This window comes from Nocardia sp. CNS-044 (assembly GCF_059570515.1).
The window spans coordinates 1-57671 of record NZ_JCANSX010000001.1 but is presented as its reverse complement, the minus strand read 5'-3'; the positions used below and the strand labels follow the sequence as shown (position 1 = coordinate 57671).

At 67.9% G+C, this 57671-nt stretch carries 56 protein-coding genes and 1 pseudogene (1 of these 57 running past the window's edge); 33 read left to right on the top strand and 24 right to left on the bottom strand.

Going from position 1 to position 57671, the window contains the following annotated elements:
- Together T333_RS00285 and T333_RS00280 are read right to left on the bottom strand one after the other, a co-directional pair.
- Positions 1–163: the start of a PPOX class F420-dependent oxidoreductase gene (locus T333_RS00285; protein ID WP_354998740.1), read on the bottom strand. Its footprint begins 254 nt before the window's first position; only the first 163 of its 417 coding nucleotides appear in the window; it begins with the start codon at positions 161–163; its stop codon lies beyond the left edge, outside the window.
- A gap of 38 nt (positions 164–201) precedes the next feature.
- Positions 202–597 (bottom strand): winged helix-turn-helix transcriptional regulator, encoded by a 396-nt coding sequence (locus T333_RS00280; RefSeq protein WP_354998741.1) that lies wholly within the window; start codon positions 595–597, stop codon positions 202–204.
- Positions 598–690: 93 nt separating this feature from the next.
- Here T333_RS00280 and T333_RS00275 point away from each other — a divergent pair, with 93 nt between their 5' ends.
- Positions 691–1545 (top strand): NmrA family NAD(P)-binding protein, encoded by an 855-nt coding sequence (locus T333_RS00275; protein WP_496423355.1) that lies wholly within the window; start codon positions 691–693, stop codon positions 1543–1545.
- Positions 1546–1720: 175 nt separating this feature from the next.
- Here T333_RS00275 and T333_RS00270 read toward each other — a convergent pair whose 3' ends face one another.
- Together T333_RS00270 and T333_RS00265 are read right to left on the bottom strand one after the other, a co-directional pair.
- Positions 1721–2098 (bottom strand): VOC family protein, encoded by a 378-nt coding sequence (locus T333_RS00270; RefSeq protein ID WP_354998743.1) that lies wholly within the window; start codon positions 2096–2098, stop codon positions 1721–1723.
- 268 nt (positions 2099–2366) lie between these two features.
- On the bottom strand, positions 2367–2912 hold the full coding sequence (locus T333_RS00265; RefSeq protein WP_354998744.1) for a carboxymuconolactone decarboxylase family protein: 546 nt from the start codon (positions 2910–2912) through the stop codon (positions 2367–2369).
- A gap of 152 nt (positions 2913–3064) precedes the next feature.
- On the opposite strand from T333_RS00265, the gene T333_RS00260 reads away from it, so the two are divergent.
- Positions 3065–4015, top strand: a complete 951-nt coding sequence (locus T333_RS00260; protein ID WP_496423354.1) for a nuclease-related domain-containing protein — start codon at positions 3065–3067, stop codon at positions 4013–4015.
- A 6-nt stretch (positions 4016–4021) separates the two neighbouring features.
- On the opposite strand, the gene urtE is transcribed toward T333_RS00260, so the two are convergent.
- From urtE to urtA, 5 genes are all read right to left on the bottom strand, one after another.
- The gene (gene urtE / locus T333_RS00255; RefSeq protein ID WP_496423353.1) at positions 4022–4714 is read right to left on the bottom strand and encodes an urea ABC transporter ATP-binding subunit UrtE; all 693 of its coding nucleotides are present in this window, start codon (positions 4712–4714) and stop codon (positions 4022–4024) included.
- Positions 4707–5558: an urea ABC transporter ATP-binding protein UrtD gene (gene urtD, locus T333_RS00250; protein WP_354998747.1), complete on the bottom strand. Its 852-nt coding sequence runs from the start codon at positions 5556–5558 to the stop codon at positions 4707–4709. Before urtD ends, urtE begins: the two co-directional genes overlap by 8 nt.
- Positions 5555–6724 (bottom strand): urea ABC transporter permease subunit UrtC, encoded by a 1170-nt coding sequence (urtC, locus tag T333_RS00245; RefSeq protein WP_496423352.1) that lies wholly within the window; start codon positions 6722–6724, stop codon positions 5555–5557. The genes urtD and urtC overlap by 4 nt, the downstream gene beginning before the upstream one ends.
- On the bottom strand, positions 6721–7605 hold the full coding sequence (urtB, locus tag T333_RS00240) for an urea ABC transporter permease subunit UrtB (RefSeq protein ID WP_354998749.1): 885 nt from the start codon (positions 7603–7605) through the stop codon (positions 6721–6723). The genes urtC and urtB overlap by 4 nt, the downstream gene beginning before the upstream one ends.
- A gap of 77 nt (positions 7606–7682) precedes the next feature.
- Positions 7683–8954: an urea ABC transporter substrate-binding protein gene (gene urtA / locus T333_RS00235; protein WP_357254382.1), complete on the bottom strand. Its 1272-nt coding sequence runs from the start codon at positions 8952–8954 to the stop codon at positions 7683–7685.
- Between the two features lie 432 nt (positions 8955–9386).
- Between urtA and T333_RS00230 the strand changes: the two genes are divergently transcribed.
- Positions 9387–11216 (top strand): acyl-CoA dehydrogenase, encoded by a 1830-nt coding sequence (locus tag T333_RS00230; RefSeq protein WP_496423351.1) that lies wholly within the window; start codon positions 9387–9389, stop codon positions 11214–11216.
- Between the two features lie 65 nt (positions 11217–11281).
- Here T333_RS00230 and ramB read toward each other — a convergent pair whose 3' ends face one another.
- A complete protein-coding gene (ramB, locus tag T333_RS00225; RefSeq protein WP_354998752.1) occupies positions 11282–12688 on the bottom strand; it encodes an acetate metabolism transcriptional regulator RamB in 1407 nt (468 codons plus the stop codon).
- 93 nt (positions 12689–12781) lie between these two features.
- On the opposite strand from ramB, the gene T333_RS00220 reads away from it, so the two are divergent.
- The 4 genes from T333_RS00220 (at position 12782) to T333_RS00205 (ending at position 16423) form a co-directional block, all read left to right on the top strand.
- The gene (locus T333_RS00220) at positions 12782–14356 is read left to right on the top strand and encodes an ATP-dependent DNA ligase (RefSeq protein WP_496423350.1); all 1575 of its coding nucleotides are present in this window, start codon (positions 12782–12784) and stop codon (positions 14354–14356) included.
- Between the two features lie 129 nt (positions 14357–14485).
- Positions 14486–15790 (top strand): inorganic phosphate transporter, encoded by a 1305-nt coding sequence (locus T333_RS00215; RefSeq protein WP_357254376.1) that lies wholly within the window; start codon positions 14486–14488, stop codon positions 15788–15790.
- Positions 15791–15800: 10 nt separating this feature from the next.
- The gene (locus T333_RS00210; protein WP_097245304.1) at positions 15801–16085 is read left to right on the top strand and encodes a hypothetical protein; all 285 of its coding nucleotides are present in this window, start codon (positions 15801–15803) and stop codon (positions 16083–16085) included.
- A gap of 11 nt (positions 16086–16096) precedes the next feature.
- On the top strand, positions 16097–16423 hold the full coding sequence (locus T333_RS00205; RefSeq protein ID WP_357254374.1) for a DUF3349 domain-containing protein: 327 nt from the start codon (positions 16097–16099) through the stop codon (positions 16421–16423).
- A gap of 434 nt (positions 16424–16857) precedes the next feature.
- Here the strand turns inward: T333_RS00205 and T333_RS00200 are convergent, their stop codons facing one another.
- On the bottom strand, positions 16858–17076 hold the full coding sequence (locus tag T333_RS00200) for a DUF397 domain-containing protein (RefSeq protein WP_354998757.1): 219 nt from the start codon (positions 17074–17076) through the stop codon (positions 16858–16860).
- Positions 17077–17085: 9 nt separating this feature from the next.
- Positions 17086–17955 carry a helix-turn-helix domain-containing protein gene (locus T333_RS00195; protein WP_354998758.1) on the bottom strand — a complete coding sequence of 290 codons (870 nt, stop codon included), beginning with the start codon at positions 17953–17955 and terminating at the stop codon, positions 17086–17088.
- 190 nt (positions 17956–18145) lie between these two features.
- Here T333_RS00195 and T333_RS00190 point away from each other — a divergent pair, with 190 nt between their 5' ends.
- The gene (locus tag T333_RS00190) at positions 18146–18424 is read left to right on the top strand and encodes a hypothetical protein (RefSeq protein WP_357254370.1); all 279 of its coding nucleotides are present in this window, start codon (positions 18146–18148) and stop codon (positions 18422–18424) included.
- Positions 18425–18465: 41 nt separating this feature from the next.
- A complete protein-coding gene (locus tag T333_RS00185) occupies positions 18466–18900 on the top strand; it encodes a DUF4254 domain-containing protein (RefSeq protein ID WP_141808485.1) in 435 nt (144 codons plus the stop codon).
- On the opposite strand, the gene T333_RS00180 is transcribed toward T333_RS00185, so the two are convergent.
- The 5 genes from T333_RS00180 to T333_RS00160 all read right to left on the bottom strand — a co-directional run bounded on the left by T333_RS00180 (position 18876) and on the right by T333_RS00160 (position 24160).
- Positions 18876–19739 (bottom strand): class II fructose-bisphosphate aldolase, encoded by an 864-nt coding sequence (locus tag T333_RS00180; protein ID WP_496423349.1) that lies wholly within the window; start codon positions 19737–19739, stop codon positions 18876–18878. The two genes, T333_RS00185 and T333_RS00180, sit on opposite strands and share 25 nt — an antisense overlap.
- 16 nt (positions 19740–19755) lie before the next feature.
- Positions 19756–20709, bottom strand: coding sequence for a 1-phosphofructokinase (locus tag T333_RS00175; protein WP_496423348.1), 954 nt, complete (start codon positions 20707–20709; stop codon positions 19756–19758).
- Positions 20706–21869 (bottom strand): N-acetylglucosamine-6-phosphate deacetylase, encoded by a 1164-nt coding sequence (locus T333_RS00170; RefSeq protein ID WP_496423347.1) that lies wholly within the window; start codon positions 21867–21869, stop codon positions 20706–20708. Before T333_RS00170 ends, T333_RS00175 begins: the two co-directional genes overlap by 4 nt.
- Positions 21870–22152: 283 nt before the next feature.
- Positions 22153–23163, bottom strand: a complete 1011-nt coding sequence (locus tag T333_RS00165) for an ROK family protein (RefSeq protein WP_496423346.1) — start codon at positions 23161–23163, stop codon at positions 22153–22155.
- 85 nt (positions 23164–23248) lie between these two features.
- Positions 23249–24160 (bottom strand): SIS domain-containing protein, encoded by a 912-nt coding sequence (locus T333_RS00160; protein ID WP_496423345.1) that lies wholly within the window; start codon positions 24158–24160, stop codon positions 23249–23251.
- Between the two features lie 156 nt (positions 24161–24316).
- On the opposite strand from T333_RS00160, the gene T333_RS00155 reads away from it, so the two are divergent.
- The 5 genes from T333_RS00155 (at position 24317) to T333_RS00135 (ending at position 29015) form a co-directional block, all read left to right on the top strand.
- Positions 24317–25567, top strand: coding sequence for an extracellular solute-binding protein (locus tag T333_RS00155; RefSeq protein ID WP_496423344.1), 1251 nt, complete (start codon positions 24317–24319; stop codon positions 25565–25567).
- Between the two features lie 16 nt (positions 25568–25583).
- Complete coding sequence (locus T333_RS00150; RefSeq protein WP_496423343.1) at positions 25584–26450, top strand: carbohydrate ABC transporter permease; 867 nt, start codon at positions 25584–25586, stop codon at positions 26448–26450.
- A complete protein-coding gene (locus tag T333_RS00145; protein WP_354998767.1) occupies positions 26447–27343 on the top strand; it encodes a carbohydrate ABC transporter permease in 897 nt (298 codons plus the stop codon). Before T333_RS00150 ends, T333_RS00145 begins: the two co-directional genes overlap by 4 nt.
- Positions 27344–27446: 103 nt before the next feature.
- Positions 27447–28100 (top strand): TetR/AcrR family transcriptional regulator, encoded by a 654-nt coding sequence (locus tag T333_RS00140; protein WP_496423342.1) that lies wholly within the window; start codon positions 27447–27449, stop codon positions 28098–28100.
- A gap of 123 nt (positions 28101–28223) precedes the next feature.
- The gene (locus T333_RS00135; protein ID WP_354998769.1) at positions 28224–29015 is read left to right on the top strand and encodes a DeoR/GlpR family DNA-binding transcription regulator; all 792 of its coding nucleotides are present in this window, start codon (positions 28224–28226) and stop codon (positions 29013–29015) included.
- Between the two features lie 102 nt (positions 29016–29117).
- Here T333_RS00135 and T333_RS00130 read toward each other — a convergent pair whose 3' ends face one another.
- Positions 29118–29819 carry a nicotinamide mononucleotide transporter family protein gene (locus tag T333_RS00130; RefSeq protein ID WP_496423420.1) on the bottom strand — a complete coding sequence of 234 codons (702 nt, stop codon included), beginning with the start codon at positions 29817–29819 and terminating at the stop codon, positions 29118–29120.
- A 205-nt stretch (positions 29820–30024) separates the two neighbouring features.
- Here T333_RS00130 and T333_RS00125 point away from each other — a divergent pair, with 205 nt between their 5' ends.
- The 4 genes from T333_RS00125 to T333_RS00110 all read left to right on the top strand — a co-directional run bounded on the left by T333_RS00125 (position 30025) and on the right by T333_RS00110 (position 33564).
- Entirely contained in the window at positions 30025–30864 is an 840-nt protein-coding gene (locus T333_RS00125) for an ABC transporter ATP-binding protein (RefSeq protein WP_496423341.1), read from the top strand.
- Positions 30861–31607 (top strand): ABC transporter permease, encoded by a 747-nt coding sequence (locus T333_RS00120; protein ID WP_357254355.1) that lies wholly within the window; start codon positions 30861–30863, stop codon positions 31605–31607. The genes T333_RS00125 and T333_RS00120 overlap by 4 nt, the downstream gene beginning before the upstream one ends.
- Entirely contained in the window at positions 31604–32401 is a 798-nt protein-coding gene (locus T333_RS00115) for an ABC transporter permease (protein ID WP_357254353.1), read from the top strand. The genes T333_RS00120 and T333_RS00115 overlap by 4 nt, the downstream gene beginning before the upstream one ends.
- A 68-nt stretch (positions 32402–32469) precedes the next feature.
- Positions 32470–33564 (top strand): ABC transporter substrate-binding protein, encoded by a 1095-nt coding sequence (locus T333_RS00110; RefSeq protein ID WP_354998773.1) that lies wholly within the window; start codon positions 32470–32472, stop codon positions 33562–33564.
- A gap of 7 nt (positions 33565–33571) precedes the next feature.
- On the opposite strand, the gene T333_RS00105 is transcribed toward T333_RS00110, so the two are convergent.
- Both T333_RS00105 and T333_RS00100 read right to left on the bottom strand, forming a co-directional pair.
- Positions 33572–34612 carry an XdhC family protein gene (locus T333_RS00105; RefSeq protein WP_354998774.1) on the bottom strand — a complete coding sequence of 347 codons (1041 nt, stop codon included), beginning with the start codon at positions 34610–34612 and terminating at the stop codon, positions 33572–33574.
- Positions 34612–35238: a nucleotidyltransferase family protein gene (locus tag T333_RS00100; RefSeq protein ID WP_354998775.1), complete on the bottom strand. Its 627-nt coding sequence runs from the start codon at positions 35236–35238 to the stop codon at positions 34612–34614. The genes T333_RS00105 and T333_RS00100 overlap by 1 nt, the downstream gene beginning before the upstream one ends.
- 194 nt (positions 35239–35432) lie before the next feature.
- Here T333_RS00100 and uraD point away from each other — a divergent pair, with 194 nt between their 5' ends.
- From uraD to T333_RS00080, 4 genes are read left to right on the top strand one after another with little or no spacing between them, the layout of a single operon-like run.
- Positions 35433–35939, top strand: a complete 507-nt coding sequence (gene uraD / locus T333_RS00095; protein ID WP_496423340.1) for a 2-oxo-4-hydroxy-4-carboxy-5-ureidoimidazoline decarboxylase — start codon at positions 35433–35435, stop codon at positions 35937–35939.
- A complete protein-coding gene (uraH, locus tag T333_RS00090; RefSeq protein WP_354998776.1) occupies positions 35936–36253 on the top strand; it encodes a hydroxyisourate hydrolase in 318 nt (105 codons plus the stop codon). The genes uraD and uraH overlap by 4 nt, the downstream gene beginning before the upstream one ends.
- A gap of 2 nt (positions 36254–36255) precedes the next feature.
- Positions 36256–37161 (top strand): factor-independent urate hydroxylase, encoded by a 906-nt coding sequence (gene pucL / locus T333_RS00085; protein WP_496423339.1) that lies wholly within the window; start codon positions 36256–36258, stop codon positions 37159–37161.
- Positions 37149–38519 (top strand): 8-oxoguanine deaminase, encoded by a 1371-nt coding sequence (locus T333_RS00080; protein ID WP_496423338.1) that lies wholly within the window; start codon positions 37149–37151, stop codon positions 38517–38519. The genes pucL and T333_RS00080 overlap by 13 nt, the downstream gene beginning before the upstream one ends.
- 45 nt (positions 38520–38564) lie before the next feature.
- On the opposite strand, the gene T333_RS00075 is transcribed toward T333_RS00080, so the two are convergent.
- The 3 genes and pseudogenes from T333_RS00075 to T333_RS00065 all read right to left on the bottom strand — a co-directional run.
- The gene (locus T333_RS00075) at positions 38565–38951 is read right to left on the bottom strand and encodes a hypothetical protein (RefSeq protein ID WP_496423337.1); all 387 of its coding nucleotides are present in this window, start codon (positions 38949–38951) and stop codon (positions 38565–38567) included.
- Positions 38952–39156: 205 nt separating this feature from the next.
- The gene (locus T333_RS00070; protein ID WP_496423419.1) at positions 39157–39666 is read right to left on the bottom strand and encodes a tetratricopeptide repeat protein; all 510 of its coding nucleotides are present in this window, start codon (positions 39664–39666) and stop codon (positions 39157–39159) included.
- A 1203-nt stretch (positions 39667–40869) separates the two neighbouring features.
- A pseudogene (locus T333_RS00065) lies at positions 40870–41391 on the bottom strand (NB-ARC domain-containing protein); the annotation flags it as partial.
- Positions 41392–42054: 663 nt separating this feature from the next.
- Between T333_RS00065 and T333_RS00060 the strand changes: the two are divergent.
- From T333_RS00060 to puuE, 5 genes are read left to right on the top strand one after another with little or no spacing between them, the layout of a single operon-like run.
- Positions 42055–42912, top strand: a complete 858-nt coding sequence (locus tag T333_RS00060; protein WP_496423336.1) for an FAD binding domain-containing protein — start codon at positions 42055–42057, stop codon at positions 42910–42912.
- A complete protein-coding gene (locus tag T333_RS00055) occupies positions 42909–45689 on the top strand; it encodes a molybdopterin-dependent oxidoreductase (protein WP_496423335.1) in 2781 nt (926 codons plus the stop codon). Before T333_RS00060 ends, T333_RS00055 begins: the two co-directional genes overlap by 4 nt.
- Entirely contained in the window at positions 45686–46939 is a 1254-nt protein-coding gene (locus T333_RS00050) for a DUF6986 family protein (RefSeq protein WP_496423334.1), read from the top strand. The genes T333_RS00055 and T333_RS00050 overlap by 4 nt, the downstream gene beginning before the upstream one ends.
- 60 nt (positions 46940–46999) lie before the next feature.
- Entirely contained in the window at positions 47000–47971 is a 972-nt protein-coding gene (gene alc / locus T333_RS00045; protein ID WP_354998783.1) for an allantoicase, read from the top strand.
- Positions 47968–48861, top strand: coding sequence for an allantoinase PuuE (puuE, locus tag T333_RS00040; RefSeq protein ID WP_496423333.1), 894 nt, complete (start codon positions 47968–47970; stop codon positions 48859–48861). The genes alc and puuE overlap by 4 nt, the downstream gene beginning before the upstream one ends.
- A 70-nt stretch (positions 48862–48931) precedes the next feature.
- Here the strand turns inward: puuE and T333_RS00035 are convergent, their stop codons facing one another.
- Positions 48932–50002, bottom strand: a complete 1071-nt coding sequence (locus T333_RS00035; RefSeq protein ID WP_496423332.1) for a hypothetical protein — start codon at positions 50000–50002, stop codon at positions 48932–48934.
- 503 nt (positions 50003–50505) lie between these two features.
- Here T333_RS00035 and T333_RS00030 point away from each other — a divergent pair.
- The 6 genes from T333_RS00030 to T333_RS00005 all read left to right on the top strand — a co-directional run.
- Complete coding sequence (locus tag T333_RS00030) at positions 50506–50910, top strand: type VII secretion target (RefSeq protein ID WP_496423331.1); 405 nt, start codon at positions 50506–50508, stop codon at positions 50908–50910.
- Positions 50907–55457 (top strand): DUF6531 domain-containing protein, encoded by a 4551-nt coding sequence (locus tag T333_RS00025; RefSeq protein ID WP_496423330.1) that lies wholly within the window; start codon positions 50907–50909, stop codon positions 55455–55457. Before T333_RS00030 ends, T333_RS00025 begins: the two co-directional genes overlap by 4 nt.
- Before the next feature lie 11 nt (positions 55458–55468).
- Positions 55469–55750, top strand: coding sequence for a DUF6959 family protein (locus T333_RS00020; protein ID WP_496423329.1), 282 nt, complete (start codon positions 55469–55471; stop codon positions 55748–55750).
- 502 nt (positions 55751–56252) lie between these two features.
- Entirely contained in the window at positions 56253–56684 is a 432-nt protein-coding gene (locus tag T333_RS00015) for a Txe/YoeB family addiction module toxin (protein WP_496423328.1), read from the top strand.
- 5 nt (positions 56685–56689) lie between these two features.
- The gene (locus T333_RS00010) at positions 56690–57178 is read left to right on the top strand and encodes a hypothetical protein (RefSeq protein WP_496423327.1); all 489 of its coding nucleotides are present in this window, start codon (positions 56690–56692) and stop codon (positions 57176–57178) included.
- Positions 57179–57405: 227 nt separating this feature from the next.
- Positions 57406–57671: transposase (locus tag T333_RS00005; RefSeq protein WP_496423326.1), on the top strand; the 266-nt coding region annotated here is incomplete at its 3' end.

The window sequence follows — 57671 nt, the reverse complement described above, 5'->3', positions numbered from 1 at the left end:
TGTGGTATTTCGCGCGGTCGGCGGTGATGGAGATGCGGATGATGTCGTCGTCGCCGACGACGTGCAGCACATTGGACAGCTGGGGCCTGCCGTTGCGGCGGATGGTGGTCAGCACGGAACGGCGAGCGGAGCGGGCGAAATCGACGGCTTCGGAGAGTTCCATGTCACCTGCAACCGATCGGCGGGCGCGGTCGTTCCCGATCACTCGCGGTGGTAGGCGGCCTGGGCCTCGCGGACCCGCGGCATGTTCTTCTCCACCACCTGAATGAGCCCCTCGAGCTGGTCGGCCACCTCGGCGCCGAGTTCGGTGAGGGTGTATTCGACGCGCGGCGGGATGGTCTCCTGCACCTCGCGGTGCACCATGCCGTCGCGTTCCAGCGCCTGCAGGGTCTGCGAGAGCATGCGTTCGCTCACACCGTCGACCCGTCTGCGCAGCGCGCTGAAGCGGTACGGCCCCTCCCGCAGCGCCACTAGGGCGAGGATGCCCCACCGGCTCGCCACTGTCTGCAAAACCGGCCGCGACGTGCAGTTTCGTGCGAAGACATCGGCTTCCAGCGTCGGGTCGTCGGCCTCGGCCGAGATGCGCTGGGTGTCCATGGCGTCGATAGTACGCGCCTTGACCGCAGTGGCTGTGGAATGCATAGTGCTTACTAATAGTTAGTACATGCAGAATCAGCACTTGGAGGAATCATGACCGTTGCCGTCGCCGGGGCAAGCGGACAGCTGGGCAGGCTCGTCGTCGAAGAACTGTTGCGCGCGGGCGTTTCGCCCGTCGCGATCGTGCGCGATCCGGGCAAGGTGGCCGACTTGGCCGACCGCGGCGTCGACGTGCGCGAGGCCGACTACGGCGACGCCGCCGCGCTGGACCGCGCGCTCGCGGGCGTCGACCGGCTGCTGCTGATCTCCGGCAACGAGTTCGGCAAGCGAATCGACCAGCACACCAACGTGATTCGCGCGGCAGAACGCGCGCGTCTCCGGCTGCTCGCGTACACCAGCATTCCCCGCGCCACCGAGAACCCGCTGATCCTTGCGCAGGAGCATCGCGGCACCGAGGCGGTGCTGAGCGAGTCGGCCGTGCCCTACGTCTTGCTGCGCAACAGCTGGTACTGGGAGAACTACTTGGGCGGACTCGCGCACGCGGTGGAGTCCGGCGTGCTGCACGGCTCGGCGGGTGCGGGGCGGGTGGCCGGTGCGGCCCGCGCCGACTACGCCGCGGCCGCCGCGCACGTGCTCACCACCGACGGCCACGAGGGTCGCGTCTACGAGCTCGGCGGTGACGAACGGCTCACATATGACGAACTGGCGCAGGCGATCTCGGAGGCCGCGGGTAAGCCGGTGCGCTACGAGAACCTTGCCGAGGCGGACTACGCGGCTGTGCTCGTGCAGGCCGGACTGCCCGCCCAGTACGCCGAGGCGCTGGCCGACGCGGACACCGGCATCGCCTCGGGCATTCTCGACGTCGACTCCGGCGACCTGCGAAAACTCCTGGACCGCCCAGCGACTCCGGCTGTCGAGGTCTTCCGCGCCGCGCTTCGCCCGAGCTGAGAATCGCTCGGCCCGCAGCTGAGCCGAGGACCGCGCAGTCCTCGCTCGACCGAGGCTGGTGGCCGAAAGCCTGTCTCGCGTGCGGGTCGTGTTCCCGCGTCGCGGCCGAGCCCGTCACACGCCGCACAGAGTTGTCGGCTCTGTGCGACGTGTGCGAGGAGTTACCCGAACGGGGTCAGACCCACTGCACGAGCTGAAGAATGATCCCGTTCGGGTCGGACATCTGGAAGTACCGCTCGCCCCACTCCTCGGTCTCGATGGGCGTCACGATCGGCACGCCCTCGCCTTGGAGGCGCGCGTACTCCGCGTCGATGTCGTCGACCACGAACACCACGAGCAACCCGTCGCCCGCGCTGCCCGCCGCGCTCGCCGGTTTGAAGGACTTCAGCCCGGTGCGCAGGTAGATGAGGTTCATTCCGGCGTCGGGCCGCTCCAGCGAGACGAACCCGTCGGCGGACATCTTCTCGGTGAACCCGAGGTGGTCGACGACGAACTTCGCCGAGGCCTGCGGGTCCGCGACGTTGAGCGAAATGGCGGAAGCGGTGATGTGCATACGTCCTCCTCGGTAAAACTCTCTACTTAGTACGCTGTACTTTGTAGGGAAATTTCCACGGGCCTGCACTATGAGCTGGATCACTCGTGTTCGGACGCGCATCACCGCGCCGTCGAGTTCACCGCCGCCCACGCACCCGACGACCCGGGCACGCTGGATCGTGTGAGCGCTCAGATCCCGTCACGCCGGGATGGCCGTGCGCTGCATGGTCGGGCGCGCGAGGAGCTGTCGCGTCGGGTCGGCCGTGCGCTGGATCGCCCCGAGGCGCTCAGATCCCGTCGCGTTGAATACGCAGCGCGGTGATGGTCGACGCCAATCCCTCGTACTGGTTGACCAGCAACACGATCTCGATGAGGCCGCGCTCGTCGTAGTGCTCGGCCAGCCGGGTCCACGTGGTGTCGTCGATGTCGCGGGTCGTGACGAGCTGGTCGACCGCTTCGAGCAGCGCGCGGTGCTTGTCGTTCCAGTAGGGATCGGCCGGTCCGTTGCGCAGCCGTTCCAGGATCTCCTGCGTGACGCCCGCGCGGCGGCCGAGCCGGATGTGATGGTCCATCTCGTACTCGCAGCTGCGCAGGTGGGCGACGCGAATGATGACCAGCTCGGATTCGTACCTCGGCAGCCGCCCGCCCGGCATCAGGCGACCGGAGTAGTGCAGCCAGCCGCGAAACAGTCCCTTGGTGCGGCCGAGCGTGCTGAACAGATGCGCGTCGGGAGTGCCCGCGGCCCGCGAGAGCACCTGCCAGACAGCCCAATTCACCGGACCGAGTTCCTTGAGCCGTCCCGGTGCGATCCGTGGTTGCGACATCGAAACCATGCTTCCCGCCTTCCGCGCGGTGAGCGCCTCCCCGTGCGCCGCGCCATCGTGGTTGGGGTCCGGGCGCCGGCGCCGGACCGAGAGCCGAGCCTACCCGCGCTTTCCGCCTTTCCAGTGGTTTTCCCGGGTGCGGACCGGCATCATCAGTACCGGTGCGGATCGCCGGGGCCGTGGGCGGGCCGCGCCGCGAGGGCGAACAGGTTGAGCAGGGGTCGAGGCACATGCTGGTGAAGATCAGGCCCGGAGCGCAGCTCTCCGGAGCCGAACAGGAATTCGTGGACTGCCTGCGGTCCTTTCCGACGACCGGTCTCGCCGCGATCGATGCGCACGTGGGGGACAACGGAACCCGTCAGATCGACGCGGTGCTGATCACTCCGCGCGGCATCACGGTGGCCGAGGTCAGGGGTTTCCGGCGGCGGCAGAGCGGCATTCTGCACGTGTCGACCGACGAGCCGTGGACCATCAGCGAAAATCTCGCCGAGCTGGACGACGAGAGCAACGCGAATCCGGCCGAACGCCTGGAACAGAGCGTGTACGCGGTCAAGAGCAAACTCGAACGGGCGCTGCTCGATCCGGGCCACGTGTGCGGCGTGGTCGCGCTTGTTCCGTTGCGCGGCGTTGTGGTGCGGCCCGCGCGGACGAACCTGCGCTCCGGTATCGACGTCGTCGTCGCCAACGTGCCCGACTCCACCGAATTGCAAATATATATCGAGGGTTTCGCGGCGGGACCGCGCAGTTGGAGCGCCGACAAGGTGATCTCGGCGGCCACGGCGCTCGGCGTGACCGCGCCGTCGCGAGCCGAACTGATCGCCGACGGCTTCGACGAACTCGCACCGCACTCGCACATGCCAGTCGCCGTTCCCGTCGCGCCACCGCCGCGCACCCCACCACCACCGCTTCCGCCGTCGCGCAGCCAGCACGCCGCGACCTGGGCCGTCGTCGCGGTGGCCCTGATCGGCATGCTGGTGGTGTTCGGCGTCGTCGCCACGGCGGTGGCGCGCGACGATCCGCATCCCAGCCGGGAGACCACTTCCACCACGGTGGACCCGACCCCGTCGCCGTCGAGGCCCCGCGACTGCTATCCGTTCCAGACCGACTGCTGAACCAGCTCAGATCGCCATCGCCGCACGGACTTCGGTCTCCGCACCCGCCCCGCCCGCGCCGGTCGAGGTGACGTGGCCGGATTGCAGCACGTGATACCGCTGTGCCGCCTGGAGCGCGAAACCGATGTGCTGCTCGACGAGCAGCACGCTCAACCCGCCGCGACCCGTCAATTCGACGATGGTGCGCTCGATCTCGGCTACCACCGACGGCTGGATGCCCTCGGTCGGCTCGTCCAGGATGAGCAGCTTGGGCTCGGTGATCAGCGCTCGCGCGATGGAGAGCTGCTGACGCTGGCCGCCGGAGAGCAGACCCGCCTTGCGGCTCAGCAACTCACGCAGCGCCGGGAACAGATCCAGCGACTCGTCGATCAGCGCCTTGCCCCGCTTGCGTCCGTCGGCCACCACTTGCAGGTTCTCCGCGGTGGTGAGCTGCGGAAAACTCTGCTGGCCCTGCGGCACATACGCGATGCCGCGCTTGACCCGGCGCGAGGGCGAGAGCTTGGTGATCACGTCGCCGTCGAAGGTGATCCGCCCGGACTTCGTGGCGACCAACCCGACCGCGGTGCGCAGCAATGTCGTCTTGCCCGCGCCGTTGTGCCCCATGATCGCGACCACGCTGTCGTCCGGAACTGTCAGCGACACACCGTGAATCACCTCGGTCCGGCCGTAGCCGGAGTGGACGTCGACCAGTTCAAGCATCGGCGGACTCCTTGTTCTGCGCTCGTGTTTCGGCGTTGTGCGCGGTGGTTTCGTCTTCGAGTTCGGTGCCGATGGCCGCCGCGGTGCCGAGGTAGACCTCCTGCACCTTCGGATCGGCCTGCACCTGCTCGACCGTTCCCTCGCTGAGCACCCGGCCGCCCGCGAGGACGGTCACCGAGGTGGCGAACGAGCGCATGAACTCCATGTCGTGCTCGACGACGACCACGACGCGCTCGGCGCCGATACGGCGCAACAGGTTTCCCGTCTCCTCGCGCTCCTCGGCGCTCATGCCCGCGACCGGTTCGTCGAGCAACAGCACCGCGGCGTTCTGCACAAGCAGCATGCCGATCTCCAGCCACTGCTTCTGGCCGTGCGCGAGCAGGCCCGCCGGTTTGTCGCGCAGCGCCGTGAGACCGGTGGTCTCCAGCGCCTCTTCGATACTCGGCAGCACCGACTTGCGCCTGCGCAGCAGCGACAGCGGCGAACGGCCCGCGCCCGCCGCGATATCCAGGTTCTGCAAGACGCTCAGCTGCTCGAACACGCTGGCCGTCTGGAAGGTGCGCCCGACGCCGAGGCGGGCGATCTGGTGCACCTTCTTGCCGAGCAGTTCGGTCCCGGACTTCTGCGCGGAACCCGTCGCCGGGACCAGGCCGGTGATGGCGTCGATGAGCGTGGTCTTGCCCGCGCCGTTGGGGCCGATCAGGAAGCGCAGGTCACCTTGCAGGACCGTCAGATCCACGTCGGTCACCGCTTTGAATCCGTCGAAACTCACGCAGAGGCCGCGGATTTCGAGGTACTCGCTGTCCATGCCCGCGTTGCCGCCGAGCTTGGGTTCGGTTGTCATCGGGATTCCACCTTCTCCTCGGCGACCTGCTGTCGGACGGGGGCGTCCTCGGGCGGCGCGGTCTCGCGCACCACGACCGGAACGCTCGAGCCGCCGCGTCGAAACCTGCTCTCCGCCAGCCCTTTCAGCATCGGCCATACGCCCGCGAGCCCCGCCGGGATGAACCCGACGACGACGATGAACAGCACACCCTGCAAGTAGGTCCAGCCGGAGGGGAACTGTTCGGAGAAGGCGGTCTGCGCCCACGCGACGCCGATCGCGCCGAGCACCGGACCGAGCAGGGTGGTGCGGCCGCCGATGGCGACGCCGATCAGGAACGCGATGGAGGGCACCACGCCGATGTCTGCGGGGGAGATGATGCCGACGATCGGCGTGAAAAGCGCGCCCGCGATGCCCGCGAAGAAGGCGGCGACGACGTACGCGACGATCTTGATGTTGGCCGGGTCGTATCCGAGGAAGCGCACCCGCTCCTCCTGGTCGCGCACCGCGACGAGCAGTTCGCCGTAGCGGCTGTGCATCAGCTGGCGCACCAGCGCGACCACGACGAGCAGCGTGCCCGCCGCGATGAAGAACAGCATCTGCCGGTTGACCGGGTCGGAGAGCTTGAAGCCGAAGAAGGCGCGGAAATCCGAGAGTCCGGTGAACCCGCCGAGCGCCTGCTGCCCGGTGAGCAGGATGGCGAGCGCCGCGGCCAGCGCCTGGCTCAGGATCGCGAAGTAGGCGCCCTTGACCCGGCGCTTGAACACGCCGTAGCCGAGCAGTGCCGCGACCAGCGCGGGCAGCACGAGTATCGCGAGGATCGCCACCGGCGCCGACCCGAAAGGCTGCCAGAATCCCGGCAATTCGCGAATGCCCGCGATCTCCATGAACTCCGGAACGTCGTTGCCGAGCCGGGCGGCGTCGGCCATCTGCAAGTGCATCGCCATCAGGTACGCGCCGATGCCGAAGAACACGCCTTGGCCGAGGGTCAGCATGCCGCCGCGCCCCCACGCCAGGCCGATGCCCGCCGCCACGATGGCGAAGCACAGGAACTTCGCGAGCAGGTTCAGCCGGAAGTCGCTGAGCACCGCGGGGGCCACCGCGAACAGCAGGATCGCGGCGACGGCGAAACCGCCGAGCGCGGTCAGCGAGGAGTGCTCACGCACGCGTCCGATCAGCGTGGTCATGCCAAACTCCTTGTCCGGACGGTGAACAGGCCCTGTGGACGGACCTGAAGGAAGATCACGATCAGCACGAAGACGACGACTTTCGCGATGGACGCGGTGGTCTCGTATTCGATGTAGGAATTGAGCAGCCCGAGCGCGAAGGCCGCGATCACGGTGCCCTTGATCTGGCCGAGGCCGCCGATCACCACGACGAGGAACGCGTCGATCAGATAGCTCTGGCCGATGGTCGGACTCGTCGAACCGATCAACGTCAGCGCGACGCCCGCCACGCCCGCGAGGCCGGAGCCGATGAAGAAGGTGCTGATATCGGTGAAACGGCTGGAGACGCCGCTTGTTTCGGCCAGCCCGCGGTTCTGCACGACCGCGCGGATGCGCCTGCCGAGCGGCGTCGCCTTCAGCACGATCGCCAACACGGTCACCGCGAGTACCGCGAGCACCAGGATGAAGATGCGCGTCTTGGGCACGACCGCGCCCAAGATGGTGACGCCGCCGCTGAGCCACTCCGGCGCGAGCACGTTCTTGGCGGGAGCGCCGAAGATGTCACGGGCGAACTGCTGCAACACCAGGCCGACGCCGAAGGTGACGAGCAGGGTGTCCAGCGGGCGGTCGTACATCCAGCGGATCAGGCCCATCTCCAGCGCCGCGCCGAGCGCGCCGCCGACCAGGAACCCGATCACCAGCGACACCAGCAGCGAGACGCCCGCCGAGGAGATCACCTTCTGCACGACGTAGGTGGTGTAGCAGCCGGCCATGATGAATTCGCCGTGCGCCATGTTGATCACGCCCATCTGGCCGAAGGTGAGCGAGAGGCCGAGGGCGGCGAGCAAAAGAATCGATCCCAGGCTCAACCCCGTGAAGAGCTGGCCGATCAACACGTCCATCAGTAGTCACCTCGATAGCAGGCCGATACGGGACGGCCGGCGAACCGGCCGTCCCGCGTCGAACGGACGAACAGTTGTCACAGGCCTTTGGCCCAGTCGTAGGACTTCAGGTACGGGTCCGGCTGGATGGGCTTGCCGGAGTCCCAGACCGTGTAGATCAGGCCGTCGGCGCGGATCTCGCCGATGCGCGCGGTCTTGGTGATGTGGTGGTTGGAGCCGTCGATGGTGACCAGACCTTCCGGCGCGTCGAAGCTGACGCCGTCGGCCGCGGCCTGGATGTCCTCGGTCTTGAACGAGTTGGCCTTCTCGACGGTGTTCTTCCACAGGTAGACCGAGGCGTAGGCGGCCTCCATCGGGTCCGAGGTGGGCTTGTCCGCGCCGAAGGCGGCCTTGTACGCGTCGACGAACGCCTTGTTCTGCGGAGAGTCGACGGTCTGGTAGTAGTTCCACGCGGTCAGCTGGCCCGCGATGTTCTGCGCGCCGATGCCCGCGACCTCTTCCTCGGCGATGGACACCGAAACCACCGGCATCTCGGCGGCTTTCAGGCCCGCGTTGGTGTACTCGCGGAAGAACGCGACGTTGGAATCACCGTTGAGGGTGTTGAACACCGCGCCCGCCTTGGCGTTTCGCACCTTGTTCACGATGGTCGAGAAGTCGGTGGAGCCCAGCGGGGTGTAGTCCTCGCCCTTGATCTCGATGCCGTTGGCCGCGGCGTAGGCCTTGATCTCGCGGTTGGCGGTCTGCGGGAAGACGTAGTCGGAGCCGACCAGGTAGAGGGACGTGATGCCCTTCTGCTTCAGGTAGTCCAGCGCGGGCACGATCTGCTGGTTGGTGGTCGCGCCGGTGTAGAAGATGTTCTTGCTGTCCTCCAGGCCCTCGTACTGGACCGGGTAGTAGAGCAGCGAGTTCAGGCTTTCGAACTTGGGCTTCATGGCTTTTCGGCTGGACGAGGTCCAGCCGCCGAACACCGCGGCGACGCAGTCGGAGCTGATGAGCTTCTCGGCCTTCTCCGCGAACGTCTTCGGGTCCGAGGCGCCGTCCTCGAGCACCAGCTGGATCTTCTTGCCGAGCACGCCGCCCGCGGCGTTGATCTGGTCGACGGCCAGCTTGGTGGAGTTGGCGACGGTGACCTCGGAGATGGCCATGGTGCCCGACAGCGAGTGCAGGGAACCGACCTTGATGGTGTCGGTGGAGGTGTCGACGCAGGAGGCGGCGCTGGAGCCGGTCGTCGCGTCGTCCTTGGCGCCGCAGGCGGTCAGCAACAGGCCGGCGAGCGCCAGCGCGGTCGGCGCGACGAGCGCTCTGGTCAGGCGGGAACGATGCCGATGAGCGGCACAGGAATCTGACATGGGGCGGGACCCTCTCACTTCATCAGGTGTTCGGCGGCGCTGGCCGCGCCGCACGCGAATACGCCGTATTTGCCCCGGTCAACGCTGTCGACCGGGGTGTATACAACCGCATATTCGTGGTGCGAAGAGTAGACAGAAGTTGTTGCGCCGGAATATCTCTCGGTGACGAGTCCGTTGCCGATGTTTCCGGCGTGTGAAACCTTTTCGGCTATCGATCGGTGAACCGGCGTGAGGTCCGTAGTTGGTCCGTAGCTACGTCTACGGTCGGGTACCCGGCCGCGCGACTTCGCCTGGTCGTCGGCGGCTGTTCCGGTCCGATCTTCCCTACGGTTGCGTAGCCGATTCCCGGTGCGGCAGGCTGCGATTTGTACATCGTCAGAAGCGCCGGAGCGTCGTGGCGGCGGGCCACGGCCGCGAGTCGAGGAGGACCAGGTGGGGCACTACAAGGCGAACGTGCGTGACATCGAATTCAACCTTTTCGAGGTGCTGGGCCTGGACAAACTCCTCGATACCGGCGCCTACGGCGACCTCGACTCCGATACCGTGCGGGAAATCCTCGCCGAGGTGAAGCGCCTCGCCGAGGGCCCGATCGCGGACTCCTTCGCGGCGGCCGACCGCGAGCCAGTCGTCTACGACCCGAGCACCTTCGAGATCTCCGTACCCGAGCCGTTGCGCAAGACGGTCGCGGCGGTGCGCGACGCCGACTGGGGCAGGCTGGGCATGCCGGAGGGCATGGGCGGCACGCCCGCGCCCAACGCGGTGGTCTGGGCGGTCAACGAGATGATCACCTGCGCCAACCCGTCGGCCAGCTTCTTCAGCATGGGCTCGGTGATGTCGGCGGTGCTGTTCAACGTCGGCAACGAGCAGCAAAAGCACTGGGCCACGGTCGGTTACGAGAAGGGCTGGCAGGGCACCATGGTGCTGACCGAGCCGGACGCGGGCTCGGATGTCGGCGCGGGCCGCACCAAGGCGATCGCGCAGGAGGACGGCTCCTGGCACATCGAGGGCGTCAAGCGGTTCATCTCGGGCGGCGACGTCGGCGACACCGCCGAGAACGTCTTCCACCTGGTGCTCGCCCGCCCGGAGGGCGCGGGCCCCGGCACCAAGGGGCTGTCGCTGTTCTACGTGCCGAAGTTCCTGTTCGACCACGAGACGCTGGAGCTGGGCGACCGCAACGGCGTCTACGTGACCGGCGTCGAGCACAAAATGGGCCTGAAGTCCTCCCCGACCTGTGAGCTGACCTTCGGCGGCGGCCCGGTTCCGGCCAAGGGCTGGCTGGTCGGCGACGTGCACAACGGCATCGCGCAGATGTTCCAGGTGATCGAGAACGCCCGGATGATGGTCGGCGTCAAGTCCTCCGGCACCCTCTCGACGGGTTACCTGAACGCCCTCGCCTACGCCAAGGAGCGCGTGCAGGGCGCGGACCTCACCCAGATGTCGGACAAGGCGGCCCCGCGCGTCACCATTACGCACCACCCGGACGTGCGCCGCTCGCTGGCGATGCAGAAGGCGTACGCCGAGGGGCTGCGCTCGGTGTATCTCTACACCGCCGCGCATCAGAACGCCGATGTGGCGCAGCATGTTTCAGGTGCCGATGCCGAACTGGCGCACCGCGTGGACGATCTGCTGCTGCCCATCGTGAAGGGCGTCGGCTCCGAGCGCGCCTACCAGTTGCTGACGGAATCCCTTCAGACACTGGGCGGTTCGGGCTACCTCCAGGACTACCCCGTCGAGCAGTACATTCGCGACGCCAAGATCGACTCGCTGTACGAGGGCACCACCGCCATCCAGGCGCAGGACTTCTTCTTCCGCAAGATCATTCGGGACAAGGGCGCTGCGCTGGCCCACGTCGACGGCCAGATCACCGCCTTCCTCGCCGCCCCGACCGGACGCTTCGATACCGAACGGGAACTGCTGCGCACCGCCCAGGCCGACGTGCAGGCGATGGCGGCGACACTCACCGGATTCGTGATGGCGGCCCAGCAGTCGCCCGCCGAGCTGTACAAGGTGGGGCTGGGTTCCGTGCGGTTCCTGCTCGCGGTCGGTGACCTGCTCATCGGGTGGCGGCTGTTGGCGCAGGCGGAGATCGCCGCCGCGGCGTTGGGCGAGGGTGCGGACGGTAAGGATCGGGCGTTCTATTCCGGGAAGGTCGCGGTCGCGAAGTTCTTCGCGCGGAACGTGTTGCCGCAGTTGACGGCTACGCGGAAGGTGTTGGCTGGGATCGACAACGACATCATGGAGTTGGACGAGGCGGCGTTCTGAGGGTGGTGGTCTGCGTGGTCACTGTCCTGCCACGATGACACCGACCGGCACCGCGAGCGCGGAATTCACTTCAGCACGTACGGCGACACCGAGCTGCGGTGCTCGCTGATGTCGAGAACCTTGCCGAGCGGAGGGAAGGCGCGCTGGGGACAGTTGGCGCGCTCGCAGACGCGGCAGCCGGCGCCGATGGGCGTCGGCTGCACCACGTCGAGGTCGATGCCGTCGGCGTAGACGACCCGGCCCGCATGGCGCAGCTCGCAACCGAGGCCGATGGCGAAGGTCTTGCTCGGCTGGCCGTAGTGCGTGGCGCGGCGCTCGACGGTCCGGGCGACCCAGAGGTACTTGCGCCCGTCGGGCATCTGCGCGATCTGGGTCATGATCTTGCCGGGATAGGCGAAGGTCTCGTACACGTTCCACAGCGGGCAGGTGCCGCCGCTGGAGGAGAAGTGAAAACCGGTGGCGGACTGACGCTTCGACATGTTGCCCGCGCGGTCGACCCGGACGAAGGAGAACGGGACGCCGCGCAGCTTGGGCCGTTGCAGGGTCGACAGCCGATGGCAGATCGTCTCGTAGCTCTGGCTGAAGGACGCCGAGAGCCGCTCGATGTCGTAGCGGTAGTCCTCCGCCACCTCGTGAAAGTGCGAGTATGGCAAGACCGTCGCCGCGGCGAAATAGTTGGCGAGACCGAGCATGGCCAGCTTGCGGGTGTCCTCGGACGCGAAATTGCCCTCTTCGACCAGCTTTTCGAGCAGATCGCCGCATTCGAAGTAGGCGAGCTCGGCGGCGAGCTTGAACGTGCGCTGGCCGCCGGACAGGTGCGGCGCGATCTCCAGCACCCGCGACTCGGTGTCGTAGCGGTGCAGCACGCCCTCGCCGAGATCGATGCGCTCCACGATCTTCACGTCGTGCGAGCGCAGCCTGCGCGCGATCTCGCTGGGCACGTCGCCGCCGTGGAAACGGATGCGGGCCGTGAGTTCCTCTGCGGCTGTGTCCAATTCGTGGATGTAGTTCTGTCGCTGATAGAAGTAGTCGCGCACTTCCTCGTGCGGCTTGCTGATGGTCGCGCTGCCCGCGCCGTCGGCGAAGCGGTCCTCGGTGGCGGCCGCGAGCTGGGCGCTGGTGTTGCGATACCGGTTGTGCATGGCGACCATCGCGCGGGCGATGCTCGGGTGCGCCGAGACCATGTCGGCGATCTCCTGGGTGTCGGCCTCGATGCCGAGTTCCTGATCCATGACGACCTCTTGCAGCTCGGCGATGAGCCGGGTGTCGTCGGCGGAGGAGAAGAAGGTCGCGTCCACACCGAACACTTCGCTGATCTTCAGCAGCACCGGCACGGTGAGCGGGCGCACGTCGTGTTCGATCTGGTTCAGGTAGCTGGCCGAGATCTCCAGCTTCTGCGCGAGCGAGACCTGGCTCAGCCCACGTTCGGTACGCAGCTGACGAAGCCGCGCGCCGACATAAGTCTTGGCCATATGTCCAGTTTATGGGGATTTTCGCAGCCCTGCCAATGGGAAATTAACAGGGCAGCTGAGCTATATGTCACAGCCTCGGGTTACCGTCGAGGGGTGCTGTTCTCGGAAGTCGTGCAGACGTCGGAGACCGTTCGCGCGACAAGGTCCCGAAAGACGAAGATCGCCGCGCTCGCCGAACTGCTCGGCGCGGCCGCGCCGGAGGAACTCACGCCCGTGGTGGCGTGGGTTTCCGGTGAGCTGCGCCAGGGTCGCATCGGCACCGGATGGCGCACCATCACCGGGCTGGAAGGCACGCCGTCTCCCGTTGCGACACTGTCGGTTCCGGCGGTCGACAAGGTGTTCGACGAACTGGCCACCGTCGCCGGAAAGGGCTCGGCCAACCGGCGCAAAGAACTGCTGACCGCGCTCTGGAGCGCCGCGACCTCGGCCGAGCAGTCGTTCCTGCTGCGCCTGCTCACCGGGGAGCTCCGGCAGGGCGCGCTGACCGCGCTCGTCGCCGAGGCGGTCGCGGTGGCCGCCGCGGTGCCGGTCGAGCAGGTCCGGCGCGCGTACATGCTCTCCGGGCAGCTGCCCGTCACCGCCGCCGCCGCGCTCACCGGCGGTTCGGCGGCGCTCGCCGCGTTCAGGCTCGAGGTGGGCAGGCCGATCCAGCCGATGCTCGCCTCGCCGGGTTCCGCGCTCGACGAGGCGATGGACGAGTTCGACGGCGAGGTCAGCGTCGAGCACAAGCTGGACGGCGCGCGCATCCAGGTCCACCGCGACGGCGACGAGGTCCGCGTCTTCACCAGGACTCTGCGCGACATCACCTCCGGCGTGCCCGAACTGGTCCGGCTGGTGGCCGGGCTGCGGTGCGGCAGCGTCGTGCTGGACGGAGAGACGCTGGCGCTCACCGATTCCGGGCGGCCGCGTCCGTTCCAGGAGACCATGAGCCGCTTCGCCACGGCCGAGCCCGGCGAGGAGGCGAAGCTGCCGCCCGGCGCGTCCGCGGGTCCGCTCGTTCCGGCGGTGAGCTCGACCAGAGAACTGCTGCTGCACCCGTACTTCTTCGACTGCCTGCACCTGGACGGCCAGGACCTGCTCGACGCCCCGCTCTCGGAACGGCGCGCCGCGCTGCTACAGGTGGCGGGCGAGCACACCATCCCCGCGCTGATCCGCCCCGACCCCGAGGCCGCCGCCGAATACTTCGACGGCTCGCTCGCCGCCGGGCACGAGGGCGTGATGGTCAAGTCGTTGTCCGCGCCGTACGCCGCGGGCCGCCGTGGCCGCGCCTGGTTGAAGATCAAGCCGACGCACACCATGGATTTGATCGTGCTCGGCGCGGAATGGGGCTACGGCCGCCGCACCGGCTACCTGTCGAACCTGCACCTCGGCGCGCGCGATCCGGCGACCGGCGAACCGGTCATGGTCGGCAAGACCTTCAAAGGCCTCACCGACGCGCTGCTGCAATGGCAGACCGCCGAGTTCCCCCGCCACGAACGCTCCCGCGACCAGCACACCGTCTACCTCTGGCCCGAACTCGTCGTGGAGATCGCCCTCGACGGCGTCCAGGTGAGCCCCCGCTACCCCGGCGGCGTCGCCCTCCGATTCGCCCGCGTGGTCCGCTACCGCCCCGACAAGAACCCCGCCGACGCCGACACCATCGACACCATCCGCGCCCTGCTGCCGTGAATGCGAGGTGACCGAGCCTCGCACCGCACCGGGCGCCACCTCGGGCGTCCACGCTAGCGCACCCCGAAGTCTGTCCGGCAGGCGGTTACCGCATGGCAATCCGCGGGAGCGGTGCCGCACACTGGAGGCGTGACCGTCGAATTACTGGTTCTGCTGATCGTCATCGTCACGGCACTCGCTTTCGATTTCACCAACGGCTTCCACGACACCGCCAACGCGATGGCGACCTCCATCGCGACGGGTGCGCTGCGGCCGCGGGTCGCGGTGGCGCTCTCGGCGGTGCTGAACCTGGTCGGCGCGTTCCTGTCGGTCGAGGTGGCGGCCACGGTGGCCAAGGGCATCGTGCAGCTGGGTGCGGTGGACGGACACGATCTGCTGATCATCGTCTTGGCCGGTTTGGTCGGCGGCATCCTCTGGAATCTGTTGACCTGGCTGTTCGGCCTGCCGTCGAGTTCCTCGCACGCGCTGTTCGGCGGTCTGATCGGCGCGACCATCGCCTCCCTCGGTTGGGGCGGGGTGATCTGGGCGTCCGGCTCCGACGGCGTGCTCACCAAGATCGTGCTGCCCGCCGTGCTCGCCCCGGTGGTCGCCGCGCTGGTCTCGGCGATCGGCACCCGCGCTGTCTACCGGATCACGGCGAAGTCCGAGGAAGGCAAGGTCAGGGAGGGCTTCCGCTGGGGCCAGATCGGTTCGGCCTCGCTGGTCTCCCTCGCGCACGGCACCAACGACGCGCAGAAGACGATGGGCGTCATCTTCCTCGCGCTGGTCGCGCACGGGACGCTGACCAAGAACGACGAGATGCCGCTGTGGGTGATGGCGGCCTGCGCCGTGGCCATCGCCGCGGGCACCTACCTGGGCGGCTGGCGGATCATCCGCACCCTCGGCAAGGGGCTGGTCGAGATCGATTCGCCGCAGGGCCTGGCCGCCGAATCGTCGTCGGCCGCGATCATCCTGACCTCCGCCCACTTCGGCCTTCCGCTGTCCACCACCCAGACGGCCACCGGCTCCATCCTCGGCAGCGGGCTCGGCAAGGGCGCCGAGGTGCGCTGGTCGGTGATGGGACGGATGGTGGTCGCGTGGCTGCTCACGCTGCCGATGGCGGGTCTGGCCGGCGCGGTCTGCTGGGCCATCGCGCACTTCATCGGCGGTCTGCCCGGCGTCCTCGTGGTGTTCGGGATCCTGATCGTGCTTGCCGCGCTGATGTGGCTGCGGTCCCGGCGCAACCCGGTCGACACCACCAACGTCAACGAGTGGCCGGGCGGCGACGCGGATCGGTCCTCCGACACGCCGACGGCTGCCTCCGACGTTGCCAAGGCCGACCACGGACCGCGCTCTACCGACGATCCGCGCGGGGATCAAGCGCTCGGCACCGATCCGCGCAACGCGGGACCCCCGGCGCAGGCGCATCCGCCCACCCGTTCCGCCCAGCTGTAGAGGAGCCACCGTGCACACGCTCGTCACGAATTTGAACTCCCTCTGGAAGGTGGTCGCGGTGTCCCTGGTGCTCGGCGCCGGGCTGCCGATCGTCTTCGCCGTCGGGGTGCGGCTGTGGTCCGCCGCCGATACCGTCGACGGCGAGGGCGGCGTCGCCCGCCGGAACTATCCGGCGCTGGCCGGCGCGTACGCCTGTTTCGCGCTGATCGTCGTCGCGATCGTCACCGGGATCCTCTACACGGCGAAGGCGTTTCTCGCCGCCAAGTTCGGCATCCACCTGTTCGGACAGTCCTGAAGGGCGCTGCATTGACCGACCACACCCAAAGCTCACGCCCCAAGGTCCTCGGCCGCGTCCTCGGCTGGTTGCGCGCCGGATATCCGCAGGGCATCCCGCAGTCGGACTACGTCGCGCTGTTCGCGGTGCTGCACCGCCATCTCACCGACTACGAGGTAGCCGCCGTCGCCCAGGAACTGGCAGCGGGCAATCCCGACTCCGAGATCAGCCACGAGGACATCGTGGCCGCGATCGCCAGGATCGCCAAGGAACAGCCGGACGAGCACGACGTCGCCAGGGTCGCCGCGCAGCTCGAGGCGGGCGGCTGGCCGCTCGCCGAACCGCTGACCGACGACTGAATCGAAAAGCGTTCCGCGATGCCGCCTTTCCTGAACGCCATCATCGAGTGGCGGAAGCAGGTGAGCCTTCCATGGCTGGGGTTCTCCGCACCAGCACCGCCAACGGGAAGACAGGGGCTGCTCGTGCGCCGTCTCCGCACAGGAGCACCTGCTAGGGAGGGTGGGAGCGGGTGAGCTTTTTCATGGCTGGGGTTCTCCGCACCAGCACCGGCAACGGGAAGGTAGGGGCTGCTCGTGTGCTGTCTCCGCACAGGAGCACCTGCTAGGGAGGATTAGGTGGGGAATGTGGGCCGACCGCCGAACAGGACTCGACCTGAGCAGGGTGCCCACCGATCGCGATCCGCGCCGAACCCGGCTCGCGCCGGTCGGCATCCGCGCCGAGGAGAGCTTCGCGCCGACCGGGTCCGCCGAAGAGTGTCCGCGCCGACAAGCACTCAGGGGCTGTCGAATTCGCCCGCGCGAATGCCCGCGGTGAGCGCCGCCCAGTCCGCGGGCGAGCAAGCGAGCATCGGCCGCGCACTCGCCTCGCCCCGGTACTTGGTATCCCGGATCAGCACCCGCCCCGGCTCGAACTTGACCTGCACGCAGGCCACCGAATCGCTGGAATACGACGACTTGAACCAGCCCGTCTCGGCTGACGACACGCTGCTCATAGCGCGATGCTACCGGCCGGGCGCCTCGGACATCTTGCGTTCCAACGCGGCAAGCGATTCCTCGCGCGAAAGCGCTTGTTCGGCCAGGGCGTTGGCGAACAACGTGTTGAGATGCCGCACCGGCTCGGTGTCCTCGATGACGCCGTGGTGGACCAGCGTCTCGGTCCACGCGACATCCGGCAGCACCGACTTGTCGAAGCCCAGCAGGTGGAACGTCGCGCCGCCGAGCAAGCCGCCGCCGGTCGCCTCGAACGGAATGATCCGCAGGTCGATGGTCTCCATGTGCTCCTCGAGCAGCGCGGTCAGGTGGCGAACCTGATCGAACATGACCTCGGGACCGCCGATCTGCTGAGTCAGCGCCGCCTCGTTCACGATCGCGGTGACGCGCAACGGATCTGGGCCCTGCAGCCGCTGCTGGCGGCGCAGCCGGATCTCCACCAGCCGGTCGATCTCGACCTGGCGAATCCGCGCGCGATCGTTCGCGATCAGCGCGCGGGCGTAGTCGGCGGTCTGCAAAAGGCCGGGGATCAGGATGCTTTCGTAGGTGCGCACGCTGTCGGCGCCGTGTTCGAGTCCGTACAGGCGGCCGATCTCGTCGGAGAGCAAGCCGGAATAGCTGGTCCACCACCCGCGCTGCCTGGCGATGTCGCGAAGTTCGTGCAGCTCTTCGCGTTCGGCCGCGTCGAAGTCGAGTAGCTTCATCAGCTCGTCGAGTTTGGATTCGGCCAGGACGCGTTCCTTCTCCACTTTCGACCAGTAGGAGATGGAGAAGCCGAGCTCCTTGGCGATCGCGGACACGCTGACGTCGTTCTGCTTACGCCTCCGCCCGATGCGGAGCATCAGTTCCCGACGCGCGACCGTCGGCGAGAGTGGTGCCATCGTTGGATGGTGTCCTTCCAGCTCTAGCGATGCGTGGAGATGACCGTACTCCCCGCGGTGACCGGCTCGCACAACGCCGTTTCATTTTGTCAACTTGACGTACAACGCGACGCTAACCTAGCCTCCTTGTGTCTCATGTCACATCGCGGGTATGTTCCGGCCGGTCCCGCCCGGCGGGATCGAGGGGTGGATGTCTGTGCATGTTGTGGGTAGCTGCTTGATGGTCGGTGACCGGACGCCGCATCAGGCGCGGCGGGTCGGTGACGACACCTGGGTGGTGTCCTATCTGCGCGGCCGGATGTTCACCACCGAGCAAGCGGTCGCCGCGATGCAGGCGGCGGACACCGTCGCCTTGATGGACGATCTGGCCGCGCGGGTCGGGCTCACCGCGCTGGAGGCCATCGGCCTCGCGGTCAACGAAAGGCCTTGGGAGAAAGCGTTACCGCGTTTCGGGCGATACGCCCGGTAAGAGCGTTGTCCTGCACCACGATTCGAACAGGGGAATGCGCGGTGGAACCACTGCCATCGAAAAAGCAAGTGCTCAAGGCGTTTCGCGCCAAGCCGAGCGAGGAACATCCGGTTCTGCAATCCGCACATACGCTCGGTGAGTTGCACGTGCGGCGACTGCGCACCGAGGCCGACGCGACCGGGGACATCGATCAGAGCCGAGTGCACCTGGTGCTCGGCATCGATCGGTGGGTCGCCACCGAGCTGCCGCCCGCGCACGGCGGCGCGCACATGCACACCGAATCCGTCGGCATGGTGATCGATCGCCTCGCCCAGTTCTCCGCCCGCGCCTTCGCCTCGCTGGTGTCGGAACCGGATTGGATAGTGCACGACGACTGGGAGCGCCTTGCCGAATTAGCGCTCGGCTACCAGGATTTGGCGCTCGAGGTCTCGGCCGGTATTCGTCGGCTGCCCTACCTCGGCGGCCCGTGCCGGTGAGGGTCGCGTGGTCGGTCCGCGAGGAGACGGAGGAAGTGCTCGACCTCCGCGCGCACGGCGGCGCGGCCGGGAGCGAGATACTTGCGCGGGTCGGACAGGGCGGCATCGCGCGTGACGGCGGACCGGACCGCCGCGGTCATCAGCACATTCAGCCGGGTCGCGATGTTGACCTTCGTCATACCGTGCTCGACAGCGGCGCGCAGGCCGTCGTCCGGCACGCCGGACGAGCCGTGCAGGACCAGCGGCACAGGGACTTTCGCGGCCAGCTTGGCGATCAGTTCGAGGTCGAGTTCGGCGGTGCGGGCGTGCATGGCGTGGGCGGAACCGACCGCGACGGCCAGTGCGTCGACGCCCGTCGCGGCGACGAATTCGACGGCCTCGTCGGGGTCGGTGCGGACACCGGGAGCGTGCGCGCCGTCCTTGCCGCCGATCTCGCCCAGTTCGGCCTCGACGAACACGCCGCGCTCGCGACACCGGCGCGCGACCTCGGCGGTGGCGGCGACGTTGGCGGCGTAGTCGAGTGTGGACGCGTCGAACATGACCGAACGGATGCCGAGTTCGACGGCGGCGGTGACGAGTTCGGTGGAAGTGGCGTGGTCGAGGTGCACCGCGATGGACGCGGAGCTGTCCGCGGCGATCCGTAGGCACGCCAGCGCGAGCGGGGCGAGGGATCCGTGATAGCGGACGGTGTTCTCCGAAATCTGCATGACCACGGGACGTTCCGCGTCCTCGGCGGCCGCGGCGATGGCCTCGGCGTGTTCCAGGGTGATCACGTTGAACGCGCCGAGGCCGCCGGGTCTCGCGGCCGCGATCAAGTCCGGTACGGGGGTCAGCGGCATGGGTGGGTCTCCGCGGTCATGGCGTGGTCTCTTCGGATTCCGGGGCGGCGAGCTTGTCGACCCGGACGGTCGGTGCCAGGCGGGTGCGCAGGCAGCGGTCGATCTCCCCGGCGACCGGGATGACGACGGCCGACGCCGCGGTGGCCACGGCGTCGGTGAGGATGGCCGCCCAGTCGGGTTCCGCGCGGGTGGACAGCGCAGCGATCACCGCCGCGGCGGCGGAATCGCCCGCGCCGGTGGGGTTTCCGGCCAGCGGCTCGGGCAGCGTCGCGAACCACGCCCCGTCGGCCGTCACCGCGATCATGCCCTCGGCGCCGCGGGTGGCGACGACGGCTCGCACGCCGCGATCGATCAGCGGGCGGGCGGCCGCAACCACCTCCTCCGGCGTAGTCGGCGTGCGACCGGAAAGACGCTCCAGCTCTTCGGTGTTCGGCATCAACACCACACCGGGAACCTCCGCCGCCAGCCGCAGCGCCTCGCCGTCCACATCGCAGATGGTCGGGACCCCCGCCGCGACCGCCGATCGGGCGAGCTCGGCGGGTAGGCCGGGATCTATCCCGCCCGGTAGCGATCCAGAGACGACAAGGCCGTTGATGTCGGGCAGCAGGCCCGCGACCCGGATGGCTAGTTGCTCGGCGGCGTGCGGGTTCGAGACGCGGGCGCCGGGCTCCCAGAGCGCGGTGGCGGTGCCGTCACGGGACTCGCTGATCACCACCGTCCGCCGGACCCACGGCAGCGCGTGCACGAAGTCGACCGGCATCTCCAGCTCGGCGGCCGCGGCGAAGGCGTGATCGGAGAAGCCGGTCGCCCTCGCGTACTTGCCGAGCTGGTTCAGCACCCGCGTCACATTGATGCCCTTGCCGCCGATGCGCTGCTCGACCGAGCGGACACGGTGCGCCTGCCCGCGCTCGAAGCGCTCGACCCGGTAGGTCATGTCGTAAGCGGGATTCATTGTCACAGTGAGGATCACGTCAACCACTGTCCACGTCTGAGCACCCGGCGCAACTGCAGGTCGTCATCGACAACCAGCAGGTCGGCGTACTGGTCGGTCCGGAGATCGCCCACGTCGGTCAGGCCGGCGGCGGCGGCTGGTACGGCGGTCGCGGCGCGCACCGCGTCGGGCAGCGGCACACCGCAGTCCCGGACCGCCCACGAAAGGCATTGCGCGAGAGTCGCCGTGCCGCCCGCGATCGACCGGTTGGCCACCCTGGCCACCCCGTCGATCACCCGGACGGACTGCGGCCCGAGCCGATATTCGCCGTCGGGCATGCCCGCGGCCTGCATCGCGTCGGTGATCAGCGCGACCTGTCGCGGAGCCGCCGCGAAAACCATCGCGCCGAAACCGGCGTCGACGTGCACGCCGTCGCCGATCAGCTCGACCACCGCGTGGCCATGGACGGCGGCCGTCAGCGCCGCGGCGACCGGTCCCGCGTTGCGGTGGTGCAGCGGCGGCATGCCGTTGGCCAGGTGGGTCACCAGCCGCGCCGATCCGGTCGGGGCGAGCGCCTGCCGGAAGCGCGCGAAATCGGTGTCGCTGTGGCCGAGGGAGATCACCACGTCGTTGTCGGTGAGGAGCCGCGCGACCGCGTCATAGCCGGGCAACTCCGGCGCGATGGTGCAGACACGCAGGTATCCGTCGGCGGCGGCCAGCAGTTCTTCGGTCAGTCCTGGGTCGGGGTCGCGCAGGTAGCGGACGTCCTGGGCGCCGCAGCGGGCGACCGCGAGAAACGGTCCCTCCGCGTGGATTCCGCCGATCGTGCCGTCGGCGGCGAGCGCGCGCAGTGTCGCGATCTGGGCGACCATGTCGGCCGCGGGACCGGTGACCACGCTGGCGAGCACCGTCGTCGATCCGCGCGAGTGGTGGAACTCGGCGGCCGCGCGCGCGTCGTCCGCGTCCACGGTGTCGAATCGATGGCCGAAGCCGCCGTGGTTGTGGATGTCCACCAGGCCGGGGACGATCAGGCCCGAGAACTTCGGCGGGGCCGAATCCGGGTGGAAGGCAAGCCATTCGGTCATCGGCCGGACCGCGACGATCCGGTCGCCCTGTACGGAGATCACGCCGTCGGTCAAGTCGAACGACGCCGACAAGATACGACCGCGGATTTCCAGGCCGGTGGAGTTGTCAGTCATCGAGCCTCCGTCCGTTGGTCCGCACCTAGCTTGTTGCTCGCATGAGGGCTTCGCGCCCGGAGGTATCGCGTCTCCGTCGAGAGCGCTGGGCCGCGCCCGCTCGCATGAGCGCTTCGTGCCCGGCGGAATCGTATGTCGGTTGGGCGTTTTGGGCCGCGTCGCGGGCTTCGTGTCCGGAGATATCGCGTCTCCGTCGAGAGCGCTGGGCCGCGCCCGCTCGCATGAGCGCTTCGTGTTCGGCGGAATCGCGTCTCGGCCGGGCGTCCCGGGTCGCGCCTCCCGGTCATATCAGTGCTCCGTGCCGGGCGAAGAGCGTGGCGCCCGCGAGCCCGGCCCGCGCGCCGAATTCGCCGAGCACCACCTTCGGCACCGGCACCACCCGGAGACGCTGCGCCAATGCCGCCTGCAATCGTTCACTGAGCGCGGCGCCCGCACCGGCCAACCCGCCGCCGAGCACGACGAGCTCGGGGCAGGCGGCATGGACGACGCCGAGCAGTCCGTCCGCGAGCGCGGCCACGGCGTCGTCCACCGCACGCGCCGCGTCGGGATCGCCCGGCAGTCGTCCGAAAACCTCTGCCGCGCCGCTGACCTCGCGCCCGGACAACCGGGCGTAGTTGCGTGCGATGGCCGCGGCGGAGGCGAGAGTTTCGACGCAGCCGACATTCCCACAGGGACAACGCAACCCGTCGGTGGACCGCACGGGAATGTGGCCGTATTCGCCCGCCTGCCCGAAGGCGCTGCGCACCAACCGGCCGCCGGCGGAGAGCGTGCCGCTGACGCCGGTGCCCAGCACGATCACCAGAACGTCGCCGTGATCGCGCCCCGCGCCGAAACGCCATTCGGCCCAACCCGCCACGGCCACATCGTGTTCGATCAACACCGGAACGCCCCAGCGCCCGGTGAAGCGGTCGCCGACGTGCACGTCGCGCCAGCCGACGTTGCCGCTGAAGACGGCGATCGATCGTGCGGTGTCGACGATGCCGGGCAGTAGGACGGCGGCCCGGCCGAGCCGGTCGCGCAGATCCGCGGGCAATTCGGCGAGCAAGCTGTCGCCGAGATCGCCCATCGCCTCGAACGCCGCCTCGCCACGCGGGGTCGGCACCGTGCCCGACGCGAGGATCGTGCCGGACGCGTCGGCGATCTCACCTTTGATGGTGGTGCCACCGACGTCCAAGCCCAATGTCAGGGCATCAGAACCTGCCGGATCCGAACCGAGGGCGCGTCCGCCCGCCCCACGGCAGTCCGCGCCGGGCGCAGGCGCCGGTGCGCTGCCGCCGACGCGATGCGTGTCCATCTCCGGGAGCGTAGTTACTCTCAGCAACCTTGTCGTCGGCGGCTCCGGAATGCGGGGCGGGGGCGCGGACACGGCGGCGTACCGGTCACTGGTCCAGGACGACCGAGCGGTTCAGGCTGCGCGGGTGGTCGGGGTCGAGGCCCAGGTCGGCGGCGCGCGCGACGCAAAGGCGGTGCACGCGGACCAGTTCCGCCATCGGATCGATGTCGCGGTGTTCCAAGTGCGCTCCCGTGGCGGCGACGTCGGCGGCGAAATCCGGGATCAGCGGCCCGAGCGCCCAGACCGCGCGGCCGGGGGCGGCGATGCTGATCGGGCCGTGCCGGTACTCCGTCGCGAGGTAGGACTCGGCCCACGACTGGCAGGATTCGCGCAGTTTGAGCCCGGCCTCCTCGGCCAGCGCGCCCGCGAAACCCATGCCGACGAACGTGATCTGCTCGGCCCCGCGCACCCCGGCCAGCGATTCGGCGGGATCTTCGGCCAGGACGGCGCGCGCCTGTTCGACGGCGGGACCGAGGTCCTCGCCGAGATGCCAGCGCAGGATCGCCAGCGTGGTCGTGGCGAAGCGGGTCTGCACCACGGACTTCTCGTCGACCTCGTCGATGAGGATCGGATCGCCCAGCTCCAGCACCGGGGTGCCCGGGCTGCTGCAGATCACCGTGCCCGGGACGTGTGACGGGATCTCGCGCATCGCCGACACCACTTCGGTGGTGGTGCCCGATCGGCAGATGACGAGATAGCGGTCGTAGTCCCGGCCGCCGCGCACCTGACTGGCAGGCCACGCGTCGGTCAGGCCCTGGCCCGCCTCCTCGCGTAGCGCGGCGATGGCCCGAGACATGAACAGCGAAGTGCCGCAGCCGATCACAGCGACGCGTTCGCCGGGTTGCGGCAGCAGGGCGCGGTGTTCGGCGGCGATCGCGGCGGAGCGCGCCCAGTCGTCGGGCTGGGTGGCGACTTCGACGGCCAGGTGGGATGCGGGGGCGTGGTCAGCGGACGGCACGACAACAGAATCGTCTCGATGATCGTTCATGTCAAATATCTGCGCGAAATGGTCATGTTCGATCACCATTCGCGCTAGATTCAACCGGTCGACACGTTTTGCTTCATCATCGGCGGTCGGTAGGCGCCGGGGGTGCAGATTCGAAAGGTTCGCTTCGTGAAACGACCACTCCGCCGCCTGCTCACGGGCGCCGCGCTGGCCACCGGCCTCGCCGTCGCGGTCGCCTCGTGCGGCTTCGGCTCCAACGATTCCGCCGACTCCGACACCACGATCAACTTCCTGGCCCCGGTCTACAGCGACGGCGCCACCGGAACCAAGGCGCTCTGGGACGGGATCATCGCCGACTTCGAGCGGAAGAATCCCGGCCTGAAGGTGAATCTCCAGCTGGAATCCTGGAACTCGATCAACGACGTGGTGCGGACCAAGCTCCAGTCACCGTCCACCACGCCCGACATCCTGAACATCGACGCCTACGCCAGCTTCGCGGGCGACGGAATGCTGTACCCAGCAGCGGAGATCGTCTCGCCGCAGGTGCTCGCCGACATCCAGCCCGGCTTCGCGAAGAACGCCTCGCTCGACGGAACCCAATACGCGCTACCGCTGTTCGCCTCCACCCGCACGCTGTTCTACAACACCGACCTTTTCGCGCGCGCCGGTGTCGCCGCGCCGCCCAAGACCTGGACCGAACTGACCGAGGCCGCGGCGAAGATCCAGGCGCTCGGCGACGGCGTCTCGGGTTACGGTCTGCCGCTCGGCAGCGAGGAGGCGCAGGGCGAGACTTCGATCTGGACCTTCGGCGCGGGCGGCGACTGGTCCAACGGCGGCGAGATCACCGTCGACACCCCGGCCAACCTGGAGGGTGTGCGCGCGATGCGCACGCTCATCGATGCCAATGCGACACAACCTAATCCGGGCGCGACCGACCGCAAGGACGTGATCAACGCCTTCATCCAGGGCAAGGTCGGGATGATCGAGGGCCTGCCGCCCACCATCGGCCAGATCGCCGCGAAGAATCCGGAGCTGAAGTACGCGACCGCGCCGTCGCCGACCAAGTCCGGCCAGCCGGTGACCCTCGGCGTCGCCGATCACCTGATGGCTTTCAAGAAGGACGGCGGGAAGACCGAGACGATCAAAAAGCTCCTCGATCACTTCTACTCCGCGAGCGTGTACGCGAATTTCGTGAAGCACGAAGGCTTCATCCCGATCACCCAGAGCGGCGCGGCCGAACTGGCGCAGGACCCGGTCACCAAGGCGTTCGCCGCGACGCTTCCGGTGGCCAAGTTCTACCCGAGCAACAACCCGAAATGGGCTGCGGCGCAGGGCGCCATCCGCCAGCAGATGGGCACCATCGCGCAGGGCGCGGACCCGGCGCAGGTGCTGACCCGCATTCAGGAAGCCGCGAAATAGCGTGCGGCGCAATGCGATGCTGAGGGCGGTCCCGTGGCTCGGGCCCGCCCTGCTGCTGATCGTGGCGATCGTCGCGTTTCCGGTCGGCTACATGCTGTGGACCAGCACCAGGGACCTCAGCGCCTACGGTCAGGACCGCGGGCCCGCCGGGCTGGCGAACTTCCGCGCCCTGTTCGACATCGGCGAACTCGGCACGGTGCTCGCGCACACCGTGGTGTGGGTGGTCAGCGTCGTGCTGATCACCCTGGTGCTCTCGGCCGGGCTCGCCCAGTTCCTGAACAAGGACTTCCCCGGCCGCACCGCCGTGCGGATGGCGATCCTGGTGCCGTGGGCCGCCTCGGTGGTGATGACGACGACGATCTTCTACTACATGCTCGATCCCGACGTCGGCATCGCCAACCGGTTCCTCGTCGACATCGGGCTGCTCGATCGCGGTTACGGGTTCACCAAGCAGCCGACACAGGCCTTCCTGGTGGCGATCGGCGTCGCGGTGTTCGTCTCGATACCGTTCACCACCTACACGATTCTGGCTGGGCTGCAATCGATTCCGGCCGAGATCGTGGAGGCGGGCCGGGTCGACGGCGCGGGTCCGTGGCAGCGGTACCGCCACCTCACGCTGCCGCAATTGCGCCCGGCCATCGCGGTCGCCACCGTCGTCAACATCATCAACGTGTTCAATTCGCTGCCGATTCTGCAGGTGATCACCGGCAGCATCGCGGGTTTCTCCGCGGACACCACGACGACGCTGACGTTCAAGCTGATCCGGCAGAACCAGCAGATCGACACCGCCGCCGCGATGAGCGTGCTGAACTTCGCGCTGATCGTGGTGATCATCGCGATCTACGTGAAACTGGTCCGGCCGACGCGGGAGGTCGACGCATGACCGCCGAGACCGAGATTCGCGTGCCGCACCGAAACACCACCACCGCGACGAAAGAAGCGCCGGTAAGGGCGAAGCGTCGTCGCTGGGAGTTGACGGCGATCGGCGTCGTGATCGCGCTGATCTTCCTGACGCCGTTCGTCGTGATGGTGCTCGGCTCGCTGAAGAGCCGGGCCGAGATCCTGCGCATCCCACCGACTTATCTGCCGCAGACCTGGCATCCGGACAACTACGCGACGATGTGGGACACCCCCGAGACGCCGCTGCCGTTCAACATGGTCAGCACCGTCGTCATCGCGGTGAGCGCCACGGTGCTCGTGCTGCTCGTCGCCATCCCGGCCGCGTATCACACCGCGCGGCACCGTTTTCCGGGACGCGCGGTGTTCCTCGGTCTGGTGTTGATCACCCAGATGTTGCAGCCCACGGTGCTGGTGACCGGCCTGATCCGGCAGTTCTTCGCGCTGGGCATCAACGACACCTGGCTGGCCATGATCCTGGTGAACGCCGCGTTCAACCTGTCGTTCGCGGTGTGGATCCTGCACAGCTTCTTCGCCGCGATCCCGGTGGAGATCGAGGAGGCGGCCCAGCTCGACGGGTTGAACCGCTGGCAGATCCTGACCAAGGTCAGTCTGCCGCTGGTCTGGCCGGGCATCGTCACCGCGACCATCTTCACGATCGTCGCCTGCTGGAACGAGTTCGCGGCCAGTCTGGTGGTGCTGACCACGCCGGAGAATCAGCCGCTTTCGGTGGCGCTGACCAAGTTCGTCGGCCAGTACGACACCGCATGGCAGTACGTGTTCGCGATCTCCACCGTCGGCATCGTGCCGGTGGTGATCCTGTTCGCGCTCATCGAGAAGCGGTTGGTCGCGGGATTGACCGCTGGCAGCGTGAAGTGAGCAGTTGTCACGCAGCCGAGCGTCGAGGAAGGTACCCCGGGCACCGACATCGCCCTACTCTCGAGCCCCCGCCGGCAGGCCCCCGCGGCGGTAGCATCGATTGGTGGCACGGCAGGACGGCGCTCCCAAGGACGGCCGCAATTACGCGGGCCTGTCCAAGGAGCAGCGGGTGGCGCAGCGGCGGACCAGGTTGATCGACTCGGCCCTGGAATTGTTCGGCACCCAGGGGTACGCGACCACCTCCATCGAGCGCCTGTGCACCCTCGCGAATGTCTCCACGCGCAGCTTCTACGAGGATGTCGGCAGCCGCGAGGCGCTGCTGATCGCCCTGGTGGATCGAATCACCATGCAGGCCATCGACCGTGCCGCGGAGGCGCTGGCGCGCACCGCGAACGAGCCGCTGTCGAGCAGGGTGACCGCCGGTTTCCGTGCCTACCTCGAAGTGACCTGCGCCGACCGGCGAACCGCGCGGGTCTGCTACGTCGAAGTGGTCGGGGTCAGCGAAGCGGTGGAGGAATGGCGCAGGGAACAGCGCGGGCGTATCTCCTCGATGCTGATGGCCGAGGCCGAGCGCGCCGTCGAGCGCGGCGAGACCAAACCGCGGCGCTTCGACCTGTTCGCGCTCGCGGTGATCGGCGCGGTGAACTCGTTGGCGCAGGAATTGGTGCAGACCACCCAGCCGGACGCGCGGATCTCGCTGGACGACATCTGCGAGGAAATCGCCTACGTGGTCAATTCCGGACTCGCCGCGCCGTGAGTCCGCGCGCGGTCCACGTTGGCAACCGGCGCGTGGAATCTCTACGGTTTGGCATCGTGGCTGTGGTCAGATTGTTCGCGTGCATGCAGAAACGGCACGTCGTCCGGGTCGGGGCGGTGTGAGATGACCGGACCGACGGATCGTCCGCAGCGGTGGAACCGGCTGCTCGAGCTGCTCGCCGAATCGGGGCGGCTCTCCGTGGAGGAGGCCGCCGAGCGGCTCCAGGTGTCGCCCGCGACCGTGCGCCGCGATTTCACCGCGCTGGCCGAACAGCAGCTCGCCACCCGGACCCACGGCGGGGTCGTGGCGACGACGGTCGCCTACGACCTGCCCGCCCGCTACCGCCAGACCGGCGGCGAGGCCAAACAGCGCATCGCCGAGCACGCCGCCGCGCTGGTCGACCCGACCGCGGTGGTCGGCATGAACGGCGGCACCACCACCACGGCGGTGGCGAGGGCGCTCGCGGGTCGCACGGATCTGGCCAATTCCGGTGACGATCAGCTCACCATCGTCACCAACGCGCTCAACATCGCGGGCGAGATGGTGCTGCGCCCGCACCTGCGCACCATCTGTCTCGGCGGGGTGGCGCGCCGGGAGTCCTACGAACTGCACGGCCCGCTGGCCGAGCGCGCCCTAGCCGAATTGCGTTTGGACACGGTGATTCTCGGCGTGAACGCGATTTCCGCCGAGGGCGGCGCGCAGTGCAGGCACATCGACGAGGCGGGCGTGACCACCGAGATGGTGCGCCGCTCCGGCCACGTCATGGTGGTCGCGACCTCCGACAAACTCGAACGCTCCGCCCTCGCCCGCATCTGCGGCATCGACCAGGTCCACGTCCTCGTCACCGACACGCACGCCGAAGCCTCCGCCGTCGCCGCCATCCGCGCCGCAGGCGTCCGCGTGGACCTCGTGTAGTTCGGAGCGGCATGCGGACGTGATGAGTTCTCCGCGCCCAGCACGCCGCCACGGACGTCGTGCTTGCACTGGCCCTGAACCAGGGCGGCGATTCCCGCGTGATCAGTCGGACGGGACGTGTGTCGCCCCCACGGGTACGGATGCGGCGGGCCGCGATTCGGTGCGCATGGTGCGGACCCAGACGGCGAAACCCCAGGCGACGAAGCCCGCGTAGACGAGGTAGAGGGTGGCGGAGGGGTAGTAGCCCGCCTTCAGCAGGAGCGGGACGCCGACGATGTCGACGGCGATCCAGATCAACCAGAACTCGGCCAAGCCGCGGGCCATGCCGTAGGTGGCGAGCACCGAGCCGGTGAAGATCCAGGCCTCCGCCCACGGGCCGTAGGAGCCGATCCAGGCGAACAGCTGCGCGAAACCGGCCGTGCCGAGGAGCATGGCGGCGACAAGCAGCCATCGTTCGCGGGCGCTGGCCCAGCGCGGCACCACGCCGCGGTGCTCCAGCCCGGTTTCGAGGCGGGCGTGCCGATGCCACTGCCACCACCCGAACACGCTGACCGCGATGAACATCAGCTGCCGCCCCGCCTGCCCGGCCATGTTCAGCTGCTGCGGTGTATTGAAGACGCCGCCGACGAAGACGGTGAAAAGCAGCGCGTTGCCCGCGATGCCCACCGGCCACGCCCACACCCGCCGCCGCATGCCGCCCACCGCGGCGGCCAGCCCGAACCCGTTGCCGATGATCTCGCGCCAGAGGATGGCCGAGCCCGCGATGTGCAGTTCGGCGTCGAGCAGGATGCTGAGCGGGTCCACCTGGTGTGCAACGAGCAGGAGGCGCGATCTCATCCGCGAGGAGCGGGTTTCGCTCGGCGTGATACGAAAGGTCCCAACCCGGGCGGCGCTCGTCTGGTGCACGGTCGGCCACCCGTCCGCGAAATACCCTCGGCGCGTAACGATTGCGCAATCTGGCCACGCGAATCGCAATGTCGGTGCAATCGAGCCCTTCTATCGTGACCGAATGAACACCGAGCACGCCGGGGGGACCGGTATCCACATCAGCGGGCTGAGCAAGTCCTTCCGTGCCGGGCGGCGCACGGTGCACGCGCTGGACGGCGTGGATCTGCACACCGAGCAGGGCGCGTTCCTGTCGCTCCTCGGTCCTTCCGGCTGCGGAAAGTCCACCGTCCTGCGGATTCTGGCCGGATTGGAGGAGCCGACCGCGGGCACCGCGCTGATCGACGGCCAGACGCCCGCGCAACTGCGTGGCCGCCACGAACTCGGCATCGCGTTCCAAGATGCGGCGTTGCTGCCGTGGCGCTCGGTGGAATCCAATATCAAGCTGCCGTTGCAGGTGGCCGGTCTGAAACCGGATCCCGCGCAGATCGCCGACCTCGTCGCGCTGGTGGGATTGGAGGGCTTCGAGAAGGCCAAACCCGCGCAGCTGTCCGGCGGCATGCGGCAGCGCGTGTCCATCGCGCGTGCGCTGGTCGTGCAGCCGACTGTGCTGCTGCTCGACGAGCCCTTCGGCGCGCTGGACGACATGACCAGGCAGAAGCTCAATCTGGAGTTGCTGCGGATCTGGACGGAGAAGCCCGCGACCACGTTGATGGTCACGCACGGCATCGCCGAGGCGGTCTTCCTCTCCGACGTGGTGGCGGTGCTGAGCCCGCGCCCGGGCCGCGTGCTCGAGCTGGTGGAGATCGATCTGCCGCGGCCGCGCCTGCCGGAGATGATGCGCACCCCGGAATTCCACAAGTTGTCCGACTATCTCTCCGAACTGCTGTTCGGCAAGACCGGTGCGGGCGGCGTCGCTTTCGAACGCGGCGTCCAAGCCCCCGACACGGGCGGTGCGTCGTGAAGCGGCTCGGCGGGCTGCTCGGCATCCTCGGCCTCGTCGGGGTGTGGTGGCTCGCCGCGGCGCTCGGCCTCGCGGGCGGCACCATCCCGAGTCCGTGGCGGGTTGTGCACACGATGTATGTCGACGGCTGGCAGCTGTACGGCCCGAACTTCGAGATCACCGCGATCGGCGCGCTGAAGGGCTTCCTCTGGGGCAACGCGCTGGCCATCGGCCTCGCGGTCACGGTGGCGCTGATCCCGCAATTCGAATCGCTGGCCACCCAGCTGGCGATCCTGTCCTACTGCACGCCGCTGCTCGCGCTCGGCCCGATCATTCTGGTCGTCTTCGGTGGACGCACGCCGACAGTGTTCCTCGCCGCGATGTACTGCTTCTTCACCACGATGGTCGGCACCCTCGCCGGTCTGCGCTCGGCCGATCGGACGAGCCTGGAGCTGGTGCGCGCCTACGGCGGCGGGCGCTGGCAACGGCTGTACCGGGTTCAGCTGATCGCCGCGCTGCCGAATACGTTCGCGGCGCTGAAGATCGCCGCGCCCTCGGCCGTGCTCGGCGCGATCATCGGGGAGTATCTGGGCGGCGTGGACAGCGGGATCGGCGTCGCGCTGACCGCCGCGCAGACCGCTTACAACGTGCCGCGTACCTGGGGGATGGCGCTGGCCGCCGCCGCGCTGGCCGGTCTCGGCTACGCGATCGTGGCGCTGGTGGCGCGGCTGGTCACGCCATGGACCGGGGAGGAGGTGCGATGACCGTCCTGCGTCGCCTCGGCGCGTTCCTGTTCCCGCTCGTCACCTCGCTGCTGCTGATGCTGGTCATCTGGTGGGGGTTCCTGGCGGCCTTCCCGCAGGTGGGTCCGCGGGTGGGCAAGACTCCCGGCGATGTGTGGCGCTATCTGGTCACCTCGCCCGGCGCGCCGCAAGCGCGCGCGGCCATCCTCGACAACCTCCAGATCACGCTGCGCGACGCGGCGCTCGGCTTCGGCGTCGGCATGGCGGCGGCCATCGCGCTCGCCGCCCTGTTCGTGTCGTTCCGCACCGTGGAGCACACGTTCATGCCGGTGGCGATGCTGCTGCGTTCGGTGCCGCTGGTGGCGCTCACGCCGATCATCGTGCTGGTATTCGGCCGCGGGGTGGGCGGGGTGACCGTGATGGCCGCGATCGTCGTGCTCTTCCCGGCCCTGGTGATGATCACGACCGGACTGCGCAGCGCGCCCCGCCAGGCGATGGAACTGATTGCGGCGTACGGCGGTTCGCGTTGGACGGCGCTGCGGATGGTGGCAATGCCCGCAGCGCTGCCCGCCGTGTTCGCGGCCGCGCGAATCTCGGTGCCGGGGGCGCTCATCGGTGCGTTGATCGGCGAATGGCTCGGCAGCGGAACAGGTCTCGGAGCGAGCCTGATCCGCGCGATACCCACGTTCCGGTACAACGAGCTGTGGGCGTCCATCGTGATCGTCACCTTGGTGTCGGTGCTGCTGTACGCGATCGTGGGCGTCGTCGAGAACCTGGTGCTGGCCCGGTTCGGCCCCGATGCCGGACGCGACTGATCGTCGCGATTCGGTATTGGGAACCTGAAAGCAAAGAAAACGAAACCGAATCCCCCTAAATTCAGCCCATGACACCCGCGCAACGCTCTTCGTTCGGGGCGAACCTGAACCGCAGGTCCTTTCTTCGTTATTCGGCACTCACGGGAGCCGCACTCGGCGGCGTCGGCGCGCTCGCCTCCTGCGGCGACGACGCGGGCGGCTCGTCGAGTGGTTCCATCCCGGACGGCTCCCGCTTCGGCACCGTGGCGATCCAGCTGTCCTGGATCAAGAACATCGAATTCGCGGGCGAGTATTTCGCCGATTCCCGCGGCTATTTCCGGGAGGCGGGGTTCGGCTCGGTGAATCTGCTGGCGGGCGGCGCGGCGAGCACGTCGGTGGAGGCCGGTCTCGACACCGGAAAGGTGTGGCTCGGGCTCTCGGCGCCGCAGACCACCGCGCCCGCGATCCTCGAGGGATTGCCCGCCAAGATCGTCGCGACCACCTACCAGAAGAATCCGTTCGCGATCGTCAGCTCCGCGGCCAAGCCCATCAACTCCCCGCAGGACATGAAGGGCCGCAAGATCGGCGTGCAGGACACCAATCAGCTCATCTTCACCGCGTTGTTGACCGCCAATGGCATGAAGCCAGGCGATGTGACCATCGTGCCCGCGCAGTTCGACCCGACGCCGCTGGCCAACGGCGAGGTGGACGGCTGGGTCAGTTACGTGACGAACGAGCCGATCACCCTCGCCGCCAAGGGTTTTCCGAACGCGCACTTCTTGTTCGCCGATTTCGGCCTGCCGCTGGTCGCGGAGACGCTCACGGTGAAGCAGTCCACCATCGACAACGAGCGCGAGAAGCTGAAGGCGTTCCTCACGGCGGAGATCAGAGGGTGGAAGGACGCGGTCGCCGCACCGGCCGAATCGGCGCGCCTCGCGGTCGAGACGTACGGCAAGGACCTGAACCTCGACCTGGCCGAGCAGACCGAGGAGGCCATCGCGCAGAACGACCTGGTGGTCTCCGCCGACACCGCCGCGAACGGTCTGCTCACCATGACCGACGCGCTGATCGAACAGAACATCGCCGCGCTGCGCACCGCGAAGATCGACATCGAGGCCGACCAGCTGTTCGACCTCTCGGTGTTGCGCGAGGTCTACGCGGAGAACCCCGGCCTGAAGGGCTGAGCGCCCGTCACAAGCCGACGGTGGCCCTGGCGCCGAACGCCTGCTCTGCGTGGATCACCTCGGCGTTCCCGGACTGCTGACGCCCCGATCGCCCCGACCGGGCGGCCAGCAGTTCGGCGGCGATGGCCACGGCGGTTTCGGCCGCCGTGCGCGCGCCGACGTCCAGGCCCGCGGGGGAGTGCAGGCGCGACAGCGTCGTCTCGTCGAAACCGCCCGCCCGCAGGTCGTCCAGGCGCCGTGCGTGCGCCGAGTACGAGCCCGCCGCGCCGAGGTAGCCGAGCTCCGGTAAGCGCAGAGCCACTGTGAGCAACGGGATTTCGAACTTCGGATCGTGCGCCAGTACGACAATGCCTGTGGTGGAGTCGATTTCGCCCGCTGCCGACAGGGTGTTCAGGTAGCGGTGCGGCCAGTCCACCACCACTTCGGCGCCGGGGAAGGCGTCGGGCGTGGCGAACTCCTCGCGCGAATCGCAGATGGTGACGCGGTAGCCGAGCAGTCGGGCCTGCACGGTCAGTGCCGCGGCGTAGGAGTTGGCGCCGAAGATGATCAGCCGCGGCGGCGGTGCGAAGGACGAGATGAACACGTCCGATTCGGGCAGCGCCACCAGTTCGGTGTTGTGCCGCTGGCCGGTGATCAGGTGCTGGCCGATCACGTCGGGGTCTGGGTTCCATACCACGGTGAACACCGTAACTCGCCGGTGCGCCGCGATTTCGGATGCGACAGTGGGGAATTCGGGAAAGTCCCGCCGGGAGAACGGCTCGGCGAAGACGTCGATCATGCCGCCCGCCTCCATGCCTGGTTCGCCGGGCGGCACGGGTAGGCGGTGCATGGCGCGCTGCCCGGTGCGCGCCGCGGTCACCGCGGCCTCGTGCATCGCGGCCTCCACCGAGCCGCCCAGTCCGGATCCGTAGACGGCGCCGTTGGCGTCGACCAGCATCGCTGTGCCCACCGGCAGCCGCCCCGAACCCACGGTCCGCACGACGGTGGCCAGGCCACCGATCCGGCCCGAGTGCCATACCCGCATGAGGTCATCGACGATGTCGCGCATCAGTTTCCGCTCCGATCAGCGTGCGTCGAGGCCGGGAAGTCATGATCCCTTCCCGTCGCCAAATCGTCGCACGTGACGCACACCATATCGTCTCTACTGGACAAATAGGTACGCGCTCCCGAATCTCTTACGGCTTCCGCATGCACCGAGGTCCAGTGCTTGTGGTCGATCACAACGGGGTGGCCGGGTGTGGTATGGAACACAGCGCGGGCCAGCCCGCTCGGCGCCGCCCGCTCCGCCGCGAGTACCCGCGCGACGACGTCGGCGCCGACGTCGGGGGTGTCCACCGGCATGATCGCGACGGCTCGCGCCCGGGTCCGCTCCGCAGCGCGCAGCCCGGCCCGTAGTGAGGCGCCGATGCCGGTCGCCCAGTCGGGCGCCCAGACGGGCACCGCGTCCGGGGGCAGATCGACCGTCTCCGGTGCGGGTCCGGTGGCTCCGAGCACCACGATGACCGGATCGCAGCCGCCGTCCCGCAGTGCGCGCACCGCGGCGCGCAGCCAGGCGCCGCCCTCGGCCAGCGCCTTGGGGCGGCCGTAGCGGGTGCCCGCGCCCGCGGCGAGCACGATGCCCGCGCAACCCGCGCGGGCGACCGGAGCATTCCCGGCGTGATCCGATGCAGCCACGAGTCCCACGCTAGACCGCGCGAGTTGCCGGTGGGTTACCGGAAAGTGCCGGACAGCTGGGGTGCGGCGTAACCGCGAGAGGCGAGCCCGCGCCTTGGCTCGGAGGGCGACGGCAGGCGCGGTCGTCCGACACGCCGACGGTGATCTCCGTCCTTCTGGTGGCGCGCGGGCTCGCTGTATTCGATGCTGGTTCGGTGACGGACGAGGCGGCCGGAATCACCGGATTCGACGCGCTGTCCAACGCGGCGGCCACCGACGCGTTGCTGGCTTGTTGTGCCTCGCCCGCCTGGGTTCGCGGAGTGCTCGCCGGGCGGCCGTACCGCAGCGCCGAGCGCCTGTACGAGACAGCCGACGCCGTGCTCGCCGCCCTTCCCGAGGACGAGATCGACCGCGCGCTTGCCGGGCATCCGCGCATCGGCGACCGGACGGACAGCGCGGACTCGGCCCGGGAGCAGTCCGGGGTGGCGGAGGCGGCCGATTCGGTGCGCGCGGCGCTGGCCGAAGGCAATCGCGCCTACGAACAGCGCTTCGGTCACCGGTATCTCGTCTGCGCGACCGGCAGATCCGGCGCGGAACTGCTCGACCTGCTCACCGCTCGGCTGCACAACGATCCGGCTACCGAAAGGGCTGTGATGCGAACCGAATTGGCGAAGATCAACCGAATCCGGCTGCGGCGATTGTTGGGCGAGGTGCAGGCATGAGTACTTTGAGTACGCATGTGCTGGACGCGGTGCGCGGTGTGCCAGCAGTCGACCTGGCGGTCACCCTGTATTCCGGCGACGCGCTGCTGGGCGCGGGCGCGACCGACGACGACGGCCGGATCGACGGCCTGGGAGCCGATCTCGCACCGGGCGTCTACCGCATCGTCTTCGACACCGGAACGTACTTCGGGCACCAGCGAATCGACACGTTCTACCCGGAGGTCTCCATCGCGTTCGTGGTCGCCGAAGAGCGGCACTATCACGTCCCGCTGCTGCTCTCGCCGTTCGCCTTCTCCACCTACCGAGGGAGCTGAACATGACACTGTCCGGCCCGATCGTGCTGTCCGACAACCGATACGGCAAGGCGGAGAACCGGATCGTCCGGATCTACCGCGACGGCCCGCGCCACGAGATCCGCGACGTGAACGTCTCCACGGTGCTGCGCGGGGATTTCGCCGCCGCCTACACCGCCGGCGACCAGTCCAAGGTGCTGCCCACCGACAGCCAGAAGCAGACCGCCTACGCCTACGCGAAGAAGCCCGGCCTGCAACCCGTCGAGGATTACGCGCTGGCGCTGGCCCGGCATTTCGTCGACGACATCGAGCCGGTCGACAGCGCCACCGTGGAGGTGGACGAATATGCCTGGCAACGGGTCTCGGTCGACGGCGCCGAGCACGACTTCACCTGGACGCGGCAGGGTCCCGAGGTCCGCACCGCGCGGATCACCGTGGCCGGTACGGGAGATTCCCAGCGCGCCTGGGTGATCGGCGGCGTCAAGGATCTGATCATCCTGAAGTCGACGGATTCGGAATTCGCCGACTTCCTCACCGACGAGTTCACCGTGCTGGAGCCGACCCGCGATCGCATGCTTGCCACCTCGTTGTTCGCGCGCTGGCGCTTCGCCGACACCGAGGGCGTGGACTGGGACGCGACCTACGCCGGGATCCGTGCGCGGCTGGTGGCGGTCTTCGCCACGCACTATTCGAAAGCCTTGCAGCAGACGCTGTTCGAGATGGGCAAGGCGGTGCTGGAGGCGTTCCCGGTACTGGCCGAGATCCGCCTCAGCGCGCCCAACAAGCACCACTTCGACTACGACCTGGCCGGATTCGGCATCGAGAACCGCGGCGAGGTGTACTACGCGGCCGACCGTCCGTACGGCCTCATCGAGGCGACCGTGGCGCGCGCGGACGCGCCGGACGCCGGGCAGGCGTGGGCGCCGTGAGCCAGGCGGCGACCCTGGTGATCGACGGCTGCGCGGTGGCCACCGTGGACGCGGCGGGCACCGAGTATCGGCGCGGCCACGTGGTGGTGCACGGCAACCGGATCGGCGCGGTCGGGCCGGGCGACGCGCCCGAGGTGGACGCCCCGCGCATCGACGGCCGCGGCTGCCTGCTGACTCCCGGCCTTGTCGACACCCACAACCACCTCTACCAGTGGATCACCAGGGGCCTGGCCGCCGACGAGAGCCTGTTCGACTGGCTGACCGCGCTCTATCCGATCTGGGCGGGCATCGACGAGGAATCGGTGCGGATCGCCGCCACCGGCGCGCTGGCCGCCCTCGCGCGCACCGGGTGCAGCACGACCGCCGACCACCACTACCTGTTCCCGCGCGACGGTGGTGACCTGCTCGGCGCGGAGATCGCCGCGGCCGCGACGGTCGGGTTGCGTTTCCATCCCTGTCGCGGGGCCATGGACCTCGGCGCGAGCGCGGGCGGTCTGCCGCCCGACTCCGTGGTCGAATCGCTGGACGCCATACTCGCCGCGAGCGCCGACGCGATCGCGCGCTGGCACGACCCCTCCTTCGACGCCATGGTCCGGATCGCGCTCGCGCCGTGTTCACCGTTCTCGGTGACGGCCGACCTGTTGCGCGAGTCCGCCGCACTGGCCAGGGCCGAAGGGGTGCGCCTGCACACCCACCTGGCCGAAACCATGGACGAACAGGACTACTGCGCCGCCACCCACGGCTGCACTCCCGCACAGTATTTGGAGCGGCTCGACTGGATCGGCGCGGACGTCTGGTACGCGCACGCCGTCCACCTCGACGACGCCGCGATCGCCACCATCGCCCGCACCGGCACCGGCGTCGCGCACTGTCCCACGTCCAACGGACGCCTCGGCGCGGGCATCGCCCGGGTTCCCGATCTGCTCGCCGCGGGCGTCGCGGTCGGACTCGGCGTCGACGGCGCCGCGAGCAACGAGGCGGGCTCGATGATCGAGGAGCCACGCAACGCCCTGCTCTACTCCCGCGTCGCCAACGGCCCGCGCGCGATGACCGTGCGGACCGCGCTCGAGCTGGCCACCATGGGCGGCGCGCGGGTCCTCGGCCGCGCCGCCGAGATCGGCTCGCTCGAACCCGGAAAGCTCGCCGACCTGGCCCTCTGGCGCATGGACACCCCGGCCCACGCGGGCATCGACGACCCCGTCACCGCGCTGATCCTCGGCTCCCCGCCCCCGCTGGCCGCCCTGATCGTGAACGGCCGCGAGGTGGTGCGCGACGGGAAGGTGCGCACGGTGGACGAGGAAGCGGTGGGCCGCGCCGTGGCGCGCGCCCAAACCGCCCTCATCGCCAAGGCTCGGTGAAGCATTGGGCGACAACGGGATCGGGTCGGCTGCCCGATCCCGTCGTCAGACCGCGGACACTGCCGTCCCCTCCGCGACGGTGGGCGCGGGGTCGCAATGGCCCGCGTCGTTCGGCGGGCACCACAGCGCGTCGGCGTTCCCGTCGGCACGCAGCGCGAGCAAGCACATGACCTCGTGCAGCGTCAGCCCGAGCTGCGCGGCGTGCAGTCGGCCTACTTCGAGGTCGAAGTACTCCCCCGAATGCGGTTGGTCCAAGAGGATCATCTCCGCGAGCGCGACGCCGACCAGCGCCTGCTCCCTCGTCACCCGCCAGTCGGTCGGGAGGTAGGACAACACCCAGCGACCCCTGCTCGGTTCCGGAACGTCCACCCGGAACGCCGCCTCCAGTGCGACGTCACTCGTTATCAGCCATTCGGTAGCGGTAATCGCCATCGCGCGAACTCCTTTCGGTCGCCGCGGCTCCTTTCGTCCACTGCCCTCAACGATGTCACGGGCGGGCCATGCGAAGCGATCCATTTCCGCGGGCGGATTCTTCCGGCCGACTCATCGTGCTGACCAGGCGAAACAGGGCTGAAGGCAATGAAATATCACAACGGTGACCGCAACTCTGCCGTTCGCGTCCGGCGAGCGGAGCCGTTCACCGGCAGTCGAACCTGCCGATATCGGCGCGAGTTCGTTCGGTCAGTTGTACACCCAATTGTTCGTACAGTGCCAGCGCGGCGCAGAGGTTGTCGCGAGCTTCCGCGTCGCTGCCCATGTCGGCGAGCACATTCCCCAGGCTCTGCAACGCGTCCGCCTCGCCGTGCGGGTCGCGGATCCGCTGGGCCAGTTCGCGCGATTTCGCGTAATAGTCACGCGCCGATTCGTATTCGCCGAAACGGCGTTCGACGTGACCGAGGCCGCGTAGCGTGTCGACCTGGCAGAGGGCATCGTTGATGTCCGCCGCGATGCGGTACGCGTCGATGAAATCCCTACGTGCGGAGTCGTATTCACCGGACTTCCGGGCGATATTGCCGAGTCCCCACAGCGACCAGCATTCGCCAGCGCGGTCGCCGATCCGCCGCGCGATCCGCAGCGCCTCCTGATAGTGCCGTTGCGCGGCGACATGGTTTCCGGTCATTCGTTCGATGTGTCCCTGGCCCCGCACCGCGTCGCCGTGCAGTTTGGCGTTCCCGGTGCGCAGCGCGATGACAGCGGCGTCGGAGTAGTTCTGCCTGGCCCGTTCGAAATCGCCGGTACGCCGGATCACTTCGGCATAGCCCCAGATGGTCACGGCCAGCCGCTCCGGATCGCCGAGGTCGCGCGCGATGGTCAGAGCCCGTTCGAAATAGTCGTGCGCGGTGCGATACGCGCAGGCCATTCGCTCCACATGGCCGAGGCCGTTGAGCGCGTCGCACTCGATGGCCGGGTCCGCGAGTGCGGTGGCCATGTCCAGCGCTCGAAGGTAGAGCCACTGCGCGTCCGACCAGTGGCCCTCGCCGAACAGATCGGTCCCGAGCAGGATGGCGAGTTCGGCGGCCGCGACGGTGGGTCCGGTGGCGCCGATGCAGCCGAGCAGCATTTCCCGCTCTCTGGTCAGCCAGGCCACCGCCTGCTCCACCGCACTGCCGCCCCCGTTCGCGGCCGGATAGGTGGGACCCCACCGCGAGACGGACGAACGCTGCGGGCCGACGCGGCGGGCCACCGCGAGGCCCGCGGCGATCAGGCGCTCGAGCACGACCGCGTGTTCGCCGGGCGCGGCGTCGCGTTCCGCGTGCAGCCGGGCGAGCAGCCGGGTCAGGTCGTGCATCCGGTAGCGCGAGCCGCCGGGCCCGCCCTCGGCCGGGTCGAGGAACCCCGCTTCGAACATCTGCCTGATCAGCGTCTTGGCCTCGCCGAGTGTCGTCTTCGCCATCGTGGCCAGCGATTCCGCTGTGATCTCCGGCCCGGGGAACCAGCCGAGCATCCGCACCCCGCGGCGCTGCGCAGGCGTTTGCAGTCGCTGGTAAGAAGTCTCGAAGGCGGCGCGCAGGGATTCGTCCTCGGCGGCGAACCGGTCCAGGATGTAGGCGGCGACCGATTCCCCGAATTCTTGCGGGCCCTGGGTGGCCTTGAGTTCCTCTGCCCTGGTGGCGAATTCGGCCGCGCTCTCGGCGAGCAGATCTACGCCGTGGTGCGCGATCTGGCCGCCGATCAGTCGGATCGCCAGCGGCAGTCGGCCCGATGTCTCCAGAATCTGGCGGACCGCGTCGCGGTTGTATCGCGACGGCAGATTGCCCAGCTTCACCAGCAATTCCTCGGCTTCGCGCCAGCCCATCACGTCCAGATGGAGCGGCGCCGCCTCGGCGAGACCGGTGAGCTTTCCGCGGCTGGTGATCAGGACGAGACAGCCGGGGGCCTGCGGCAGCAGTAGTCGCACCTGCGCGCTGTCGAGCACGTTGTCGAACACGATGAGCATGCGGCGCTGGTGCATGGCGGCCCGCCACTGCGTGGCTCGCCCGGTGAGATCGTCCATGATCCGTTCGCGCGGGATCTCGATCTCGAGCAGCAGCTGTTCCAGCACGTCGGTGGCCAGGCGGGGATCGCGCCCGACCGTATGGCCGTGCAGGTCCGCCCAGATCGTGCCGTCCGGGTAGTGCTCGGCGAAGGCCACCACCGCATAGCGGGCCAGCGCGGTCTTTCCGATGCCGGTGAGTCCGTCGATGACGTGCACCGCGGGCCCCTCGCCGCGCAGATGCCGCTGGACACGATCGCGCAGCTCCTTCTTGGGCCCCGCGCGGCCGGTGAAATGCGGGACCTCCGGCGGTAGGCCGGTGCTGACCGATGGACGCGTCCGGTCGTCGGAGCGACGGGCGACGGCCTTCTGGAATTCGAGGCGTTCGGCGGCGGGCATCAGTTCGAGATCGGCGAGATCGACCAGTTGTTCCCAGCTGGTTCCGTAGATGGTCGAGAGGACTTCGAGCACGCGGAGAGTCGGCCGGGCAACGGACGCGCCGGTCGCGGGCCAGGCCTCGTACTCGGAGATCCGGCTCGCCCGCATGGTGGCCTGGGGGTTGTCGGTGATCCGGTTGTAGTGGTCGGCGACGGCGCTCTGGGTCAGTTCGTTGGCGAGTCGCCAAGCCTGGCGCGGACGGCAGCCGCGCTGGCGCAGCTCCGCCGCCAGCGGTTCCAGCAGTTGATGCTCGGTCAGCCCGAGACCGGCCAGAAAGGCCCTGATCCGGCGGCGTTCGGCGGCGCCGTACCCGCCTCCTGGCCGTGGTTCCGGTCGGACGGCTCGGTCCACCGAGCACCTCCCCGCTGCTGTAGGTGTCCGCCCGGACCGTAAGGCTTTCGCGCGTGTCGCCGATCCGGACAACTCCTTGGTAGCAGCGGCTTTTTCCCATGGTCAAGTACGCCGCCGCCGGTCGCGCCGCGATCCGACCGCCGCGTGCGCCTTCGCCGCGCCCACGGAGGACCATCGAGGTAACGGCCGCGCAATCCGAGACGGGTGTCGCGCAACACCGCGGCAACTCCGGGCGCTTACTGTGGCGGCAGGTGCTGTGGAGCGAGGTGAGACGTGGACCTGGACACGATCCGTGCGGTGGTGGTGGCCCGGGAGCGGGCCGACCTGGCGAGTGTCGGCGGGACGACCGGGGTGCTGGCGGGGGGTACGTTCCTGTTCTCGGAGCCGCAGCCGCAGCTGCACCGGCTGGTGGATATCACCGCGCTCGGCTGGCCTGCCTTCACCCCCACCGCCGGAGGGTTGGAAATCGCGGCGACCTGCACGTTGGCCGAGTTCGCCGGTGCCGCGCCGGGCCGCGAGCTCGGCGGCGACGCGCCGTGGCCGCGGTGGCCGGGGACCGCGCTGTTCGCACCCGCCTGCCGGGCGCTGGTGGCCTCGCACAAGATCTGGCACAGCGCGACCGTCGGGGGGAACGTGTGTCTCGCCCTGCCCGCCGGTGCGGTGCTCGCCGCGCTGACCGCGCTCGACGGAGTCGCACTGGTGTGGGCGGCCGACGGCGGCGAGCGCCGGATTCCGCTGCGGGAGTTCGCGATCGGGCCAGGACTTTCCGCGCTGCGGACGGGCGAGGTGCTCCGCTCGGTCGTCGTGCCAGAGCGGGCGCTGCTGGCGCGCACGGCCATTCGCAAAATTGCGCTCGCGCCGCTCGGGCGCTCCGGTGCGCTGCTGATGGGGCGGCGCGAGGCCGACGGTCGGTGCGTGCTGACGCTCACGGCGGCGACTACCCGTCCGGTCGTGCTGGATTTCCACGCCGTGCCGGAGGATCGCGAGGTGGTGGCGGCGGTGGCGGGGATCGATTCGGCGCTGTGGTTCGACGATCCGCACGGGTCGCCGGACTGGCGCAGACATGTCGCGGGACTGCTCGCCGTGGAAGTCGCCGCGGAGCTGCGCGCCGAATCCGGTGGGCAGCCGTGAGATTCGAGATCGACGGCCGCACCGTCGACGCCGAACCCCGCCCGGGACAGTGCCTGCGCACGCTACTGCGCGAGCACGGGTTCTTCGCGGTGAAGAAGGGGTGCGACGCGGGCGATTGCGGTGCGTGCTCGGTGCGGATCGACGGAAAGACGGTGCACTCGTGTCTGATTCCGGCTTACCGCGCGGCCGACCTGTCGATCATCACGGCGGCGGGGCTCGGTGCGCCGGATCGATTGCACCCGGTGCAGCGGCGAATCATCGAGGAAGCGGGGTTCCAGTGTGGGTTCTGCACGGCGGGCATGGTGGTGACGGCCGCGGGATTGGGATGCGGGACCGAGGCCGGGCCGGATCCCGAAGACCTGCCGGAGTTGTTGAAGGGAAATCTGTGTCGCTGCACGGGCTATAGGCCGATTCGTGCGGCCCTGACCGAAGGGCAAGTCGAGGCTGCCGAAGTGGTTGCGCCCGATCGACTTCGGCGGGTCGACGGCGGCGGGGGTGGACCGGGAGGGCGCGGCTACGGCGCTCCGGGCGGACCTCGAATCGTCACCGGCGCCGAGCCGTTCACTCTCGATGTCCTCCCCTCCGCCGACGACCCCGCGGCGCCTCCGACCGCACCACTGCACATCGCGGTACTGCCGAGTCCACACCCGCACGCGCGCATCATCTCCATCGAAACCGCCGCCGCCGAGGCGATTCCGGGCGTGCACGCCGTCTTGACCTACGCCGACGCCCCCGCCGTGCCGTTCTCCACAGCAAGGCACAAGTGGCGCGCCGACGACCCGGACGACACCTTCGTCCTCGACCGCACGGTGCGTTTCGTCGGCCAGCGCGTGGCCGCCGTGGTCGCCGACAGTATGGAGATCGCGTCGGCGGGATGCCGCGCCCTGCGCGTCTCGTACCAGCCGCTGCCCGCCGTGTTCGATCCGGCGGAGGCGCTCACCGAGGGCGCGCCGAAACTGCACGGCGACAAGCCGGATTCGGCGCGGATCGCCGATCGTGACCGCAATCTGGTCGCCGAATTACACGGCGGCGTCGGCGATATGGACGCCGGTCTGGCCGCCGCGGCGCGGGTGGTGCGCGGGACGTGGCACTCGCCGCGTGGACAGCACGTGCACCTCGAAACACACTGCGGCATAGGTTGGCTGGACGAGGAGGGCAGGCTCGTCCTCCGGTGCAGCACGCAGGTGCCCTTCCTGGTCCGCGAGGAGCTGTGCCACATCTTCGGACTGGCGCCGGAGCGGGTGCGGGTTTTCGCGGCCCGGGTCGGCGGCGGGTTCGGCGCCAAACAGGAAATGCTCGTGGAGGATCTCGTCGCGCTGGCGGTGCTGCGCACGGGGCGTCCGGTGCAGTACGAGTACACCCGCTCGGACGAGTTCATCGCGGCGACCAGCAGGCATCCGATGCGCGTCACCGTCACCGCGGGCGCGGGCGCGGACGGCGTGCTCACCGCACTGGCCATCGACGTGCTGTCCGACGCGGGCGCGTACGGCAATCACAGCGCGGGCGTCATGTATCACGGGGTGAGCGAGTCCATCGAGGTGTACCGGTGCGCGAACAAGCGCGTGGACGCCAGCGCGGTCTACACCAACAACATGCCCTCCGGCGCGTTCCGCGGCTACGGCCTCGGGCAGATCATCTTCGCCGTCGAGTCGGCGCTCGACGAACTGGCCCGAGAACTCGGCATCGATGCGTTCGAATTCCGCAGGCGCAACGTGGTCGTGCCGGGTGACCCGTTCACCGGCGCGAAGGTGGAGGCTGGCGATCTGGTGTTCGGCAGCTACGGATTGGACCAGTGCCTCGACCTCGCGCAACGAGCTTTGCTGCGCGGCAACGGGACAACTGCTCCGGGCCCGGGGTGGTCGGTGGGCGAGGGGATGGCGTTGTCCATGATCGCCACCATCCCGCCGCGGGGCCATCGCTCGACAGCCGTCGCCGTATTGCGAACCGACGGGCGCTACGAAATTCGAGTCGGTACAGCGGAATTCGGCAATGGAACCACCACGGTGCACGCGCAGCTCGCGGCGACGGCCTTGGCTACCGAGCCCGCGCGGATCGTTGTCCGGCAATCGGACACGGACCTCGTCGACTACGACACCGGAGCGTTCGGCTCGACCGGCATCGTGGTCGCGGGCAGCGCCGGTTACCGCGCCGCGCTCGCGCTGAAGGACTCGATACTGGCCAGGGCAGCCGAGCTCACCGGGACACCGGTTCGCGACTGCGTCCTCGGCCCGGACGGGGTGCGGTGCGGCGACCAGCTGGTTCCCCCGGCGAAGCTGGCCGCGGCGGGCGAGCTGGTGGCGCACGGTGAGCACACGGGCCTCCCGCGCTCGGTCAGCTTCAACGTGCAGGCCTTCCGCGTCGCGGTCGAGCGCGCGACCGGCCGGGTCCGCATTCTGCAGTCGGTGCAGGCCGCCGATGCGGGCACCGTGCTCAACCCGGTGCAGTGCCGCGGGCAGGTGGAGGGCGGGGTGGCCCAGGCCATCGGCACGTCGCTCTACGAGGACATGCGCTCCGAAGACGGCGTCGTGACCACCCGGACATTGCGGCATTACCACATTCCGCAGCTCGCCGATCTACCCTCGACCGAGGTCTACTTCGCCGACACCGCCGACGAACTCGGACCGCTCGGCGCGAAATCGATGAGCGAATCACCGTACAACCCGGTCGCCCCGGCACTGGCCAACGCCATCCGCGACGCCGTGGGAGTGCGCATCGATCGACTGCCGATGACGGCCGACCGGGTTTGGCGCGCCATGCAGGAGGGAGAGGAACGGTGACCGCGACACGGCTGCCGGAGAACGTCCGGGCCAGGATCGAGGCCATGCTCGAGGCCGTCGACGCCGATCTGCGGGCGCGCTACCCCGGGTCGGGGGACCGGACGCAACCGATCCACACCGTCTACGTGCCCGCCGACCGGGCGAGCGCCGACACACCGGCGGAATGGGGCGCGGCGGCGGTCGAGCTGCTGGACGTCCATCGCGAGTCGCTCGCCGAACTCGACACCGCGTCGGCGCTGCCCGCGGTGCGGGAGCGGCTGCTGCGCGAGCCGGTGCAGGATCTGCGGATCGATTTCGAGGACGGCTACGGCTATCGCTCCGACGAGGAAGAGGACGCGGCCGCCACCGCGGCGGGGGAAATACTCGCCGGGTGGGCCGCGGGCGGCGGGGGACCGGCCGGTTTCGGCATTCGGGTCAAAGGACTCGGTGGCCTCGAGCGTCGCAGGGCCGTGCGCACCCTCGAACTCGTGCTGGACGCCGCGGGCGGTGTGCCGGAGGGATTCGTCTTCACCGTGCCGAAGATCCGGGCCGCCGAGCAGGTTTCGGCACTCGTCGCGTTGTGCGAGGGGTTGGAGCGCGGGTCCGCGCTCGCCGACGGCACGCTGCGCTTCGAGTTGCAGATCGAGAGCCCGCAGGCGATCGTCGGCGCCGACGGCAGTGTGCCGGTCGCGAAGATGATCAAGGTCGCCGGGCGCCGTTGTGCCGGACTGCATTTCGGCACCTACGACTACACGGCCGCGTGCGGGATCGCCGCCACCGACCAGGCCCTCGACCATCCCGCCGCCGACCACGCCAAGGCCGTCATGCAAGCGGCCGCGGCACAGACCGGCGTCTGGGTGTGCGACGGCTCCACCCAGATCGTGCCGGACGTGGAACCGGAAGCGGCGCTGCGCGAACATCATCGGCTGGTCGCCCGCGCGCTGCGTCGCGGTTACTACCAGGGCTGGGACATGCACCCGGGACACCTGATCACCCGTTGGCTGGCGACCTACGAATTCTTCCGTGGCGCGATGGACGTCGCGGTTCCCCGGCTGCTGGCGTACCTCGAGCGGCACGACGCCGAGTCGGGAGTCGTCGATGAACCTGCCACCGCCGAGGCGCTCGCCGCGACGGTGCTGCGCGGCCTGCGCTGCGGAGCGCGTTCGGAGGCGGAATTGAGCTCCAAGGTGCCGGAACTGACCAGGGAGGTGCTGGAAGCGCTTGCGGCGCGCGAGCCGATCGGTGATCTCGGTGTGAAGGAGAAGCGGTGAGCGATTCTTGTGCCGGTGTGCCGCGCGCGTGCCGGAGCCGAGCGCTGGCGAGGCACAATCATGAGTGAGTCCGACGGGCACTTCACGCTGCTGCCCGATCTGGCGGTCCGGCCGCTCGGCGGCGCGGTGATCTGGGCGAACGACGAGTTCTTCGCGGAGAAGGAGAACTTGATCGACCCCGGCGTGCCGGAGTATCGACCGTCCACCTTCGGGCACAAAGGGCAGGTCTACGACGGGTGGGAGACCCGCAGGCGCCGCGGCATGCCAGGCGACGACGCGGCCATCGTGCGGCTCGGCGTGCCGGGGGTGATCCGCGGCATCGTGGTGGACACCGCATGGTTTCGCGGCAACTATCCACCCTCGGTGTCGGTAGCGGCGCTGGAGGTCGAGGGTTATCCGACCGCCGAGTCGCTCGCCGCTCGAACCGACTGGGCGACGCTGATCGACCGCGCGCCGGTCGCCGGAGACGCTCGCAATCCGTTTCCGGTGGACAGCGAAAACCGTTGGACCCACGTGAAACTCACCATGCACCCCGACGGCGGGGTCGCTCGACTTCGGATCCACGGCGAGGGTCGGCCCGATCCCGCGCTGCTCGGCCTCGGCCCGCTGGATCTGGCGGCGCTGGAGAACGGCGCGCTGGTACTCGATTGCTCCAACCGCTTCTACAGCTCGCCCAACCAGCTGCTCTACCCGGGATCGGCGCGGTCGATGGGCGACGGCTGGGAGACCGCGCGCCGCCGCGACGACGGAAACGACTGGGTGCGAATCCGTCTCGCCGGGCCGGGGCTCATCCGGCTCGCCGAGATCGACACCTCCTACTTCCTCGGCAACAGTCCCGGTTCGGCGCGGCTGTCGGGGCGCACCAACGACGGCACCGACGTGGAGCTGTTGCCGCGCACCGAATTGCTGCCCGACACCAGGCATCGCTTCCCGATCGCACCGATGGCGGCGTCGGTCGAGGAGGTGCGCTTGGACATCTATCCCGACGGTGGACTTGCCCGGTTGCGGTTGTACGGGGAGCTGGGCGCATGAGGGATTTCGTCGGGTATGGACCGAATCCGCCGGATCCGCGCTGGCCCGGCGAGGCGAGTATCGCGGTCCAGTTCGTGCTGAACTACGAGGAGGGCGGGGAGAACTGTGTACTCGACGGCGATCCGAGCTCGGAGACGTTCCTCTCGGAAATGACTCCGGCCGAGGCGTTTCCGAACCGGCACATGAGCATGGAGTCGCTCTTCGAATACGGTTCGCGCGCCGGATTGTGGCGCGTACTCCGAATTTTCGAGCGGCGCGACCTGCCGCTGACGGTGTTCGCGGTGGCCAGGGCACTGCAACGGAACCCGGAGGCGGTGGCGGCCTTCACCGAGCTCGGGCACGAGATCGCCTGTCACGGACTGCGCTGGAAGTCCTACCAGCTCGCCGACATCGAAACCGAGCGCGCCCATCTCGCCGAAGCCGTGCGCATCCACACCGAACTGACCGGCGCCCCGCCGCTCGGCTGGTACACCGGCCGCGATTCGCCCAACACCCGCGAATTGGTCGTCGAGCACGGCGGTTTCGTCTACGACTCCGATTCCTACGCCGACGACCTGCCCTACTGGGTCACCGTGCACGGCCACGACCACCTCGTGGTGCCCTACACCCTGGACACCAACGACATGCGCTTCGCCTCCCCGGCGGGCTTCCCCAGCGGCGAACAGTTCTTCGCCCACCTCCGCGACGCCTTCGACGTCCTGTATCGCGAAGGGGCCGAGGGAAGTCCGAAAATGCTCTCCATCGGCCTGCACTGCCGCCTGATCGGCCGCCCCGCCCGCACCGCCGCCCTCGACCGCTTCCTCGACCACGTGCAGTCTCACGACCGAGTCTGGATCACCCGGCGCATCGACATCGCCGAGCACTGGAGATCGGTCCATCCGCCGGAATAGAACGGGCTGGACCGCGCGGGTCGCGCGCGTTCGAATACCAGGTAACCAGCGATCCGGGGGTCCGACACGATCAGATGGGTAGCGCGCCCCGGTGTCCGCCGCCTTGCCGCCCACGCTCGGTCAGCGCGACTACTCCGTGGCCTGCCATCCGGGTGTGCGGACCCAGGGTGAGCGGACCCACAGATGCGCGTTCAGCGATACGCATGGGGGTCATCGCATCCGGAATTGCGGTTCGCTGCTGGAACTCCGCCCACTGCGCGTCCCGTATCTCGGCGAAAGGGACACCGTCGGACAGATTGCCGATGCGGTCCATGAAGATGCCGTCGACGATGTCGTCCCAAGCGTCGGGTGCGAAGCCGTGGTCGAGCAACCACTCCGACACCGGCTCGGCGCGCAGACCCTCCTCGGACGGGTGGGGGTCGCCATGCAAGGTCAGCTCCTCGTAGACGCAATCGTCGAGGTGGGCACTACGTATCGTTTCGCCGTTTTCGGCGATCCCCCAACCACCCCATTCGTAGTCACCCGCTTCCTTGTACCAGTGTGCTGCGCCGAATCGACCGCTCAGCTCGGCGCAACGTTCATCCCTGGACGGGCGCGACATCCTTGTGAGCCATGCCTGCTTGACGTCATCCGGCTCGTTCACCATGAGCGTCTCCCAGAAATAAGATTCCTGCGACTCCTGGATCCGATGCTCGTCGCGGGGGTAGTGCGACGCCGGATCCCCGAATACGAGTGTCCAGCCATCGAGCACAGCGCTGACAAAGACCCGTTCACACTCCTCGATCGGATGTCGTCGGTTTTCCGCGGCCACAACGGCGCCCATCGCGACGGTTGCCGGGACCGGATCGGACAGCCCGAACGCGTCGAGTACCGCGGCTTGGTCATCGGTGGGTAGCGCCCACCACAAGCACTTCTCCGCTGCTCGGAGGGGCTGGGGTCGCTCGCGTTCGAGCTTGTTCATGATGAACCGATGCAGCAGCGCGAGGTCGGCGGGTTCGATAGTGTGCCAGCCGATTTCGGCGAGAGCGGAGAGCGCGTCGCGCCGTCCGGGCAGGTGCGACCGTCTGAGTCGCTGTAGCGCTTGAACCATTTGCGCAGGGTCGGTGACGCCCAACTCAGCGATGTAGTGATCGACGTTCATCGGTGACGAGAACCCTCCGCATGATCGAGTGCGCCTGGTTGGCGAGCAGTCAGCCGTGCATAGTGCCAGAACCATCCGACAAATCGACGCCCCACTGCCCGCCCAGACCGTGGCGGAAATACCCGGCATCCTCGAAACTATGATCGGCAACGTCGACTCCCGGTCTTCGTCCTCGAGCCGGTCGGACGCTCCGGACGGCGCCGAGGCTAGTGGTCCTGGCGGGTCTGCCGGAACCATTCGCTGCGTTCGGGACGAGCCGGTACTGACGCTGCCGCACAACGCTTGTCGGTCCTCTCGTCAGTACTGGACCGTCGGCGGCGCGGTTTCCGTTCGCTCCGAGACTGTGGGCGGTAGGTCCGCGAGGCAGCGGCGGTCGGGACTCGCAAGCGGCGGCCCTCGAATTCGTTGGAACCGTAGAGCCCGCCAGCGCGTCGATGACAGTAGCTGACCGATGCTGCCGCGCATGGTTTGTCGGGCGCCTCCGGCGATCCAGTCGGCTGGCTATGCTGATGAAGGCATTCGCGCAGTGCTGCAAAGTGTTCGACCTGGGTGTGCTCCCCGGGTGGGGGAGGTGGTGCATCGTGGCCGAGAATTTGAACGTCGATCCGGAGCGGGTTCGCGCGCACGCGTCGAATGTGGAGAAGTTGGCCGCGCCCTTGGGGCAGGCGTTGGAGGCGGCGAAGGCGGTGTCGGCTCCGACGGAGGCGTTCGGCAAGATTTGTGCGTTTCTGCCGCCATTGTTCGTCGATTCGGTAGAGACCGACGGGATCGCGGCGCTGGAGGCCGCGGTGGCGGCTGTCGGTGCGGACGCGGGGAAGTTGCGGACGGTGGCCGATGGATACGAGAGCACCGACAGCTCGAATGCGAGCAAGCTGAAGGCGGTTGAGCCGAACGGGCCTGCCACGTGAGTGATGGCCAGTCCAATCCGCTGATCGCACAGGTGGAGGACTCCACCGAGTGGTACTCGGGTGTCACGCTGTTGGAGACGGTGTCCGATACCTACGAGGCGATTTCATCGGGTTCGTGGGTCGAGGCAGGGCTCGGCATCGTCGGTGTCGGACTCGAGGTCGCCGCCGTGGTGGTCGACCCGTTCGGCACATTGGCCGGTTTCGGTGTCGGCTGGTTGATCGAGCATGTCGAGCCGTTGCAGGAGGCGTTGAACTGGGTCGCCGGTGACCCGGATCAGATCGAGGCGTATGCCAAGACTTGGAGCAACGTTTCGGAGAAGATCAACGAAGCAGCCGAGGCGCACAAGCAGGCCATCGAACAGGATATTTCCGAGTGGCAGGGCGCGACGGCGACAGCCTATCGGGCGCGTGCGGCCGAGACCGCTGATGCGTTGGCTGCCGCGACGAAGGCGGCCGAGGCCGCGTCGCAGGCCATTCAGATGGCCGGTGGTGTGGTGGCCGCGGTGCGGATGGTGGTGCGCGACATCGTCGCTCAGACCGTCGGGCGCCTGGCCGTGTGGGCGGCGGAGGCGATTTTCACCCTCGGTCTCGGCACACCGGTGGTGGCTACGCAGGCCGCGGTCTACGTCGCCAAGACCATGAACACGATTTCCACGCTGTTCCGCAAACTCGCCTCGACCATGGCGAAGCTGACCCCGCTGCTACGCAAGCTGAAGGATACGTTCGCCGCGATCGTCAAGAAGCTCACCGGAAAGCGCGGCACCACCCCGGCGGGCACTCGCCCGTCGAAGAAGACCGACACCGACACCACACCGGCCAACACGGACACGAAACCGGCCAACACCGACACCAAGCCCGCTGAGACGAAACCCGACGTCCCGCCGAAACAACCTGACTCGCCGAACAATTCGTCCGACAGCACGAATCCGGCGGGTACGAATTCGCCGAGCAACACCGATAAGCCGAAGCCCGACGGCCCGTCGAAGTCCAACGACGGTGTGGGCGATGAAGCCCGGAGCAACAATCCGAAGGACACCCAAAAGCCAGAGGACGTCAACACCTGCGGTGACCCGGTCGATGCCGCGACCGGTGAATTCCTGCTTCCGGAAACCGACGTGGAGTTGCCAGGAGTCCTGAACCTGGTGTTGCGGCGCAGGCATCGGTCGAGCTACCGGTTCGGGCGCTGGTTCGGCCCGTCCTGGTCGGCGAGTTTCGACATGCGCGTGGTTGTCGACCAGCAGGGTGTGAGTTTCGTCGGCGAAGACGGAATTCTGCTGGCCTACCCGCACACCGCACCCGACATCGCCGTGCTTCCCTCGGGCCGTTCGCCGCGCTGGACGCTGACCCGCACCGAATCCGGCGGGTACCGCGTCTTCGACCCCGACCGCGAAATCACTTGGCACTTCACACCCGAGCACACCCACAGCGCCCTGCCGACTCTGCTCGGCGACTACCCCATCACCGCGATCACCGACCGCCACCACAACGAGATTCGCTTCCACTACGACGCCGACGGCACACCGACCGAAGTCACCCATTCCGGCGGCTACCGCGTACGAGTCGACACCGCCGAAGGGCGAGTCACGGCACTCTCGGTGCTCGGCCGCGACGCCTACGGCACCGAAATCAGCATCCGCGTCCGCGAATTCGGCTATGACGCGGGCGAGTTGGTGGCGGTCACCAACGGCGTCGGCGCCACGACCCGCTACACCTACGACGACCAGCACCGGATGCTGTCGTGGACCGACTCCAACGGCAACCAAATGCACAACGTCTACGACTCGGCCGGACGCGTCATCCGCCAGCACGGCACGGGCGGCATCATGTCGGCCGAATTCGCCTACGACACCCTTCCTGACGGTTCGGGCACCCGCACGATCTACACCAATTCCCTCGGCGCTGTCACCATCTTCGAGTTCGACGCCGATCTGCGTCTGCGGAGCACGATCGACCCGACCGGAGCCCGCACCCAGACCGACTACAACGACGACCGCAAGCCCGTTCGGGTGATCGCCGCGGACGGGGCGATCACTCGATACGAGTACAGCGGCGACGGCGACCTCGCCGCCGTTATTCGCCCGGACGACGCGTCGATCACCGTCGAGTACCAAGCCCACAACCGGCCCGCCGCGATCCGCGATGCCGATGGTTCCGTCCGGCGCTTCGAATACGACGGAGACGGCAACGTCGCCGCGATCATCGACAACGCCGGGCTGCGCACCGTGCACACCCACCACCCATCCGGCGCCGTCGCGTCGATCACCGAATCCACCGGCGCGCGCACGGTCATCGAAGTGGACGGGGCCGGGCTGCCGATCACCATCGTGGACCCGCACGGCGGAGTATCCCGGATCGTGCGCGACCATTTCGGTCGTCCCGTCACCGTCATCGATCCTTTGAACGCGATCACCCGCTACCAATGGTCGCCGGAGGGAAAACCGCTGTGCCGTACCGACTCCGACGGTTACACCGCCACGTGGGAATGGGATGGCGAAGGCAACCTCCGCACTCACATCGACCGCGCAGGCGGACAAACCAGCTTCACCTACGGCGGGTTCGACCTACTCGCCTCGCGCACCGAGCCCGATCAGACCGTCACTCACTACGCCTGGGACACCGAACGACAGATGGTCGCGGTGGTCAACCCTTTGGGCCATACCTGGCGCTACACCTACGACCCGGCCGGCCGAATCGCCAGCGAAGTCGACTACACCGGCGCAGAGACCCGATACGATTTCGACGCTGCCGGGCGAGTCGCGGCCATCACCGCGGCCACCGGCGTCACCAGACGCAACCGCTATGACGTCCTCGGACGGCTCATCGAAGTGCGCGCCGACACCGGTGAATGGGTGCGGTATTCCCACGATCCGGTCGGGCGACCTCTCACGGCAGTCTCTGGCGTCGGCAACGACCGCACCCACACTGTTGAATTCACCTACACCGCCCAAGGTCGCCTCGTCTCCCAACGTGTCGACGACCGCTCGGCGATGCACTTCCAGTACGACGACCACGGTCGCCGCATCAGCCGAACCAACCCATCCGGCGCGACAACCACCTGGCAACACGACCCCACCGGCCGCATCACCGGGCTGATCACCGATGGTCACTCGATCGCGTTCGCCCACGATGCAGTCGGCCGCAGCACCGGTTGGCGCCTCGGCGCCGTCACCGTCGAGCAGACGCTCTCGTCTTACGGCCTCGTCACCCAACGGCAGGTGCGCGCCGACGCGACGCCATCTCACGATCCAGCGACGCCACACAGCCCCAGCCTGCTGCGCCACGACGACTACACCTGGCGCCCAGACGGATACATCGCCACCCACACCACCACCCGCCCCGACACAGGGCAGGTAGTCCGCGACTACACCCTCGACGCAATCGGCCGCATCACCACCATCGCCGCCAACGGGCGAACCGCCGAGCAATACACCTACGATGCGCTCAGCAACATCACTGATAGCCACCTATCCGACGGCGCACCGGATCTACCCGCCGTCGCCACCAGAACCGACGCCACCACCGACAACCGACGCGAATATCGCAACAATCTCCTCATTCGTGAAGGCCGCACCCGCTACCACTACGACCAGGCCGGTCGCCTGATCCGCAAGGAAACCACCCGACTATCCCGCAAGCCTGACGTCTGGCACTACCGCTACAACGCCTTCGATCAACTCACCGACGTCTACACACCTGACCGGCAGTGGTGGCACTACACCTACGACGCCTTCGGTCGGCGCACCACCAAACAACTCCTCACCGGCGAGGGGGCCGTCCGCGAGCGCACCGATTACGTGTGGGACGACACTCAGCTCATAGAACAAAGCGCCCCCCAGGGCGTGATGCGCTGGAGTTACCAGCCCAACACCTACACTCCGATCACCCAAACCACCGACCAAGCCACCATAGACCGCGAATTCTTCGCCGTTATAACGGATCTCGTCGGCACCCCGGCCGAACTCATCGACCCTTACTCCACGCATACCGCTGGATCTGCCCACATAGATCTGTGGGGTAGAACAACTTGGAGCGGTCGGACAAGCACCCCGCTGCGCTTCCCTGGCCAACTTCATGACGCCGAGACTGGTCTCCATTACAACCTCTACCGAACCTACGATCCAGCTAGTGGACGGTATATTTGCGGTGACCCACTCGGATTGGAACCGGCACCGAATCCACACACGTATACGCACAATCCGCTCATTTGGCTCGATCCACTGGGACTTGCACCGGAATCCTGCCAGCAGCCTACATACGGAAATGGCGGGCACATTGACAATATTTCGCCGGAAGACGCCCGAAGAATTCAAAACGCAGCTAACGCCCGCGGAGTGACGATTCACGTGGTCGGAAGTCGAGCAACAGGTTCTGCCGGGCCGCTTTCGGATTGGGACTATGTTATCGAGGGAATCAACTCTAGGATGCGTAGTCGAATACAAAGTTCCTTACCTCAGGGCGCAGTGGAACTGGGTTATGGGAGACGAATCGACATCTTCCGGCGGAATTTGGTGGAAGGCATGCCCTATGTGTCATTCCACCCGAACTGAAGGGGCTTTAAATGAAGTTCGATGCTGAGATAATCGGTACCGAAGGTGACTATTCGCTCGTAGCGTGGGAAGGTAGGAGGTTTCCGGGAATGCTCGTGCAGGGTGACAGTTTGAGCGTTCTTCTCGATACTCTCGAAGAGTCGATCTCTGAGTTGCAGAAAGGTAATGTCGATGATGGCATGTTCGCTTTGGAGGCGGCACTCGCCACTGTTCGTTCGATGATCGGGTCTTACGAAAGGATGATGGCAGATTCTGGACGCGCGCTCCCATATGCGCCGAGAGGCAACAGCTAGGAGGGTGAGTCGATAGCTGAGGCAGTTCTTGTACGCGCGAAGGTACGATGCGGAAATGGTGTGGACTGGCTATATGCACGAGGAGTCCGAAGTATTGCTGAAGGAATAGTTCGCGGCGGAAAACAGTATCAACGGAGGGGCATGGACCCGAGTGAGCTGAGAAGGCTGATCGTCGATGCTGCTGCGGAAGGGATTTGCGACGAGGATCTTGCCGACCTAATCGACGATTCTGCGGTTGTGGAGCGTGGTCCGGTTGCCACTGCCAATCTATGTCACATCTACACGAGGCGGTTGCGACGCACGCGTGCAGGGAGCGAGCTCAGGAGGCAAACCGAGGATCTGGTGGCGTTTCTTCCATCGTATCCTGGCGATATTCTAGTGATGATCAGTGTGCCCCTGGGGATGGATGGAAGTTACCGACTTCTTCTGGCCGACTCGGATGAGTCCAAATGCTCTTTTGGATGAAGATGTTCGATAGATAGTAATCCGGGTCTGTCGAGGCATGAGCCGCAAGGTTCTGTTCGACGCCAACGGCTGGGAGGACTATCTCTACTGGCAGTCCGGAGACCGGGCCACTCTGAAGAAGGTGAACCGGTTGATCGGGGACATCCGCCGCAACGGTAATGCCGAGGGTATAGGCAAGCCGGAGCCCTTGCGGCAGAATTTGTCCGGGTGGTGGTACCGGCAGGTCACGAAAGAGCACCGCCTCGTGTACCGCGCCGACGACGATGTCGTTATGTCGCACGGCCTACCTATGGATGCCCAATTGCGTCGCGTGCTGGATGAGATTCATTCGAATGCAGATCTTCGAGCGGACCTGATCTCTAAATCTCGTGCAGCGATGACCGAGATGAATTCGCATAACTGGGGAAACAACAGCAATCGGGCGGTAGAGTTTCACTTTCTTATCAGGGCACTGGAACGGATAGTATAGCCGTCATGACGACGCGGATTGCCGAGTGTTTGGCCGACATTGCGTGCGCGGGTTCCGTGCTGGGACTCCGAAGCGGAGCATCCGTTGCAGATATAGATCGAGCCATCGGTGACCCTGACTATGTGGACGAAATCGATAAAGGAAGGAAGTATTTGCGCCGTGACTACGGGCTGATCGAATTCGGATTCAAGCGCGACCCGGTCGTGTACTGGGCCTGTTTCAGTGCGAAGGTTGCGGTCCATAGGCTTCGATGGAATACGCACATACCGAGTCCGGTATTATCTGAAATAGGGGTAGCTCCGCCGGTGGTCCCTCTGGGCTCCCTAACGGAATCGATCATAAGTCGAGGTCACTCGATCAGAAAGACGGATATCGAATTCCGTGATTTCGAGTACTATTCGATTTCGTCGTCTACCGCTCAGGTGATCGCTACCGCTGAGGATATCGACGACATGATGGTTGCCAATAGCGTCTGGTCCATCACCCTTTGGTGATTTCAAGTCTCGTTAACGCATCATCGACCACAAGTATTTCGCCTCATGGTTTGACGGGAGACTAGATGATTGCTGTCAGTGTGATCGCCGCACCATCGGAGGTGGTTATTTCGCCATGGCGTGAAGTGCTCGAGCGAGTTCCCGGGATCGAGTTCCGGATCGCTAAGAGCTCCTAACAGGTTCGGCCGGGTGGCGTTGACTCATGTTGCAGTGCAGTATGTTTCGTCGTGGCGGCACCGTGGGTCGTGGATGACGAGTTGTGGGCAGTGATCGAACCGCTACTGCCGGTCCGGGCGCCGGGTACGCCGGGGCCGGCGCGGATGGACGACCGGCTGGTGTTGCAGGGGATCTTGTTCGTGCTGTTCACCGGGATCGGGTGGGAAGACCTGCCCCAGGAGCTGGGCTTCGGGTCCGGCATGACCTGCTGGCGGCGGGTGCGGGACTGGCAAGCGGCCGGGGTGTTCGAGGCGATACACCAGGCGATGCTCGCCCA

What these genes read in the sequence shown, in the direction of transcription:
- alc (WP_354998783.1), top strand. Translation starts at nt 47,000, where the DNA reads ATGAGTGAGTCCGACGGGCACTTCACGCTGCTGCCCGATCTGGCGGTC.
- T333_RS00015 (WP_496423328.1), top strand. Translation starts at nt 56,253, where the DNA reads ATGAGCCGCAAGGTTCTGTTCGACGCCAACGGCTGGGAGGACTATCTC.
- urtD (WP_354998747.1), bottom strand. Translation starts at nt 5,558, where the DNA reads ATGACAACCGAACCCAAGCTCGGCGGCAACGCGGGCATGGACAGCGAG.
- T333_RS00110 (WP_354998773.1), top strand. Translation starts at nt 32,470, where the DNA reads ATGACACCCGCGCAACGCTCTTCGTTCGGGGCGAACCTGAACCGCAGG.
- T333_RS00270 (WP_354998743.1), bottom strand. Translation starts at nt 2,098, where the DNA reads ATGCACATCACCGCTTCCGCCATTTCGCTCAACGTCGCGGACCCGCAG.
- T333_RS00200 (WP_354998757.1), bottom strand. Translation starts at nt 17,076, where the DNA reads ATGAGCAGCGTGTCGTCAGCCGAGACGGGCTGGTTCAAGTCGTCGTAT.
- T333_RS00115 (WP_357254353.1), top strand. Translation starts at nt 31,604, where the DNA reads ATGACCGTCCTGCGTCGCCTCGGCGCGTTCCTGTTCCCGCTCGTCACC.
- urtA (WP_357254382.1), bottom strand. Translation starts at nt 8,954, where the DNA reads ATGTCAGATTCCTGTGCCGCTCATCGGCATCGTTCCCGCCTGACCAGA.
- T333_RS00105 (WP_354998774.1), bottom strand. Translation starts at nt 34,612, where the DNA reads ATGCGCGACATCGTCGATGACCTCATGCGGGTATGGCACTCGGGCCGG.
- ramB (WP_354998752.1), bottom strand. Translation starts at nt 12,688, where the DNA reads ATGGCCAAGACTTATGTCGGCGCGCGGCTTCGTCAGCTGCGTACCGAA.
- T333_RS00165 (WP_496423346.1), bottom strand. Translation starts at nt 23,163, where the DNA reads ATGGACACGCATCGCGTCGGCGGCAGCGCACCGGCGCCTGCGCCCGGC.
- uraH (WP_354998776.1), top strand. Translation starts at nt 35,936, where the DNA reads ATGAGTACTTTGAGTACGCATGTGCTGGACGCGGTGCGCGGTGTGCCA.
- pucL (WP_496423339.1), top strand. Translation starts at nt 36,256, where the DNA reads ATGACACTGTCCGGCCCGATCGTGCTGTCCGACAACCGATACGGCAAG.
- T333_RS00195 (WP_354998758.1), bottom strand. Translation starts at nt 17,955, where the DNA reads ATGGCACCACTCTCGCCGACGGTCGCGCGTCGGGAACTGATGCTCCGC.
- T333_RS00280 (WP_354998741.1), bottom strand. Translation starts at nt 597, where the DNA reads ATGGACACCCAGCGCATCTCGGCCGAGGCCGACGACCCGACGCTGGAA.
- T333_RS00135 (WP_354998769.1), top strand. Translation starts at nt 28,224, where the DNA reads ATGACCGGACCGACGGATCGTCCGCAGCGGTGGAACCGGCTGCTCGAG.
- urtB (WP_354998749.1), bottom strand. Translation starts at nt 7,605, where the DNA reads ATGGACGTGTTGATCGGCCAGCTCTTCACGGGGTTGAGCCTGGGATCG.
- T333_RS00180 (WP_496423349.1), bottom strand. Translation starts at nt 19,739, where the DNA reads ATGCCGCTGACCCCCGTACCGGACTTGATCGCGGCCGCGAGACCCGGC.
- urtE (WP_496423353.1), bottom strand. Translation starts at nt 4,714, where the DNA reads ATGCTTGAACTGGTCGACGTCCACTCCGGCTACGGCCGGACCGAGGTG.
- T333_RS00275 (WP_496423355.1), top strand. Translation starts at nt 691, where the DNA reads ATGACCGTTGCCGTCGCCGGGGCAAGCGGACAGCTGGGCAGGCTCGTC.
- T333_RS00190 (WP_357254370.1), top strand. Translation starts at nt 18,146, where the DNA reads ATGTCTGTGCATGTTGTGGGTAGCTGCTTGATGGTCGGTGACCGGACG.
- T333_RS00020 (WP_496423329.1), top strand. Translation starts at nt 55,469, where the DNA reads ATGAAGTTCGATGCTGAGATAATCGGTACCGAAGGTGACTATTCGCTC.
- T333_RS00170 (WP_496423347.1), bottom strand. Translation starts at nt 21,869, where the DNA reads ATGACTGACAACTCCACCGGCCTGGAAATCCGCGGTCGTATCTTGTCG.
- T333_RS00150 (WP_496423343.1), top strand. Translation starts at nt 25,584, where the DNA reads ATGCTGAGGGCGGTCCCGTGGCTCGGGCCCGCCCTGCTGCTGATCGTG.
- T333_RS00010 (WP_496423327.1), top strand. Translation starts at nt 56,690, where the DNA reads ATGACGACGCGGATTGCCGAGTGTTTGGCCGACATTGCGTGCGCGGGT.
- T333_RS00030 (WP_496423331.1), top strand. Translation starts at nt 50,506, where the DNA reads ATGCTGATGAAGGCATTCGCGCAGTGCTGCAAAGTGTTCGACCTGGGT.
- T333_RS00125 (WP_496423341.1), top strand. Translation starts at nt 30,025, where the DNA reads ATGAACACCGAGCACGCCGGGGGGACCGGTATCCACATCAGCGGGCTG.
- T333_RS00265 (WP_354998744.1), bottom strand. Translation starts at nt 2,912, where the DNA reads ATGGTTTCGATGTCGCAACCACGGATCGCACCGGGACGGCTCAAGGAA.
- T333_RS00145 (WP_354998767.1), top strand. Translation starts at nt 26,447, where the DNA reads ATGACCGCCGAGACCGAGATTCGCGTGCCGCACCGAAACACCACCACC.
- urtC (WP_496423352.1), bottom strand. Translation starts at nt 6,724, where the DNA reads ATGACCACGCTGATCGGACGCGTGCGTGAGCACTCCTCGCTGACCGCG.
- T333_RS00075 (WP_496423337.1), bottom strand. Translation starts at nt 38,951, where the DNA reads ATGGCGATTACCGCTACCGAATGGCTGATAACGAGTGACGTCGCACTG.
- puuE (WP_496423333.1), top strand. Translation starts at nt 47,968, where the DNA reads ATGAGGGATTTCGTCGGGTATGGACCGAATCCGCCGGATCCGCGCTGG.
- T333_RS00035 (WP_496423332.1), bottom strand. Translation starts at nt 50,002, where the DNA reads ATGAACGTCGATCACTACATCGCTGAGTTGGGCGTCACCGACCCTGCG.